Annotated in this window: 51 protein-coding genes (2 of these 51 running past the window's edge); 42 read left to right on the top strand and 9 right to left on the bottom strand. The window is 51.5% G+C overall.

From position 1 onward, the window contains the following. Both K9N21_03245 and K9N21_03240 read right to left on the bottom strand, forming a co-directional pair. Positions 1–573 carry the 5' portion of an amino acid ABC transporter ATP-binding protein gene (locus K9N21_03245; GenBank protein MCF8142915.1) on the bottom strand. The gene continues 516 nt to the left of window position 1, outside the view, so 573 of the gene's 1,089 nt are visible here — the first part of the coding sequence; the start codon lies at positions 571–573; the stop codon falls past the left edge of the window. After that, a complete protein-coding gene (locus K9N21_03240; protein MCF8142914.1) occupies positions 573–2,834 on the bottom strand; it encodes an ABC transporter permease subunit in 2,262 nt (753 codons plus the stop codon). The genes K9N21_03245 and K9N21_03240 overlap by 1 nt, the downstream gene beginning before the upstream one ends. A 725-nt stretch (positions 2,835–3,559) precedes the next feature. Between K9N21_03240 and K9N21_03235 the strand changes: the two genes are divergently transcribed. The 6 genes from K9N21_03235 to K9N21_03210 all read left to right on the top strand — a co-directional run bounded on the left by K9N21_03235 (position 3,560) and on the right by K9N21_03210 (position 9,870). Continuing rightward, a complete protein-coding gene (locus K9N21_03235; protein MCF8142913.1) occupies positions 3,560–4,792 on the top strand; it encodes a lytic murein transglycosylase in 1,233 nt (410 codons plus the stop codon). Between the two features lie 61 nt (positions 4,793–4,853). Next, entirely contained in the window at positions 4,854–5,291 is a 438-nt protein-coding gene (locus K9N21_03230) for a hypothetical protein (protein MCF8142912.1), read from the top strand. A gap of 103 nt (positions 5,292–5,394) precedes the next feature. Continuing rightward, positions 5,395–6,318, top strand: a complete 924-nt coding sequence (locus K9N21_03225; GenBank protein ID MCF8142911.1) for an MORN motif-containing protein — start codon at positions 5,395–5,397, stop codon at positions 6,316–6,318. Positions 6,319–6,577: 259 nt separating this feature from the next. Then, positions 6,578–7,240, top strand: a complete 663-nt coding sequence (locus K9N21_03220) for an NAD(P)/FAD-dependent oxidoreductase (GenBank protein MCF8142910.1) — start codon at positions 6,578–6,580, stop codon at positions 7,238–7,240. A 44-nt stretch (positions 7,241–7,284) separates the two neighbouring features. Next, positions 7,285–8,196 (top strand): DUF362 domain-containing protein, encoded by a 912-nt coding sequence (locus K9N21_03215; GenBank protein MCF8142909.1) that lies wholly within the window; start codon positions 7,285–7,287, stop codon positions 8,194–8,196. After that, positions 8,197–9,870 carry a 4Fe-4S binding protein gene (locus K9N21_03210; GenBank protein ID MCF8142908.1) on the top strand — a complete coding sequence of 558 codons (1,674 nt, stop codon included), beginning with the start codon at positions 8,197–8,199 and terminating at the stop codon, positions 9,868–9,870. Between the two features lie 335 nt (positions 9,871–10,205). Here K9N21_03210 and K9N21_03205 read toward each other — a convergent pair whose 3' ends face one another. Then, a complete protein-coding gene (locus K9N21_03205; GenBank protein ID MCF8142907.1) occupies positions 10,206–12,455 on the bottom strand; it encodes a molybdopterin-dependent oxidoreductase in 2,250 nt (749 codons plus the stop codon). Between the two features lie 464 nt (positions 12,456–12,919). On the opposite strand from K9N21_03205, the gene K9N21_03200 reads away from it, so the two are divergent. Next, a complete protein-coding gene (locus K9N21_03200; GenBank protein MCF8142906.1) occupies positions 12,920–13,768 on the top strand; it encodes a 3-hydroxybutyryl-CoA dehydrogenase in 849 nt (282 codons plus the stop codon). A 326-nt stretch (positions 13,769–14,094) separates the two neighbouring features. Then, on the top strand, positions 14,095–14,469 hold the full coding sequence (locus K9N21_03195) for a response regulator (GenBank protein ID MCF8142905.1): 375 nt from the start codon (positions 14,095–14,097) through the stop codon (positions 14,467–14,469). Positions 14,470–14,480: 11 nt separating this feature from the next. On the opposite strand, the gene K9N21_03190 is transcribed toward K9N21_03195, so the two are convergent. Then, positions 14,481–14,951: a 23S rRNA (pseudouridine(1915)-N(3))-methyltransferase RlmH gene (locus tag K9N21_03190; protein ID MCF8142904.1), complete on the bottom strand. Its 471-nt coding sequence runs from the start codon at positions 14,949–14,951 to the stop codon at positions 14,481–14,483. A gap of 286 nt (positions 14,952–15,237) precedes the next feature. Between K9N21_03190 and K9N21_03185 the strand changes: the two genes are divergently transcribed. The 7 genes from K9N21_03185 to K9N21_03155 all read left to right on the top strand — a co-directional run bounded on the left by K9N21_03185 (position 15,238) and on the right by K9N21_03155 (position 20,656). Further along, complete coding sequence (locus K9N21_03185; protein ID MCF8142903.1) at positions 15,238–16,020, top strand: MlaE family lipid ABC transporter permease subunit; 783 nt, start codon at positions 15,238–15,240, stop codon at positions 16,018–16,020. Between the two features lie 14 nt (positions 16,021–16,034). Next, a complete protein-coding gene (locus tag K9N21_03180) occupies positions 16,035–16,775 on the top strand; it encodes an ATP-binding cassette domain-containing protein (GenBank protein MCF8142902.1) in 741 nt (246 codons plus the stop codon). Between the two features lie 96 nt (positions 16,776–16,871). Then, positions 16,872–17,312 (top strand): outer membrane lipid asymmetry maintenance protein MlaD, encoded by a 441-nt coding sequence (mlaD, locus tag K9N21_03175; protein MCF8142901.1) that lies wholly within the window; start codon positions 16,872–16,874, stop codon positions 17,310–17,312. A gap of 84 nt (positions 17,313–17,396) precedes the next feature. Beyond that, the gene (locus K9N21_03170; GenBank protein ID MCF8142900.1) at positions 17,397–18,002 is read left to right on the top strand and encodes an ABC transporter substrate-binding protein; all 606 of its coding nucleotides are present in this window, start codon (positions 17,397–17,399) and stop codon (positions 18,000–18,002) included. Between the two features lie 30 nt (positions 18,003–18,032). After that, a complete protein-coding gene (locus tag K9N21_03165) occupies positions 18,033–18,923 on the top strand; it encodes a VacJ family lipoprotein (GenBank protein ID MCF8142899.1) in 891 nt (296 codons plus the stop codon). A gap of 19 nt (positions 18,924–18,942) precedes the next feature. Continuing rightward, a complete protein-coding gene (locus K9N21_03160) occupies positions 18,943–20,025 on the top strand; it encodes a hypothetical protein (GenBank protein MCF8142898.1) in 1,083 nt (360 codons plus the stop codon). Between the two features lie 127 nt (positions 20,026–20,152). Beyond that, on the top strand, positions 20,153–20,656 hold the full coding sequence (locus K9N21_03155; protein ID MCF8142897.1) for a four helix bundle protein: 504 nt from the start codon (positions 20,153–20,155) through the stop codon (positions 20,654–20,656). Between the two features lie 381 nt (positions 20,657–21,037). On the opposite strand, the gene K9N21_03150 is transcribed toward K9N21_03155, so the two are convergent. Both K9N21_03150 and K9N21_03145 read right to left on the bottom strand, forming a co-directional pair. Continuing rightward, entirely contained in the window at positions 21,038–21,979 is a 942-nt protein-coding gene (locus K9N21_03150) for a dihydrodipicolinate synthase family protein (protein ID MCF8142896.1), read from the bottom strand. Next, positions 21,942–22,943: a KpsF/GutQ family sugar-phosphate isomerase gene (locus K9N21_03145; GenBank protein MCF8142895.1), complete on the bottom strand. Its 1,002-nt coding sequence runs from the start codon at positions 22,941–22,943 to the stop codon at positions 21,942–21,944. Before K9N21_03145 ends, K9N21_03150 begins: the two co-directional genes overlap by 38 nt. 286 nt (positions 22,944–23,229) lie before the next feature. Between K9N21_03145 and K9N21_03140 the strand changes: the two genes are divergently transcribed. The 6 genes from K9N21_03140 (at position 23,230) to K9N21_03115 (ending at position 27,709) form a co-directional block, all read left to right on the top strand. Next, positions 23,230–23,874 (top strand): MotA/TolQ/ExbB proton channel family protein, encoded by a 645-nt coding sequence (locus tag K9N21_03140; protein MCF8142894.1) that lies wholly within the window; start codon positions 23,230–23,232, stop codon positions 23,872–23,874. Continuing rightward, positions 23,858–24,262, top strand: a complete 405-nt coding sequence (locus tag K9N21_03135; GenBank protein MCF8142893.1) for a biopolymer transporter ExbD — start codon at positions 23,858–23,860, stop codon at positions 24,260–24,262. The genes K9N21_03140 and K9N21_03135 overlap by 17 nt, the downstream gene beginning before the upstream one ends. Positions 24,263–24,264: 2 nt before the next feature. After that, positions 24,265–25,173 (top strand): TonB family protein, encoded by a 909-nt coding sequence (locus K9N21_03130; protein MCF8142892.1) that lies wholly within the window; start codon positions 24,265–24,267, stop codon positions 25,171–25,173. A 326-nt stretch (positions 25,174–25,499) separates the two neighbouring features. Beyond that, complete coding sequence (locus K9N21_03125; protein ID MCF8142891.1) at positions 25,500–26,420, top strand: AEC family transporter; 921 nt, start codon at positions 25,500–25,502, stop codon at positions 26,418–26,420. 125 nt (positions 26,421–26,545) lie between these two features. Continuing rightward, positions 26,546–27,343 carry a histidinol-phosphatase HisJ family protein gene (locus K9N21_03120; GenBank protein MCF8142890.1) on the top strand — a complete coding sequence of 266 codons (798 nt, stop codon included), beginning with the start codon at positions 26,546–26,548 and terminating at the stop codon, positions 27,341–27,343. A gap of 60 nt (positions 27,344–27,403) precedes the next feature. Then, complete coding sequence (locus tag K9N21_03115) at positions 27,404–27,709, top strand: hypothetical protein (protein MCF8142889.1); 306 nt, start codon at positions 27,404–27,406, stop codon at positions 27,707–27,709. Positions 27,710–27,813: 104 nt separating this feature from the next. Here K9N21_03115 and K9N21_03110 read toward each other — a convergent pair whose 3' ends face one another. Both K9N21_03110 and K9N21_03105 read right to left on the bottom strand, forming a co-directional pair. After that, positions 27,814–29,664: an ASKHA domain-containing protein gene (locus K9N21_03110; GenBank protein MCF8142888.1), complete on the bottom strand. Its 1,851-nt coding sequence runs from the start codon at positions 29,662–29,664 to the stop codon at positions 27,814–27,816. A gap of 289 nt (positions 29,665–29,953) precedes the next feature. Further along, entirely contained in the window at positions 29,954–32,584 is a 2,631-nt protein-coding gene (locus K9N21_03105; GenBank protein MCF8142887.1) for a dihydropteroate synthase, read from the bottom strand. 245 nt (positions 32,585–32,829) lie between these two features. On the opposite strand from K9N21_03105, the gene K9N21_03100 reads away from it, so the two are divergent. The 3 genes from K9N21_03100 (at position 32,830) to K9N21_03090 (ending at position 35,939) form a co-directional block, all read left to right on the top strand. Beyond that, the gene (locus tag K9N21_03100) at positions 32,830–34,347 is read left to right on the top strand and encodes an AMP-binding protein (protein MCF8142886.1); all 1,518 of its coding nucleotides are present in this window, start codon (positions 32,830–32,832) and stop codon (positions 34,345–34,347) included. Between the two features lie 192 nt (positions 34,348–34,539). Further along, positions 34,540–35,328, top strand: a complete 789-nt coding sequence (locus K9N21_03095) for an enoyl-CoA hydratase/isomerase family protein (protein ID MCF8142885.1) — start codon at positions 34,540–34,542, stop codon at positions 35,326–35,328. Continuing rightward, a complete protein-coding gene (locus tag K9N21_03090) occupies positions 35,328–35,939 on the top strand; it encodes an HAD-IA family hydrolase (GenBank protein MCF8142884.1) in 612 nt (203 codons plus the stop codon). The genes K9N21_03095 and K9N21_03090 overlap by 1 nt, the downstream gene beginning before the upstream one ends. 52 nt (positions 35,940–35,991) lie before the next feature. On the opposite strand, the gene K9N21_03085 is transcribed toward K9N21_03090, so the two are convergent. Continuing rightward, positions 35,992–37,254 (bottom strand): GAF domain-containing protein, encoded by a 1,263-nt coding sequence (locus K9N21_03085; protein MCF8142883.1) that lies wholly within the window; start codon positions 37,252–37,254, stop codon positions 35,992–35,994. A gap of 281 nt (positions 37,255–37,535) precedes the next feature. On the opposite strand from K9N21_03085, the gene K9N21_03080 reads away from it, so the two are divergent. From K9N21_03080 to K9N21_02995, 18 genes are all read left to right on the top strand, one after another. Then, a complete protein-coding gene (locus K9N21_03080; GenBank protein ID MCF8142882.1) occupies positions 37,536–38,342 on the top strand; it encodes an enoyl-CoA hydratase/isomerase family protein in 807 nt (268 codons plus the stop codon). A 246-nt stretch (positions 38,343–38,588) separates the two neighbouring features. Next, positions 38,589–39,908, top strand: coding sequence for a DUF362 domain-containing protein (locus K9N21_03075; GenBank protein ID MCF8142881.1), 1,320 nt, complete (start codon positions 38,589–38,591; stop codon positions 39,906–39,908). Positions 39,909–39,935: 27 nt separating this feature from the next. Continuing rightward, a complete protein-coding gene (locus K9N21_03070) occupies positions 39,936–41,774 on the top strand; it encodes a sigma 54-interacting transcriptional regulator (GenBank protein MCF8142880.1) in 1,839 nt (612 codons plus the stop codon). Between the two features lie 223 nt (positions 41,775–41,997). Further along, entirely contained in the window at positions 41,998–42,375 is a 378-nt protein-coding gene (locus tag K9N21_03065) for a thioredoxin family protein (GenBank protein ID MCF8142879.1), read from the top strand. A 32-nt stretch (positions 42,376–42,407) separates the two neighbouring features. Continuing rightward, positions 42,408–43,553 carry an acyl-CoA dehydrogenase family protein gene (locus K9N21_03060; protein MCF8142878.1) on the top strand — a complete coding sequence of 382 codons (1,146 nt, stop codon included), beginning with the start codon at positions 42,408–42,410 and terminating at the stop codon, positions 43,551–43,553. A 15-nt stretch (positions 43,554–43,568) separates the two neighbouring features. Continuing rightward, positions 43,569–44,777 carry a thiolase family protein gene (locus tag K9N21_03055; protein ID MCF8142877.1) on the top strand — a complete coding sequence of 403 codons (1,209 nt, stop codon included), beginning with the start codon at positions 43,569–43,571 and terminating at the stop codon, positions 44,775–44,777. 97 nt (positions 44,778–44,874) lie between these two features. Continuing rightward, the gene (locus K9N21_03050; GenBank protein ID MCF8142876.1) at positions 44,875–45,735 is read left to right on the top strand and encodes a 3-hydroxyacyl-CoA dehydrogenase family protein; all 861 of its coding nucleotides are present in this window, start codon (positions 44,875–44,877) and stop codon (positions 45,733–45,735) included. Between the two features lie 518 nt (positions 45,736–46,253). Beyond that, a complete protein-coding gene (locus K9N21_03045) occupies positions 46,254–47,486 on the top strand; it encodes a TetR family transcriptional regulator (protein ID MCF8142875.1) in 1,233 nt (410 codons plus the stop codon). Positions 47,487–47,664: 178 nt separating this feature from the next. Then, complete coding sequence (locus K9N21_03040) at positions 47,665–48,831, top strand: acyl-CoA dehydrogenase family protein (GenBank protein MCF8142874.1); 1,167 nt, start codon at positions 47,665–47,667, stop codon at positions 48,829–48,831. A gap of 8 nt (positions 48,832–48,839) precedes the next feature. Continuing rightward, on the top strand, positions 48,840–50,396 hold the full coding sequence (locus tag K9N21_03035; protein MCF8142873.1) for a long-chain fatty acid--CoA ligase: 1,557 nt from the start codon (positions 48,840–48,842) through the stop codon (positions 50,394–50,396). Positions 50,397–50,398: 2 nt separating this feature from the next. Further along, positions 50,399–51,187 carry an SDR family oxidoreductase gene (locus K9N21_03030; protein ID MCF8142872.1) on the top strand — a complete coding sequence of 263 codons (789 nt, stop codon included), beginning with the start codon at positions 50,399–50,401 and terminating at the stop codon, positions 51,185–51,187. Between the two features lie 97 nt (positions 51,188–51,284). Next, a complete protein-coding gene (locus K9N21_03025; protein ID MCF8142871.1) occupies positions 51,285–52,532 on the top strand; it encodes a branched-chain amino acid ABC transporter substrate-binding protein in 1,248 nt (415 codons plus the stop codon). Between the two features lie 105 nt (positions 52,533–52,637). Continuing rightward, a complete protein-coding gene (locus tag K9N21_03020; GenBank protein ID MCF8142870.1) occupies positions 52,638–53,573 on the top strand; it encodes a branched-chain amino acid ABC transporter permease in 936 nt (311 codons plus the stop codon). Further along, the gene (locus K9N21_03015; GenBank protein ID MCF8142869.1) at positions 53,570–54,811 is read left to right on the top strand and encodes a branched-chain amino acid ABC transporter permease; all 1,242 of its coding nucleotides are present in this window, start codon (positions 53,570–53,572) and stop codon (positions 54,809–54,811) included. Before K9N21_03020 ends, K9N21_03015 begins: the two co-directional genes overlap by 4 nt. Next, entirely contained in the window at positions 54,804–55,568 is a 765-nt protein-coding gene (locus tag K9N21_03010; protein ID MCF8142868.1) for an ABC transporter ATP-binding protein, read from the top strand. Before K9N21_03015 ends, K9N21_03010 begins: the two co-directional genes overlap by 8 nt. A gap of 58 nt (positions 55,569–55,626) precedes the next feature. After that, positions 55,627–56,322, top strand: coding sequence for an ABC transporter ATP-binding protein (locus K9N21_03005; GenBank protein MCF8142867.1), 696 nt, complete (start codon positions 55,627–55,629; stop codon positions 56,320–56,322). 103 nt (positions 56,323–56,425) lie between these two features. Then, complete coding sequence (locus K9N21_03000) at positions 56,426–57,190, top strand: 3-oxoacyl-ACP reductase FabG (protein ID MCF8142866.1); 765 nt, start codon at positions 56,426–56,428, stop codon at positions 57,188–57,190. Positions 57,191–57,291: 101 nt separating this feature from the next. After that, positions 57,292–57,671, top strand: partial view of a thiolase family protein gene (locus K9N21_02995; protein ID MCF8142865.1) — the 5' portion only. 805 nt of this gene lie beyond the right edge of the window; only the first 380 of its 1,185 coding nucleotides appear in the window; it begins with the start codon at positions 57,292–57,294; the stop codon falls past the right edge of the window.

The following is a 57,671-nucleotide window of genomic DNA, read 5'->3' as shown; positions in this document are numbered from 1 at the left end:
GATCAGCATGGTCATGCCTTCTCTTGCCAGACGGCGGATCACGGCAAGCACTTCGCTGACCATGGTCGGGTCGAGCGCTGAAGTGGGTTCATCAAAGAGAAGGATCTCAGGCTCCATGGCCATACAGCGGGCAATGGCCACCCGCTGCTTCTGCCCGCCGGAAAGCTCATCCGGATAGGCGTGCGCCTTTTCAGCAAGGCCCACCAGTTTAAGGAGTTGGATGGCCTTCTGGTCGGCTTCCGCCCTTTTCTTCCCAAGGAGTTTGACCGGCCCCAGCGTGAGGTTCTCCATTACGGAAAGGTGAGCGTAAAGATTAAACGACTGAAAGACCATCCCCATTTTCTGGCGGACTTTCGGGACATTCGTGCCTTTATCCAGCAGGGGGATGCCGTCGATATGAATGGTGCCGCGGGTGGGGCTGTCCAGGAGGTTGAGGCAGCGGAGAAAGGTGCTTTTCCCGGTCCCCGAAGGACCGATGATGGAAATGATCTCTCCCTTTTTGATATTCACGCTGATATCCTTAAGGACCGCGAGATCCCCGAAATATTTCGAAAGATGTCTTACCTGTATCATCAGCCTGCCTGCACCTCTTTGATCATGTGTTTTCTCTTTGGAGCCACCGAAATCTCAATACAGCCGAGGGCCTTTGTCAACAGCCAGGTGATTACCAAGTAGATGACGGCCGCCATGATCAGCGGGAAAAAGGCGTCGAACGTACGGCTGCGGATGATATCACTGGCCTTGGTCAGATCCTGCACGGCGATATACCCGACGATGGAGGTCATCTTGACCAGGGAAATAAATTCCCCTTTATACACAGGAAGGAGGTGGCGCAAGGCCTGGGGGGCAATAATATGGATAAATGTCTGAGTGTTGGTAAAGCCGCCCGCGATGCCTGCCTCCTTCTGCCCGGTGTCGATGCTCTGGATGGAGGTCCGGAACATCTCGGATACATATGCGCCGAAATTCAGAGCGAACGCAATGATGGATACCAATACCGGATTGATGTGTATTGAGGAGAAGACGATATAGTAGATGATCATCAGCAACACCAGTACGGGGGTCCCCCGGAGAAGGGAGATGTACAGGCCGGCGGTCATGGAAAGGATTTTCAGGTTGGACATCCTCATAAAGCAGATGAGCCCGCCCAGCAGGGTGCCCAGGAGGGCTGAAAAGATGGAGATGACAATGGTGACCTGCAATCCGTCAAGGATCAACTGGTATCTCTTTTCCAAAATAATATTGCTGTAAAAGCTGTCTGACACCCTTTCCAGAAAGGGTGTCCGGGAGGTCCGGTCTTCAGCCGCACCGGCGACCGAGGGATCCAGGGCATCCTTTCGGGCGATGAGGCTCACGCCGGATTCGAAATACGGATCGCTGAAATCGATCATCCGGCTCCGCTCCTCGGTGATGGACATGGAGGCCGTGATGATGTCGATTTTATTGGTGGAGATGGAGGAGATGAGGCTGCCGAACTGGAGGGGCACCGGGACATATTCGCGGCCCGTATAGGCGGCGAAGCGTGACGAGAGCTCGATGTCGAACCCGATGAGCCGGCCGTCACGGACCAATCCGAAGGGCATGCCCATGTCGTTTACCACCCCGGCTCGCAGGACGCCCTCGGTTTTGGCGCCTTCTATCTCAGGCATATCCATGTTCCCCTCTTCCATCCAGCGGGCAACCATATCCTGATATACCCCGTTCGATCGGATTTCCCTTAAAAAGGCGTTGAACTGCTCACGGAGCGCGTCGTTGTCGCGGTTGAACCCCGCGGCGATCGGGATGCTGAAGATATCCTTGGCCAGTATGTCGAGATCGGTATTCAGCTTGAGCATTTCAGGCACTGACACCTGGTCGAAATAGGTGACATCGATCTTCCCCGATTTTAGGGCCATGAGCAGGTCGGAAATACTCTGGTACTGGAGGACTCGCGCGTCAGGGTAGGTGCCCATGACATAGGTGTCGTACACCGAGCCCAGCATCACGCCGATGGTCTTATCTCTGATGTCGTCAACGGTTTTCATTTTCCTGCCCGCTATACTGACGGGCGCCGGGGCATCCCCCCTGACCAGGGCGGCGATGCCGCTGGGGTAGTAGCTTTCGGAGAAGAGGACTTTCTTTGCCCTCTCCTCGGTGATGGACAGGCCGGCGCCGATCATGTCGACCTTGCCTGAGATGAGTGCCGGGAGCAGTGCCCCGAATTCCATATCCGTGATCTCGATCTTTTTGTTGAGCTTAAAGGCCACCCGGATGGCAAATTCCACGTCGAACCCCACTATGTTCCGGTGGGCATCGTGAAACGACATCGGTTCGGTGACCGCCGCTGTTCCGAATCTCAATATCCCGTTACTTCCCGACAGGTCGATGGCGGGCATGGGTGCGGGCGCCCCTTTGACAGGGAACCAGCGCTTCAGCATATCGTCATAGCCGCGGTTGGATTTCAGCTCCGCAAGGGTCTCATCGATGGCGGTTTTGAGGGGAATATTGTCGAGCTGCACGGCAAACCCGTAATTGTCGACCTCAAGCAGCTCGGGCAACACGACGATCCCCTCGTTTTTGGCCGCTATGTTTTTCAGGATCGGCTTATCGTAAACTGCCGCGTCCGCCTTTTCTCTCTGAACGGCCAGGGCACAATCGAGGGCACTGTTATAATACTCGATTTTGGCATCCGGAAACCGGCGGTACACAAATTGGTCGGCAACCGTTCCGGTGGGAACGGCGAACGTCTTCCCTCCCTCTAACATGGATAGATGTGTGATGCCGGTTTCGTCTTTGCCGCATCCGGTCAGCAGGCAAACGGCAATAAAGACAAACAAACAGAGAGTCTTTTTCATAATTCTATTCAGCGGGGATCCTCTATCAGTCAAATTGGTGACATCCTTCTGGCCTGTATCTGTTTGCGCCCGCCGCTGGCGACGATCTCATTATGTGCCGCGGCAGTCCACGCTGGCATGCAATTTTTCGTCGGTGTCCTTGGAGAAGGCAGGATAGATTCTGCCCGGGCGGATTGCCGCTTCCTGCCTGACATTCATATAGTGGCGGTCGAGTTCTGCGAGGGCGGAGGCGAGGTCATGGAACGTGCATTTCGCGGCGCAGACCATACCGAATTTCGGTCTGTGAGTCAAGAAAATTGGGACCCTGCCATCTGGGGAATCCGGCCGGAAATGGCCGGTCCAAGTCCGCACATATACGCCTTTTTTGTCGAAGGTAAGCGATCGGCTTGGGATCGATCGTCTGCCCGTCATCCATCACAGCCGAAAAAGTGATGCGTCCGGCTTCAATCAACCCCTCTTTCTCCGGTGGAACCAATCCTTTTTTGAAAAGGCAGCCCGTTCATGTTGCACTGAGATATAATATGTGATAAATTACGTCCATATTTATTGAAAGCATAGAATTATCCTGTCGTGTTGGCTCGGGCTTGAATTTGGGCCGACCTGCGAATTGAGACTTCTCAAATGAATCCCGTTTTCAAGCCTGGACTATTTTTCCTAAATTTAGCGTAAGGATTCATGTTAATCTTCCCTCACCCGAAATGAAAGATCACCAGTGGGAGAAACATATGGGATGGCGGTCGACATCATTCAAGGTCGTGGCATTGTGCGGTTTCACCTTTTTTCTGGTTACAGATGTAGCGGCAGGGGTCAAGAAAACCTCTAAAGAGGTGCAGACAGCGTTCACCGGACATATTGAAGGTGATGTTTCAATTTCAGGGATGAATGCAGGTAGCCCTTCGGTATCAGCCGGCGTCACGTCAGCGTCTGATTCTTCGGAGGCAAACTCCTTTGTGACGAAAACGTGGAGCCGGTTACTCGAAAGGCTGGCGTCAGATGGCTTTGATCAATATGAACTTCGTGATCTGTTTTCCCAACCAGAGATCATCTTTGACCCATCGCCGATGGTCCATAAAATGAATGAATTGCATTCGGCAAAACTTCGGGCAGAAAGAATCAAACCTATACAGGAGAGACTGGCAGTACTTGGTTACAGGCCTGGTCCCATAGACGGAAAAATAGGGGCCAAGACCCGAAGGGCCATTATCGCCTTCCAGTATGTGCACGGACTCCCGCTCGATGGAACGCCCGCCGAAGATCTGCTCCGGCGGTTGGAAGGTGAACTCAGAAAAGCCCCTCCGAATATTATGCATCTGGACCTTCCCATGGAGACAGGGCCAAAGGTTTATAGAAGCGTTTTACAACCCGAACGGATTAGAGAAGCCAAAGATTTCCTTGCGCTGAATGAGGACCTTTTGCGGTCAGTGCATAGAAGATACGGCATTTCTCCTAAGGTGGCGGTTAGCCTTCTCGCCCTGGAGACACGCGTCGGAAACTATCTTGGGGAGGAGGGCGCATTTGCGACCTTGTCGAGTATGGCGGCATGTGCGGATTTCAGCAAAATTGAGCCTCTTCTCAAGAATCAACCGGTCAAGCCAAGGTTCCGCGGCTGGCTTCAAAAACGGTGTCAACAGAAAGCGGATTGGGCCTATAAAGAACTGAAGGCACTGCTCAGATATGCTGAAGGTAACAAATTGAATCTATTAGACATTCCAGGCTCCAAGTATGGTGCAATCGGGATCTGTCAGTTTATGCCCACAAACGCGCTGATATATGGTATTGATGGAGACGGGGACGGCAAGATAGATTTATTTACGGCCGAAGATGCATTGCCGAGTATGGGCAATTTCCTGCGGCATCATGGCTGGAAAAAGGGGATGGGTGCTCGCAAAGCACTTTACCGCTATAACCGCAACACGACTTATGTAAATACGATTCTGGCCTTGGCAGAACATCTATAACCGTGGTCTTTTAAAACTTTTTTAAATCTTTTAGAAATATACATAAGTGAGGAAAATGAATATGATTTTACAATTAGGGACTTTAATGGTTTCGCTATTAATGGTTTTTATTCCTGTCACCAGTTTCGGGAGTGGAACGTGTATTCAAGGGAATTGCAAGAATGGAGAAGGGACATTCATCTTTTCAGATGGTTCAATATATGAAGGCGAATTCAAGAAGGGAAAGAGATGTGGACAGGGAACGTTAATCCGTCCTGAAGGTTCCACGTATGTCGGTGAATGGAATGACAACAGACCTCATGGATATGGAACCTGGATGTGCCCTGATGGTGGGAAGTATGTAGGTGAATGGAAGAGAAATAAATTTGATGGACAGGGGATATTTACATATGCCAACGGTTCCACATACAAGGGGGAATTCAAATACGGTTCAACCACCGGCAAAGGGATTTGGATATATCCTGATGATAAGGATGATAAGGCCCAAGATAAAAAGTGAATCCAGCAACCCATATAAGTCCATTCCTCCTTCTTCTATGAAGCCCCCGGTTATCTCCTTATTGATTCCCACAAAATTAACTCCTGTAAAGAAGAGATGAAAGATGAAACGGTCTTATCCTGATGGTTCCACATATGACGGGGACTTCGGTTGGTCATGGAAAGAATTTAGGCGCTGTAAACATGGAGAAGGGTCCTGGATCCATCCTGACGGGTCAACATATGTAGGGGAATGGAAATATGATCATCTCCATGGACAAGGGATTTACATCTTCCCTGATGGGGGCAAATATGCAGGGGAATTTAAAGAAAGTAGATTTAATGGCCGAGGGACATTTACCTACCCCGGCGGTCAGAGGTATGAAGGTGAATGGAAGGATGGTCATAAATGTGGACGAGGGACTTACACTTTTTCCGATGGGTCGACTTATGCAGGGGAGTGGAAAGACGGTAACCCCCACGGCAAAGGAACTTGGACCTACCCCGGCGGTGAAAGATATGAAGGTGAATGGAAGGATGGTCATAAATGTGGACAAGGGACTTACAGACTCCCTGACGGTTCTACATGCATAGAGGAGAGAAAGGATGGGGCATCACGCAGACAAGGAACGTGGATTTATCCGGATGGCTCAACCTATATAGGGGAATGGAAAAACTTCACGCCACATGGATACGGAACCTGGACGTATCCTGATAATGAAAAATATGAAGGGAGATGGAAAGAGGGGAATAAACATGGGCCAGGGACTTACACTTTTTCCGATGGGTCCACGTATGTAGGGGAATGGAAAGAAGATAAGCCACATGGACCCGGAACTCGAACCTATACTGACGGCGCGACGTATGTCGGTGGATTCAAAAAGGATGAGTTTGATGGACAAGGGACATTTACCCTTCCTGATGGGTCAACATATGTCGGTGAATGGAAAGATGGTAAACCCCATGGACAAGGAACTTACACCCGTCCCGGGGGTACAAGACATGAAGAAGAATTCAAGGATAGTCCACCTGCTGGGCAAAATCCTTGAACCCACTCGCTGCTACCCAAGCGCCGTATTGCCACACCCGTCCGGACGAGAAAGAAGGCTCATGGGAGCTGAAAAATCGAATGGGGTATTATCCGGGACCCGGAAATGATCCGACTTCCAGATCATTCGATGCATTTCCCGCCAAAGAGAACCGCTTTTTAAAAGACGCATTATTCCATGACTTGAGTCAACGACTATCCGTATGATAAAGTAGGGTATCGTAAGTCAATCAACAGGTCTTTTGAAAGGAGGCTTTCGTATGACTGAACATGCTGAACATCTTGACGGTGCCATTCTGCAGAGAGACAGAGAAACCTATGCTATTGTTCCCAGGACACCGCTGGGGCTCGTTACCCCGGAGGTCCTGGAGTCCATTGCGCAGGTGGTTAAAAAATATAAGATTCCGGTGGTCAAGATTACCTCCGGGCAGCGCATGGCCCTGGTGGGGCTCAAGGAGGAGGACGTGGCCCCGGCCTGGAAAGACCTGGGCATGGACGTGGGGAGGGCCACTGAACTCTGTGTGCACTATGCACAGGCCTGTCCGGGGACGGCGGTATGCCGTTTAGGGGTCCAGGATTCGCTGGGCCTGGGCATGGAATTGGAAAAGCTGTTCATCGGCATGGGACTTCCTGCCAAGGTGAAATTCGGTGTCTCCGGGTGTCCCATGTGCTGTGGCGAGAGCTACGTACGGGATGTGGGGGTCCTGGGAACGAAAAAAGGGTGGACCCTCATTTTCGGGGGCAACAGCGGGGGCCGGCCCCGTATCGGTGACGTGGTCGCCGAGGATTTGGGCAAAGAGGAGGTCATTGATCTCGTCAAACAATGCCTGGAATATTATGCCGCCAATGGCAAAAAAAAGGAACGCACCGCCCGGTTCATGGATCGAATCGGCATAGATGCCCTGAAAGCAGCGGTCCTTTGAATGGCCCCAACCCTTAACAGTTAAAGGAGCGCCTGATGAAATCCATGAACAGACGCAGTTTTTTAAAATACCAGGCAGCCGGCATGCTGTGGACCATCGGTGCTCCTTTCATGTTACCGGGTCGACTGTTTGCCCGAGAAAAAACCGATGTCGCCGTGGTCAAAGGAGAGGTTCAGGCCGCGGTACGCAAATCCGTGGAAATGCTGGGCGGAATTTCAAAATTTGTCAAAAAAGGCGACCGCGTCGTGATTAAGCCCAATATGAGTTTTGCCGTATCGCCGGAACAGGCCTCCAACACCCATCCGCTGGTAGCAAAAACCATTGCCGCCATGTGCAAGGAGGCCGGCGCAGCACGGGTGCTGGTTCTGGACAACCCCCTGGCTCCCGCGGAACAGTGCCTTGAAGCATCGGGAATTTTCGCGGCTTGTGAATCCCTGGAAAAGGATATGGTCCATATGGTGTCCAGGCCCGGCAGTTTCAAGGAAGTGGGAATCCCCAACGGCCGGACCCTTAAGACCACCGACGTCATGAAAGAAGTGCTCTCGGCGGATGTCCTGATTGCCGCACCGGTGGCAAAATCCCATTCCGGCGCAGGGGTAAGCCTTTCCATGAAAGGGATGATGGGCCTGATACGGGATCGGAGCACCATGCACCGGCGGGGGCTTCATGAGACCATCGTTGATCTGGTATCGCTGTTGACCCCCCAGCTGGTGATCATTGATGCCACCCGGGTCCTGACCACCGGCGGCCCGGGCGGTCCCGGCAAGGTAATTGAACCGAAAACCATTATCGCAGCCACCGACATGGTGGCGGCGGATGCCTATGCGGTCTCCGCATTTGAATGGTATGGCCGGACATACGCCCCATCCCAGATCAAGCATATCCGTCTGGCCCATGAGCGCGGCCTGGGCCGGATGGACATTGAAAACCTGAATGTCAGAAAAATTTCGGTATAGATGAGCTTTCGTCGCGCTGCCCAACTGATCTTCCTGATCATCTTCCTGGCGCTTCTGGCAAGGGCCGGCCACATCAAGGAAGCGGATCTTTTTCTTCGCATGGACCCGGCACTTGTGGGGATAACAGCTATTGCCGCCCGTATGTGGACCTGGCTGTTTCTTCCTGCCTTGATCGTCGTCCTTTCCGCATTATTATTCGGCCGCGTCTTCTGCGGCTATATCTGCCCCATGGGCACGACCCTCGATTTCTCTGATAAATGCATTCCAAGACCCACCGGAAAAACAGAGCGTTCGCCCCAAAGGCTCTCCCCCCGTTTAAACCGCTATATCCTTGTATTCCTGGTCGGCGCAGGGTTGGCAGGGGTGTCGCTGGTGTCCTGGGCTTCCCCTCTGGCGCTGATCACGCGCTTTTACGGCCTGGTTGTCTATCCGGTCACGGAACTGATCGCCGATCAATCCCTGGTGTTCCTCTACCCTTTGGCCAGCTGGCTGGATATCCGCAGCCTCATGTTTGCGGAAATCCATCCCTCGCGCTTTACCGCCCAGTTTTTCGTGCTGGTGCTTTTTATTCTGATATTTGCGGCCGGCTGGATCACCCCGCGGTTCTGGTGCCGATATCTCTGCCCGGCCGGCGGCATCCTGGCTGTGGCCGCCGGAAAACCCCTGCTTCGTCGCAGGGTGAGCGACGAGTGCAACGGGTGTGGCATATGTGCACAAAAATGTCCCATGGGGGCCATTGACCGCCTCCATCCGGAGCGCACCAATCATTCCGCCTGTATCTCGTGCCGGACCTGTGAAGCCAATTGCCCGCAGGAGGCCATTGAATTCAGCCTTCTGGCGCGTCCCGGTTCTCATATGGCGCGGGAAACCGGGGTATCAACCTCCCGCCGGTACTTTCTGATGGCCGGGGCAGCGGGTATGGGAACAGCTGCGCTAAGCCTGACCGGATTGCATGCTGTTTCGGGAAAAGAGACCGAAGGCTGGGTCCAGCCCGCCCGGCTGATCCGGCCTCCGGGGGCGATACCTGAACCGATGTTTCGTGCCGCCTGCGTGCGCTGCGGGGAATGCATGCGGGCCTGTCCCACCAATACGCTTCAGCCCATATGGTTTGCCGCTGGATTCCTGGGCATGTTCAGCCCGGCCATTACGCCTGATCGCAAATACTGCGATCCGCGATGCACCATCTGCGGCGAGGTATGCCCCACCGGGGCCATACGGACGCTTTCAGCAGGGGAGCGCGTCTGGGCCAGAACCGGCACAGCCGTTATCTACCGGCAGAAGTGTCTGGCCTGGGAGCACCAAAAAAGCTGCATGGTCTGCGACGAGGTTTGTCCCTATAATGCCATCGAGTTTGAAAAAATTGCCGATCTCCCCTATCCGGTCCCCCATGTGAAGGAAGACCGGTGCGCCGGCTGCGGGTATTGCGAGCATTATTGCCCGGTCACCAATGAGGCCGCCATTGTGGTCACTCCCATGAACGCGCTCCGCCTTCAGGCAGGCTCTTACCGCGAAGCAGGACAAATCAGGAAATTCAACCTCTCACTTAGACCGCCAACAGAGGGCCTCCAGCCGAAACCCTATCCGGGCGTCTCCGGCGGGGAAATTGAAAGCCCCGAAGGGGAGGCTGAGAATGGCTCGGAAGAACTGGCGCCGGGATTTGACAGGGGATATTAGTACCTGGTCTTCTGTCATGAAAAACAAGAAAATATGGCCATCCTTCGGCAGCACCCTTAGCCTTCCGTCATTCCGGCACGATTTTGGCCGGAATCCAGAAATACGACGGACTGGATTCCGGCTAAGGGCATGCCGGAATGACGGGACAGCACACAGCCGTTTCGGTTGCGGTTATCCGCTTTAGGCCCTTAGATTCTTTGGTGATGACTTCTCTGCAACGTGTGGAGAAGTTTACCCGTGGGGGTCTCTCAAAGAGCTGCATCAAGGTGGGGCCACACCCTCGTCGACGGCCCGGCAGGAAAAAAATGCGAGCTGATTCCACGGAACCCTGAAGATCAGGACGCCTTGTCTTGATTCGGTGAAGACGACACCTCCACCGGTATTCCGTTTAGCACCGCATTGTTGGACAATGGATCAAAGCATTCATCGTCGCTCAGTAAATTGGCGTTCACTCCTCCATGGACCCTGGCCACATCCATTCGCACGCCGGGGAGATCGTGGCCCCAGCCATGGGGTAGACTGACCACTCCCGGCCGGATGTCCGGTGTAATTTCGACCGGGACCGCTACCTGTCCCATGCGGCTCTTCACTTCCGCCGTATCTCCATTTTCAAGCCCGGCACGAGATGCATCCTCCGGATGAATATGCAGAACGCACCGGGGGGGACCGGATACGAGGGAGGGAATGTTGGCCATCCATGAATTGTTGGTTCGAAGATGCCGGCGTCCGACAAGGACCAGCCCATGGGAATCAGGACGATTCATGGCTTCAATAAGCCGCTGGACGTCTTGACCCATCTGCTGTGGCGCCAGATCGATCTTGCCTGAGGGGGTTCGTAATATCCCTGGGATTCGGGGCTCAAGAGATCCCAGGTCTATGCCGTGGGGATGCGCTTTCAACCTGGACAATGACAAACCGCCGGGATTCGCGTCGAAGCCGTCACCATAGGCCCCGGTCCGAAGCATGAAGTCCAGCATCCGGTCCGGACCTCGGAGATCTTTCATGGCCTCCAATAGTTCCGTTTGCCTGCCGAAAAAAGGTGATTCCTCTTTTTTAGCTACCCCATCCACCATCATGCTGATGATGAAATCATCCATCTGCGCGGCATTGGCTGAAGCCCCCTGGCCGCCGAAGATCATGGCCAGGCCATAGAGGATCTCCCATTTGTCCCTCTCGTCATCGGGCTTGGGAATCACAGGGGGGGAGTAGTTGGCAATGTTTCGTACCGACAGATTGTAGAATGCAAAATCGTATTGCGCGGTGGATAAAGGTCCGGTGGGGGGGAGGATCACATCTGCGTGTCGTGTGGACGCATTCAGGTAAAAGTCCACCGACACCATGAAGTCCAAATCGGCCAAGGCCCGGGCTACCCGGGCCGAATTGGGAAGTGCGATCACAGGATTGGACGCCACGGTGACCAACGCCCGGATTTGTCCTTTTCCTTCGGTCTCAATCTCGTCGCACAAGGTACAGACCGGCAGCTCGCCCATGACCTCGTGCAGACCTTTGACCCGGCTTTTCCATCTTCCCAGGGTCCACCCTTTTCCCCCCGGACGGTTACAGCGCGGCATATGCGCCGGCGTGGGGAACATGACCCCTCCGGGACGATCCAAATTTCCGGTCAGGGTGTTGATCGTGTCGATGAGCCATTGGTTGAGCGCCCCGAATGTCACGGTACTCGTGCCCATGCGGCCGTATACCGCCGCAGAGGGTGCAGAGGCGAGTTCCCTCGCTGTCCGGTACACCATAGCGGCATCAATGCCCGTGCGGCTTTCCACGGCCTCAGGGGAAAACGGCCTGCAGAGATCGCGCACCGCGTCCACTCCGATGATGTGATCGGAGAGCCGTCCGGGATTGACCCGATTCTCTTCAAACAAGACCCGGATCAATGCCATGAGCAGAAACGGATCTCCTCCGGGTTCTATGCGGAGGTGCTCGTTCGCCAGCTTGGCGGTTCGACTGGTGCGAGGGTCCACAACCACCAGCTTGCCGCCTCGTCGCTTAAGGGCGCCCAACCGCCCGGGCCAGTCGGGGGCCGTGGCGAGCGATCCATTTGACTCCAGCGGGTCTGCCCCCAGTATCAGCAGAAAATGGGTGCGGTCGATGTCGGGCACTGGAATCGTGCCGGGGTGGCCGAACATCAGGCCACTGGAGACGTGTTTGGGGATCTGGTCCACTGAGCTGGCACTGAAGATGTTCCGGCTCCGCAACGCCTTAAGCATCGGTTTCATGCAAAGCGTCCCTGCCATGGTATGGGCGCAAGGGTTGCCTGCGTACACACCCACCGCATCGCGGCCGTACTTGTCCATCAAGGGGATCAGACCGGATTCGACCGCGGCAAATGCCTCGTCCCAGCCCACCTCTTTCCAACGGCCGTTTCTCTTTATCATCGGGTGGCGTAAGCGATCGGGATCGTAATGGAGATCCGCCAGTGCCGCACCCTTTGGACAGAGATACCCCTTGCTGAACACATCCTCCTTATCTCCTTTGACGTTTACGGCACGGCCGTCCTGGACGGTGATCTCCAATCCGCACGTGGCTTCGCAAAAGGGACACGTGCGATAGGCAATGCGCAATCCTTCCATGTCTTTTGAATGGGTGGTCATGGGTGCACCTCGGCATATTGGGTGAGCAATGGTTGAGTAGCGATGGTCTTCTCACCACTGCCTTATATCACAGGGTGAGTTTATATTCCAGCTGAAGGATTTCCAAAGACTCAGGCCGTGTATCCATGGATCGGACCAAGAGGAAATGGTCTTTCTCACGCCTTTCGGCCTCCAGAGAGAAAGCGCTTTGCCTTTTGCCAACGGCAATACGGCTGACGGATGGTTCAGGGTAAAGGCGATAGCCCGTGGCTTGACATCGGCAAAACAGTCAATGGCGTCTGAAATAGGTGCCAAAGCAGATAAAGGCCATCGGTGACAAATGGGAATCCGGTGCCATGTTGGCCTCATACCCGGAGACCCCATCAGTTTATGCTTGTGATCTGCATGATTTCGATGTAAGTTTTCGTCAAATCAGAAATACGAGAAAAGGAGGGAATAAGAGGATGCAAATCAAGGTTCTGGGTGTTGTGGGCGCCGGACAGATGGGTTCCGGGATTGCTCAGGTCGGCGCGGTCTCCGGGCTGTCGGTGATCATGAATGATATCAAAGACGAGTTCGTGGAAAAGGGATTTTCAACCATTGAAGGAAGCCTCGCTCGCATGGTCAAGAAGGAAAAGATGTCGGAGGCGGACAAAGACGCTGTCTTGGGGAGAATAGAGGGATCCACCGCTTTGGCCGACATGTCCAAGGCCGATTTCGTAGTGGAGGCGGCCACTGAAAACGAGGGGCTGAAATTGAAAATTTTCGAAGAGTTGGATAGCCAGTGCAGAGAAGGGGTTATCCTTTCTTCCAACACCTCTTCCATCTCCATCACCAAGATCGCGGCTGCGACCAAGAGACCGCAGGCGGTGATTGGGATGCATTTTATGAACCCGGTTCCCATGATGAAATTGGTCGAGATCATCAACGGTCTGGCCACATCAGACGATACCTTCAATACCACGAGAGATCTGGCGCTCCAACTGGGCAAGACCCCTGTCCCTGCCAATGATTTCCCGGGGTTTGTGGCAAACCGGATACTCATGCCGATGATCAATGAGGCGGTGTACGCACTTTTTGAAGGGGTTGGCAAGCCCGAGGATATCGACCAGATAATGAAACTGGGCATGAATCACCCGATGGGGCCCCTGGCCCTGGCCGATCTGATCGGGCTGGATACCTGCCTGGCGATTATGGATGTCCTTCATCGCGGACTGGGTGACAGTAAGTATCGGGCCTGCCCGCTTTTGAGAAAATATGTGGATGCAGGGTGGCTGGGCAGAAAGACCGGAAGAGGATTTTACCAGTATTAGGAAGCAACCGAAACCGGGCTGAAGCGATACGCATTTTAAATGTCCGAAATTGATGGAGTTTTAACGCCTTTTAGGTTAAAACCCCATCAGACAAAACAATAAATCCTTAGGCCTTTGTGCCTTTAATGTGAAAAGATTTCGGCCGGCAATGTCGCTTTGATCTGATGGTGAGAGGAACGCTGATTCAGGACGGTTTGCAAATTGTCCCATCTTCTGATATGGTATTTTTTAAGGCGGTAATGAATTAACTTTTTGCGAGGTCATCTGATATCGACGCCTCTGCGAGATGGTCCCTCTGCAACGGCGTCATATAATGGAGAAAAATTATGGCAAAAATACTGATTGTGGATGATGAGGAACATATCCGCTACCTGTATTCAGAAGAGCTTAGCGATGCCGGTTACGAGGTGATTACCGCAGAAAACGGTCATCTCCTTTTGGAAAAGATTGAGAAAGAGAAGCCTGATCTGGTGGTCCTGGACATCAAGATGGTGGATTACAACGGTCTGGATCTATTACAGGATATCCGGAATAAATTCTATGACCTCCCTGTGGTGCTCTGTACGGCCTATGACACCTTCAAAGAGGATATGAAGTCGATCGCCGCCGATTATTATGTGATTAAATCGTTCGATCTTTCCGAACTCAAGAACAAGATCGCCATGGCCTTGGAAGCGGGCGCAGATAAAGAAAAAAAGTAGGTGGACTGCACCTATTTGTGATATTTTTCGCCTTTGATGATGGTGTACGCCCTGTAGAGCTGTTCGAGAAGGACCAGACGGCTCATCTCGTGCGTCAGGGTCATTTTTGAGAGCGAAACAATTCCGGATGCAGACTCAAGAACCTCTTTTGACAGGCCTAAGGGCCCGCCCACTATAAAACAGAGTCGTTTTTGTGTCTGCGAAAGGTGTTCAACCAGGGCCGCAAGGCCTTGCGAGTCATATTGCTTCCCCTTTACGTCCATGGCGATGACATGGTCGTCCGGCAGACATTTCTTCGCGATGGATCGGGCCTCACCCCTCAATATCTCCTCTCTTGATCGGCCTTTTGTCACCTTCTGGGGCTTAACCTCGACCCATTCCGTGGACGCATATCTCTGGAGCCTCTCCAGGTAAAAGGCCTCTCCCTGTTTCAGAAAAGATGATCGGGTGCTTCCGACAACGATGAATTTTATTTTTGACACCCCTCAGGCTCCTTAATTTGTATAATTTCCAGATGGTTTCGTGTTTTTCTCCTCTGAAACACTCCTTGATAGTATAATCGGAATCAGAATTCAATAGGGAGTTTCGGCGCAGTTTTCGTGCCGAACTGTATACGTCTATGATATGACTTCAAAAAAAAGTAATCATCGCGGTGAGGGGATGAAAGTGATAAAGATGGGGTCTGGAAATTCCCCGAATCCCATGTTGCGATATTCAGACTATAGAAAGATTTTGACATATTCGTCCGGTTCTGCAAGACTCCGCCCCATGTTCGCCATTACAAAAAGATTCGGGGCCTCAACCATAGAATATATCCGCAGGATGGGGGTGATGGGCCTATTCCTGTTCAAGGCCGTCCTGTTTATGGGTATTCCGCCCCTCAAGGTCGGAAGGTTTCTCAAGCAGATTCGCTTCATCGGCATGCAATCGGTGGTTGTCATCCTTCTCACCGGGGCATTTTCAGGGATGGTATTGGGGTTTCAGGGATATTACAGCCTGAGCCGATTCGGGTCCGATGCCTTTTTGGGACCGATGGTGGGACTTGCCCTGATCAAAGAGTTGGGGCCGGTCATATCCGCCCTCATGGTTACAGGGAGGGCGGGTTCGGCCATTGCCGCCGAGATCGGCATTATGCGCATGAGTGAACAGATCGATGCGCTGGAACTGATGGGCCTGAATCCTTATCGTTACCTGGTGGTCCCTAATTTCCTGGCGGCCATGGTATCGCTCCCCCTGTTGACCGCCATCTTTGATGTGGTCGGAATCTTCGGGGGGTATCTCATCGGAGGAAAACTCCTCGGAGTAGGGGCGGGCACCTATTTCGGGGAGATGGCCAGCTATGTGGAAATGTCGGATATCATGGAGGGGATCTATAAATCATTCAGCTTCGGCGTGATCATCGTATGGGTCTGCTGTTTCAAGGGATATTATGCCGGGATATTTTCTGGGTTCGGTTCAGAGGGGGTGAGCAGGGCGACCACCCAGGCAGTGGTCCTGTCCTCGGTGCTGATTCTCGTATGGGATTATTTTATGACCTCCATCTTATTCTAAAGGTTCACTTTCTTATGATTCAGATAGAAAACCTCTATAAGTCTTTTGATGGGAACGAGGTGTTCAGAGGGATTTCATTAGGGATTCCCAAAGGTCTGATCCTGGCCCTTATCGGGAGAAGCGGTTGCGGTAAGAGCGTTCTGTTAAAGCATGTGGCCGGGTTGATCAAACCGGAGAAGGGCCGGGTGGTGGTTGATGGCAAAGACATGGGAACGGCCAGGGGGAAGGTCTTGACTGGGTTGCGGGAGCATCTGGGCTTTTTATTTCAAGGAGGCGCGCTCTTTGATTCCATGAGTATATTTGAGAACGTTGCGTTCCCCCTTAAAGAAAAGACCCGTCTGAGTCAACACCTGATACAGGCAAGGGCCTTGAGGGAACTGGAGAATGTAGGGTTGTCAGGTTCGGAACACAAATATCCGTCCCAGATCAGCGGGGGAATGGTCAAGCGGGCGGCCCTGGCCAGGTCCCTGGTCAGCGATCCGGAGATCATGCTCTTTGACGAACCGACCACGGGACTTGATCCGATGACGGGCCAGGCCATCATCGAACTCATCGATTCGTGCCATGAGCGGCTCCATTTCACCGGAATTATCGTAACCCATGAAATCACCAGGGTGGCTCCCATCGTGGACCGGATCGCCATGCTCCATGAGGGCGTCATCCGGGCGGAGGGAACGCCGTCTGAGTTTTTTTCCTCTGAAGATTCGGTGGTGAGGGCCTTTCTCGGGGATGGGTCAGAAAAAGAGATGAGTTGAGCAGTTGCGTGGGCCTGAGCAATGATCGGGCAGGTCTTTTCCAGCTCGATAATCCGGCCGGTTGGCGACGCAACAAATTCTGCGGGGGGAAGATGAATGAGGAAATTCGACCTTGAGTTTGCGGTGGGTCTTTTTATGATCATAGGAATCCTCTGTCTGGGATATATTTCCATTAAATTGGGAAGGATGGAGATCTTGGGCGACAAAGGATATGAGGTGGAGGCTGTCTTTTCCAACACCGGGGGATTGAAGGTGGGGTCATCGGTCGTGATTGCAGGGGTGGACATCGGACGGGTCAGGGAGGTTGCCCTGGAAGATTACCAGGCCAGGGTGGTGCTTAATCTTCCGCAGGAGGTGGAAATACAGGAAGATGCCATCGCCTCCATCAAAACCAAGGGGCTGATCGGCGAGAAATATGTGGAGATTACGCCGGGGGGGGCAGAGGAACTCATCAAGCCGGGCGGGCGGATCAGGGATACCCAGTCTGCGGTTGATTTTGAGGAATTGATCTCCAATTACGTATTCGGCAAAATCTAAATGAATGCCGATCCCCATTAAAGGGCAATAAAACGCCGGAATGCTGATTTTCGATTCGTCGAAATCTCAAAACTGGAGGCCTGTATGCTTTGCAAGCGGTTCATCATCACCCTATTTGTTGTCTCGGTAATGGGTGCTGCGGCATCCGTATCCGTGGCCGGAGAACCGACAGAATATATCCGGAAGACAACTGACAAGATTATCGCCATTTTGACCGATCCCGCGTTGAAAGGGTCTGACAAGGACCGGGAGCGGGCCCAACAGATCCGGAAGGCCGTGGATGAGCGGTTTGACTGGGAAGAGATGTCCAAAAGGACCCTTGCAAGGCATTGGAAGGACCGGACCCCCGAGGAAAGGGAAGAATTTATAGTGCTCTTCGGCAGACTGTTGGAGCGTACCTATCTGGACAAGGTGGAGGGCTATTCGGGCGAGAAGGTGCTGTATGCAGAGGAAAAGGTTGAAGGAAGTTATGCCGTTGTCACAGTCAAGATCATCACCAAGGAAGAGACGGAAATCCGGGTGGCGTACAGACTCAAGAAGAAAGAGGGGGAGTGGATGGTCTACGACATTTCCATTGAAGGGGTCAGTCTCGTGAATAACTACCGGAAACAGTTCCAAAGCATCATGACCCGTTCTTCTTATGACGATTTGATTCAACGGTTGAGATCAAAGGTCGAAGGAGAGGAATAACCGATTTAGCCATTTGATCAGGAGCTTTTTGTGGGCGCATCTATGAAATTGTTTGTCTTTCTGATAATTCTGCTGAACCCTCTTGTGGTTTTTCCGCTTATCTGTGAAGCAATCGCGGATTCCGGGCCGACCCCGGTGGAGGCGGCCTTTCTCGTGAGAGAGACACAAGGGCATGAGTTGATTCGTCTGGCATTTTCAGAAGGCCGTGCAACCCGGGAAGGCCCGATGAATAATGAGAAGGCCGATCAGAGAGGTGATGCTGAGACGGTCCTGGATGAAGTCGACCCCTGGGAGGATGATTCGGGATCCATGGATGCTATTCCGGATCCCCTTGAACCGATGAACCGCGCCTTCTTCGTATTTAACGACAAGATGTACTTCTGGGTCCTCAAGCCGGTAGGAACCGGATACAAGATGGTGGTTCCGGAGGTGGGGAGGATCTGTATCCGAAATTTTTTCACCAACCTGGTCATGCCCATCCGTGCCGTTAGTTGCCTGCTGCAGGGAAAATTCGACGGGTTTGCCATTGAACTGGTACGAACCGTGGTAAACACCACAGCCGGTTTTCTGGGGTTTCAGGATGTGGCCGCGCAGGCCCTGGATTTCCAGGTCCAGGACGAGGATCTGGGTCAGGCGTTTGCATTTTACGGCATCGGACCCGGCTTTTATCTGAATCTCCCGTTCCTGGGGCCCTCCACCCTCAGGGACACGGCCGGCTGGGTGGGAGGTCTGTATCTGAACCCGCTGGATTATATGGTGGAAGACTTTTGGACAAATGTCGGCTTCAGAACGTTCGATATGGTGAATAGGACCTCAATGCGCATAGGAGAGTACGAAGCCTTTAAAAAAGCGGCCCTGGACCCCTATGTGGCCATGAGAGACGCCTATCATCAGTACCGGTTGAATCAGATCGAAGAGTGAGACCGGATGGCTGTGAATCGTGAAAAGCCTCTTCCCGAGATTTGCCGTCCTTTCCGGGATGGTACTGGGACTTCCCCTGCTGGGGGTCATCCTCAAGGGACTCCCCCTGTCCCGGTATATGGAGTTTCCGCCTGAAACGCAGTATGTGACGCATGCCCCGTTTTCATGGCCTGTGTTTATCGGGTATCTCCTCTTGATTCTGGCAGCGGTCATCCCCCTTGTTGTCAGGGGAATCAGGGGGTGGAGGAAGGTCGACGAATGGGCCCTGACCATATATTCGTTTCCCTGGTGGGGCCGGGTCGCCATGGCCGCCGGCCTGATCTTCTGGGTCCTTGCATGGACCCGTTTCTCCTGGTTCGAGCCATTTCAGCCCCACACCTTCATCCCCCTCTGGCTCTCCTATATCGTGGTCGTCAACGCCATAACCTACAGACGCAGGGGAACCTGCATGATGGTGGACCGGCCGAGGTTCTTCCTGGCCCTTTTTCCCATCAGCGCCCTTTTCTGGTGGTTCTTCGAATACCTGAATCGATTTGTCCAGAACTGGGAGTATGCGGGGATCCATTTCAGCCCGGGGGCCTATTTCTGGTTTGCGACCCTTTCCTTTTCAACAGTCCTTCCCGCGGTGCTGGGGACCCGGGAATGGTTGTTGGCGTCTTCCTGGATCCAGCAGGGATTCAAGGATTTTGTCAGAATTCGCATTCCCTGTTCCCGTGGGGTTGCGGCGGCGGTTATCATCCTATCCGGGGCCGGATTGGCCGGGGTAGGGGTCTGGCCGAATCTTCTGTTCCCGCTCCTCTGGGTCTCCCCCCTCCTCATTATCCTCTCCCTGCAGATCCTCTGGCAGGAACCCAATATGCTGGATCCCCTGGCAAGAGGCGACTGGCGGGATTTCACGGCCTCTGCATTCGCAGCGCTCGTGTGCGGCGGGTTTTGGGAAATGTGGAATTATTACAGCCTTGCCAAGTGGGAGTATTCGGTTCCGTTTGTTCACAAATTTCTGATCTTCGAGATGCCTGTCCTCGGTTTTGCCGGCTATCTCCCCTTCGGCCTGGAGTGTGCGGTGATCGCCGGCATCATAGGGCGATGGTTCCATCGGTAACGCAGAAGTTTTTTTCATACACATCTTTGATGATTGGTTATGCCAGCCACTTCGGCCTGGGGCTTCTTAGGGCGGTTGATGAGGGTGCTTTGGATACTGAGACAGTTTAATGAGGAGGAGATCAGATATGAAATACACCCGGTTTGAAGATGTCCCTGTGTGGCAGGATGCCATACAACTGGCAGAGGAGGTGTATGCCCTTACAGACAGCAAGGCATGGAAGGGGAGCTGGAGCCTTCGCGACCAGATCGAGCGGGCGGTGCTCAGCATCTCGAATAATGTGGCCGAGGGGTTCGAGCGCGGGACAACCAATGAACTGATTGCCTTTTTGTATATCTCGCGCGGCTCGGCAGGCGAGGTTCGGTCCATGCTATGCTTTATCGAGCGCCTCCGATGGGGCAGAGATTTGAAATCTCAGATCTCAGATTTGAAATCAAAGGCAGAGAGCTGTTCACGGCAACTGCGGGCGTGGGCCGATCATTTACAGAACAGCGAGATCAAGGGTCAGCGCCATCTCACGGACCAATCCCGAAAAGGTTATGTGGCGGCGAAAGAGGCCGAGGTTTTTGAACGGGATCTGCTGAAACACCTCCCGCCCGGTCATCCTTTGCGGAAGAGGGATTCGGAATGATCGGACCCGTAGCCCCTCATCCCCCTGGGCTTAACCGCCCTGGCCTCATTGAAACGTGTTTGATGTTGATGAGATAGAGGGCGTCTTGATCATCGCAAAGGCACATGCCAAGAGAAGATCAGAGTACTGGCATGAGCGGATTGATAGGCAGCGATAAGAGGGTGTGCGAACCCGGCGCCGAACCGGACGATTTTCCCTCAGGCCGATGAGTTCAATGTGCGCGATTTTCGAAACAGATTCGGCCTGAAAGGCCTTTTTTTAAGAAGCACTTCCTTACAAGGATTGGTATATTGAAGAGAATGGGCAGGGGCCTGCCCGCTGGGGCACAGGCAAAAGGTGGAGGACAGATGGAGGATCGGGGTTTGGTTCCCCGAGGCTTTTTTATCCCAACTGGTCCATTAATTCCCTTAAGGCCGTCCGGACCTCTTCGATGTTCTCCGGGGTCTGCACGGGCGGCTCCATGATTCCCATGTCCGCAAGGACATCTTTGATAATGGTGGACGGGACATCGGCATAGATGTCCCGCATTCTCCGCAGGCAGCCCCCTGTCTCCCAGATCTGCTGCAGGCGGTCGGGGTAGTCGGATCCGTCGGTAGATGTCTGAAGGGAAGATTGCACGATCCTCCCCCAGGCGGCCGGGGCCAGATTGGCGCCTTCGGACACGACACCGCTCCGGCTCGGGTGGTCCAGAAAACGGGATTCGTCGCCATCGTAGATCCTGAAATCGAGCCGTTGCCTGCATGCCCTCTGATAGTTGTGGGCCCTGTCCAGAGACCCGGAAAATATCAGGCCTGAAATGCCCTCAAATCCGGCGAGTTCTTTAAGGATGGCAGTACGGATGTCGTTTCGCTTGAAGGGTATGGTCAGTCCCTTAATCAACTCCGGGTCGTTATGAAGGATAAAGGGTCCGCCCCCCAGGAGACAAAGCTCTCTATAAAGATCCGGAAGTCCCCGGTTGCTGTGATAATAAAGGGGTGTGTCCACATAGAAAAGACCGGCCCGACGCGGGTGGGCTTTAACCGTCTGGCTCAGGGCCAGGAGGGTCTCCCTGGTCTTTTCTTCACTCTCCTGGGTAATCCAGATGAAGATCGGAACAGGGTCTCTGTCCAGGGCGAGGATCGTTTGTTTCAGCAGGTCCGCCCTCAGCCGGGGGGAGAGGGCTGTGCCGTCGCCCGCATGGGGGCCGGCCAGAAATACCCCCTGGGCAGAGGAAGAAACCCGGGCAAGGAGTCTTGCAAGACTCTTTCCATCGATTTCTCTATTCCCCGTAAACGGGGTAACCAGCTCAACGATGAGTCCGCGCGGCGCGGTTAAGGCCTCCATTGATTCTGAATCCCTCCCTTCCCAGAAGGTCATGAAGATGGATGATCCCTTTCACCCGGGTGCGTTCATCGGTCACCACCAGATGGGTGATGCCGTGGGCCTCCATCAGGCCCAGGGCCTCTATGGAGGTGTCATTTTCATTGATGGTCTTGGGCGATGGGGACATGATGTCTTCCACTTTGAGCTGATGGATCTCTTTTCTGCTGAGGAGGGCCCGCCTCAGGTCGCCATCGCTGATCATCCCCTCGAGCCGCCGGTCTTTTCCGCAGACCAGGGTGGCGCCGATTTTTTTGGCATCGATTTCCTGGATGGCCTGTTCGACAGTGGCACCTAACAAGACCATCGGAATGTGGGCATCGGTCAGCATCACCTCTTTTACCGGGTAGGACAGCCGCTCTCCCAGGCTGCCACCCGGGTGAAACCGCCTGAAATCCTCCTGATTAAATCGCCGCTGATTGAGGAGGACCACGGCCAGGGCATCCCCCATGGCAAGGGCGGAAGTGGTGCTGGCGGTGGGTGCGAGACCGAGAGGACAGGCCTCCCTTTCCACCCCCACGTCGATGACCACATCGCTTTCACAGGCCATAAATGAATCCAGGCAGCCCGTGAAGAGGATGACCTTTGCCCCCATGCTCTTCAGGATGGGGAGAATCCGGCTGATCTCAGAGGTGTGCCCGCTGTTGGAGATGGCCAGGATGACGTCGTCGGCCGTTACCATGCCGAGGTCTCCGTGGATGGCCTCGGCCGGGTGGAGGAAGAGGGACGATGTGCCGGTGCTGTTGAGGGTGGCGGAGATCTTCCTCCCCACGAGTCCTGATTTTCCCATGCCCGTCAGGATGACCCTTCCTTTGGCGTGCACAATGATGTCCACGGCCCGTTCAAATTCAGGCCCGATCCGCTCTGTCAATTCCAGAATGCTCTGGGCCTCGATCTTTAAGACCTCTTTTGCCTGTTCAATAATCACTGAAATCCCCGGACCTCTGGATTGGAAATTGTTGATTCATGATTGAAAAACCCGCAATTCAGTCGTTTCATTTAACATGTTATTCTCACCTTCTCAAGTGGCAAATGAAAATCCTTTTGATTTGAGCCTCTGTAATGTGGTATCCAAAAAGAAGTGTGGAGTGTGGAGTTGGAAGTGCGCGTCTGAAATTCAAAGGATGAAGCCATTGGCCCAACCGGGCTTTTGTCAATGTGTTTTTGGCTTGTTTTTCAATCAACAATCAAAAATCAACAATCACAAATCCGATATGATAGAGATAATTGAAAAAGGCGGCCCGGTCATGTATCCGCTCCTGGCCTGCTCCGTGATCGCCCTGACCGTGATTATCGAACGGCTGTTCTTTTGGATCCGGGAAGACGTGCGGCGCAACCCCTCCCTGGTGGACGATGTCCTGGAGCTGTGCCGGCAGGGGGAGTGGGAGAAGGTCAGGGAGAAGGTGTCGGGCTCAAAGGATTATGTGATCCGGATTCTGGTGACCGGGATCCTCCACCGGGAATTCTCCATGGTAAAGGCGATGGAATCGGCCGGGGCTGAAAAGGTAAAGGAGATGCGTCAGTACATGGCCGTGCTGGATACCATGATCACCGTTGCACCGCTCCTGGGAATATTCGGGACGGTTATCGGGATTATCACCTCGTTCGATCTATTGGGGGCGAGCGGGATTGAGAATCCCCAGGCCGTGACTGCCGGAATCGCCCAGGCCCTGATTACCACGGCCGCCGGACTGGGAATCGCCATCCTCTCCGTCTTCCCGTACAACTATTTTAATTCCCGTGTGGAAAACGCTGTTCTGGCCATTGAAAAATATGGGACCAGCCTGGAAATCGTGTTTGAAAAACTCACCCAGCGACTGAACGAATCGGAAGGGGCCACCCATGAAGGTAGCATTTGAAAAGGTGCCAAAGGCCCGGATTGAGATGCTTCCCCTTATTGATATTGTTTTTCTCCTCCTGGTATTCTTTATTTATGCCATGCTCTCCATGGCCGTGCATCGGGCCTTGCCGGTGACACTCCCCGAATCCACCACTGCCGGGATTGACAAGGCTGCCTTTCTCTCCATAACCGTGAAATCGGACGGCGCGGTTTACCTGGACGAGGAATCGGTCCCTTTGGAATTACTTGCAGAGAAATTGAAGAGAAGCGCCCCGGCCGAGGACGATCCTGCAGTGCTCCTTTTTGCTGATCGAAATCTGTCTTATCAATACCTGTTCAAGGTTCTGGATCAGATCCGGACGGCAGGCCTGACACGGATTTCTCTGCAGGCGGAGGCCGATGAGTAACAGTGAAACGGTTCCTGTTGGCAGCAGCGCTGGCCCTGATCCTGCATGGGCTGTTTTTTGGTTTGGGTCCGAACCTGTTGAGCACCCCAACGCCTGCAACGCCTCGGCCTCTCACCGTCACCTTTGCATCCAGGGTGGAGAAAGAATCGGGACCAGGGCCGGAACTCGAGCATCCTGTCCCCTCGCCGGACAGGGTTGAGATCGGCCCGGAAAAAGACAAGGAAAAACCGGTTGTCGAGCAGAACCGTCTTGAAGAAATTCCAAAGCCTCCCAAGGAGGTTGTGCCGCCAAGGAAAGAGGCCCCTTCCAAACCTCGTCAGGAAGTCAAGAGGGAGGTGAGGGCCGCCCGAAAAGAGGTGGTGAAATCTCCGCAGAAAAGGCTGCCCCCGAAGAAAAAACAGAGACCCCCAAAGCCCCCCCCTGCCAAGGCGCACCCTCAACCAAAAGAGAAGCCCCGGCTGGAGACGACCCCGGAGCCGGCTGCTGATGGCACCGGTGTGACCACCGTTGTACCGATGGAAGGGCGAGCAGCCGAGCGGAAGGGACCTCAACCGAATGTCCCCCATATCCCCGCCCCTGTCACTGCTGAAACCGGAGAGAAGACGGCCTCCCTCCCGTCAACCCGGAAAACGAGCAAAGCAACGCCCGCCTACCGGGAGAATCCCCGGCCCGAATATCCGAGAATAGCCAAACGAAGGGGATACGAGGGCACCGTGGTATTGGAGGTGCTGGTCAACAGCGGCGGAAAGGTGGACGAACTGCGTATCCTGGAATCCAGCGGATATCGTATCCTGGACCGGTCTGCGCTGAAATCTGTGAGAGACTGGGTGTTCGAACCCGGGAGCGTCGGCGATCGGAAGGTGGCCATGTGGGTTAAGGTCCCGGTGCGTTTTGAGTTGAAACAACGGTAGGCCCTTGGTCTGCAATGTTTCTGCAATGTGCGAAGAAGTTTTGTTGAACCGCCAAGGCGCGAAGGACCCCGTACCATCTACCGGAGCTACGGGGCGGGCGCGAAGAAGTCTTGATGGGTTCGTTCTGATTCTGAAAGAAAAATTCAGGATCAGAACAGACCAAGCCCTGCCGGGCGGCAGTCCGTTATTAGGTGATAGCCATTGGACAAAAAAATCTTTGTGTCTTGGTGGCTTGTGTGAAAATGTTTCTTTGCGACCGTTAGGCCGCCTCGGGTTCACGGGTTAAAATTTCATCAGCCGAACCATCCGGCAGGGGTGCTGTCATGCTGCATGTGGTCCAAACGATCGGTCCTGTCTTTATTGTGATCCTCCTGGGCTGGGTTCTCCGTTGGCGTATGTTCATTCCATCCGGTCTGATCGCGCCGCTGAACCGCCTGGTCTATTATCTGGCCATCCCTGCCATGATCTTCAGCGAGGTCGCAAGGTCATCATTCGCGCTCTATTTTGATCCACTGCTGCTGGCTGCCACACTATGCCCCCTGTTTATGGTGTTCCTGATCGCCCTGGTCGCAGGCAAGGCATGGTCTCTGGATCGTCACAAAAAAGGCACCTTTATTCAATCTTCCCTCCATGGCAATCTGGGTTACATCGGTCTGGCGGTATGTTATTATCTCTTGGGCCAAAAGGGCTTCACAAGCGCCAGCATACTGGCCGGGTTTCTGATGTTGCTGCAAAATCTCCTATCGGTCCTCAGTTACCAGTTGTTTGCCGGAGAGATGGGACAGGGGCGGCGGCTCTGGTTTTTCATCCGGAAGATCGGAGGGAATCCGGTCATATTGTCGGCCCTTACCGGCATGCTCTTCTCGCTCCTGAAGATACCGATTCCAGAGACCATTAACAGGTGCCTTGAGATCATCAGCGGCATGGCACTCCCGTCAGCCCTCCTGGTCATAGGGGCATCCCTCTCTTTCAGCCTGATAAAGTCCCACATCCGGCTGGTCCTGGCGGCAGGTCTGTTGAAGCTCCTGGCGCTTCCGGCCTTCGGCGTGCTGATCTACAGCCTGGCAGGTATCCCGTCGGACCGGTTCCTCCCCGGCCTGATCCTCCTGGCGGCCCCCACTGCGACCATCGCCTTTGTAATGGCAGTCGAAATGCACGGTTCAACCGATCTGGCCACCGCGGCCATATCCATGAGCACCCTCCTTTCTGCCTTGACTTTCGTTTTATGGCTGTGGCAGTTTGGCTGATAAAGTGTGGAATTGGAAGTGATGAATGTAACGCGCTTTTGGCGCTTTTCACGTCAATAGGGAAGGGCACGACAATCTGAATGCTAAACTCCAAACTTAAAACTTTAGGCACTCCAAACTTAAATTTGCCGGACTACCACATCCATACCGGCCTGTGCGGGCACGCAGATGGAGAGGTCAGCGAGTATTGCTCAGCGGCCAGGAAAAAACAACTCCCGGAGATCTGTTTTACGGACCACGCCCCGAATCCCGATGGGTATGATCCTGCACATCGAATGCGATTGGATCAGTTTCCGTTATATAGAGACGCAATCACGGAATGGAGGGATCACGATGTACTAAGAGTTGTGTTCGGTGTGGAAGCGGATTATTATGAAGGGTGTGAGCGATTTCTCGGCTCGTGGCTTCCCGCCCAGGAGTTCGATTTTGTGCTGGGGTCGGTGCATTTCATTGATGGATGGGGGTTTGACAATCCCGAAGAACGGCATATATGGGATTCGGTGGATGTTACGGCTACCTGGAGAAAGTACTTTGAGGCCATGAGGAGGCTTGTGGACACCCGTCTTTTTGATGCGGTAGGTCATATGGACCTCCCCAAAAAATTCGGGTATCGGCCTTCTGACAAGGATTTAAAGGAGATGGTTCAGCCGGTTCTGGATCGTATGGCAGAGGCCGGGATGGGGATGGAACTGAATACGTCGGGGCTCCGAAAACCCGTGGGGGAGATCTACCCATCGTCTATGATCGTCTCCCTGGCACGCGAGAGAGATATCCCCATATGCTTTGGGTCCGATGCCCACTCTCCGTCGGAGATCGGAACGGATTTTATCCCGGCCCTGAAACTGGCCCGGGCTGAAGGATATGGGGATTATTTCAGGATTTGCCAACGAAAAAAAGAACGGGTTGCCTTACCCGCGATCTGAAACGGCGTCGATCCCAAACGCGAGATTTCAGGCACTCCAACTTTTTTTGAGGATAACCGGATGGACCAGGAAGAGTATGATCGAAAATATGTGAATCTCAAGATCCTCAAGAGCATTCAGGAATACCTGAAGACGGAAGGGGCATCCTCGGCCGCGGTCTACCCATTACGGGTGCCTCAGGATCTCCTCTATCAGGTCCTCAAGATACAGGGACCGGACAACGCAGACAAGCTGATCCATCATATCTTCCGATTAGGGCTTGATACCTGGAGCGAAGAATTTTTCACCGAGGCCTTCGGTTCCCAGGAGAATCTGGAGCGATTCATCAAGCTTGTGCGGAAACAGAATAAGGGAAATGATGAGTGAGCCGTTCCACGCCTCATGGTCCTCCCTGGTGGAGATATCTCTAAAGGAGATGATAGACCGGATGGACCTGCCACGGATCGCCAATGCCTGAGGAAGGACCCGTCTCAGAACTCATCCTCAAAATCTATGGCCGACGTGAAAAACATACCGGATACGAATAACTCCTGAAACCGGGCCGCGGCGGCCAACTCAATATATTCCGCTTTTGCGGCGATTCGCTCGGCCTCTTGTCTCTTCCTTTTGTCCAGGAGGGCGAGGCAGGCCCCGTGCCCGGCCGCGTTCCCCACTCCCACGACTTCCGCCGTGAGACTGCCCGGAAAAAGATCGACGGTGCAGGCATCGCGAGGGTCCACATAGTTGCCGCAGGCGCCGGCCAGGAGGATCTGATCGGCGGGGATGTGTCCATATTGCTCCATAAGGAGGACGGCCCCCGCATGCACTGCAGACTTGGCCATCTGGAGTTCCGCCACATCCTTCTGAGTGAACACGATATCCTGCCCGGTTGCTGTCTCCGATGCCCAGGCCAATACAAACTCCCGACCGTCTTCCCCGTTCCGCAGGCGGGGGGACTGAAGCGTTTCGTCGAGATTTCCTCTCCCCAGAATAATCCCGGCCCGGATCATTTCGGCTGCCGCGGATATGATGCCCGAGCCGCACAGGCCTGAAGGTCTCTCGTTTGCAATCGTTGCCCACGTCACTTCCAGGGTGTCCGGATCGATCCGGACACGTTCAATGGCCCCGGGCGAGGCCCGCATCCCCCATCGGATATGGCCCCCTTCAAATGCCGGACCCGCAGCAGTGGAGCAGCAGAGCATCCGGTCGCGATTCCCGAAGACGATTTCACCATTGGTGCCCAGGTCGATGAGAAGGGCGGGGGACTTTCGTCTGTGAAGACCGGTGGCCAGGATGCATGCAACGGTATCGCTCCCCACGAATCCGGCCTTGAGCGGGAGAAGATGGACATAGGCCGAGGCCCCGATCTTGAGACCCAAATCCCCGGCCTTACAGGTCTGGCCGCCCTGAAGCACCGGGGGATAGGGCGCCATGGAGAGGTATGTCGGATCCAGACCCAAGACGAGATGGTGCATGGCCGTGTTTCCCACGAGAGTCGCTTCAACGATCCGGCCGGGATCGATTCCCGCCTCAGCCGCCCCCTCTTCAATCAGGGTGTTGAGACACGCAACAATGGCGCCACGAAGCTTTTCCAGGCCCCCGGCCTCCTGGCAGAAAGATATGCGGGTGATGACATCATCCCCCATGGCGATCTGGGGGTTCATGGCAGGCGTAACCGCCGCCTTTTCCCCTGAGATCAGGTCGATGAGAAAGGCAACCACCGTGGTGGTGCCCACATCAAAGGCCACGCCATAAAGGCGCTCCTCTCTTCCGGGACGAAGGTCTATGATCTCTTTTCCATCCAGGAGGATCGCAGTGACCCCCTTTGAATCGGATCGAAGGGCATGGGGGAGCTTTCTCAATACGGAGATATCCATTTTGGGCGAACGGATTTCATAGGCCTTTTCCATGGCCAGAAGGAATCGTTCACGATCGGCCAGGGGAGCGTCCATGACCGGAGGGGGGGGCTCAACATAACAGGAGGTCACGCCGGGTCGCAGCCTCACAGGATAGGCGTGCCGGGTCTCGGAGGTCAGAATGATCTGGCGCCTCATCCGGCTTTCTTCAGGGATCAGGACAGACCCCCCATGGACCGGGATTGTCTCACAGGCCAGTCGATACCCCTTCCGGAGAAGACCTCCGAGGACCTCCTGTTCACGATCCGAAGGCGGGGGCAGCGGTCCGTCCGAACTCTCCACGATCACCCTGCACTTGCCGCATATCCCCTTGCCGCCGCAGGGGGCTTCCAGAGGGATTTCCACTTTGCGGGCCAGCTCGAGAAGGCTCAACTCGCCGTCCGGTTCGCTCTCTTTTTCAAAAGGGTGGAAGATGATGGGGAGCATAAGCGTTGCGAGTTTGGAGTTTGAAGTTGGGAGTTGGGAATTATGGGTTTGTTGAGTTCATTGTGTTTCTTGGGTTCATTGGGTTAGGCAGTCAACGACTCAATCTTGCGCAAAACGCACAAGAAATTTTGACATTGTTTTTCTCTGCGGAGGCCTTTTTGGTTCCGCCCTGTCCGGGTCAGGAGATTGCAGATTGGGCCTTTCTGCCGCGCTCCCCACTCCCTGCTCCCCGCTCCCCGCTCCCCGCTCCGCGTTCCGAGCTCCGCGTTCATTCTTCACTCTTCATTCATCATTCTTCAATTCCCAACAGTCCCTTGATCTTCTTGATGCCGTCGGCCGCGTCCCTGGCGTGGGCGTCTGCGCCGCAGGCCTCTACGAATTTTAGAGTGAGTGCGGCGCCTCCGCAGATCACCTTGACCCTGTCCCTCAGGTCGCTGTTTTTGATCGCCTGAATGGTCTCTTCCACATGGGGGTCGCCGGTGGTGAGCAGCGATGACAACCCGACAATGTGGGCCTTGTGTTCCCTGGCCGCCTCCACAAACCTGGCAGAGGGGACGTTTTCTCCCAGGTCGATGACTCGGAATCCGGAGGTTTCCAGCAGGAGTCTGGTCAGATTTTTTCCGATATCATGGAGATCCCCGAAAACCGTTCCCAGGACAATCGTTCCAAGTCCCTCTGAAGACGCCTCTTTTTTCAAAAGGGGCGTGACCAGGTCCACGCAGGCCTGCATGGACTTGGCGGCCATCATCATCTCGGGAACGAAAATTTTCTTCTTCTCAAAGCGCTCTCCCACCGTATTGAGGGCCGGAATCAGGTAATTGTTGATGATTTCCTGGGGGTCCGCGCCCTGGTCCAAGGCATTTTGGGTATGTTCGACGGCCACCTTTCGTTTCCCGGCGATTACGGCGTCCTTGATCCGCCCCAGATCTCCATCCTCACGGGCCGTGTCACCCGGTCCGGGCGCAACGGCATCGCCTGTTCCCCGTCTTTTTCCTGCGGCCAGATATGTCATGCAGAACGGATCCCTGCCCAGAAGCATGTCTGTGAGGAGCGTGGCCCGGCGCATTTCCCACACGGTGGGATCGACAATTGGACAGGTCAGGCCGCTTAAAACGGCCATTCCCAGAAAGACGGCATTGATGGATGCCCGTTCAGGGAGCCCGAAGGAGATATTGGAGAGTCCCAGCGTCAGGTTGACGCCCAGTTCATCCCGTATGAGCCGGATGGCTTTGAGGGTCTCCAGGCCGGCCTGATCATCGGCGCTGATGGCCATGGCCAAAGGATCGATGATGACATCTTCCCTCGGGATGCCTTCCTGCTCCGCGCTTTTTACGATCCACCCGGCGATTTCAAGTCGCTTTTCCGCGGATCGCGGGATTCCGCTGTCGTCCATGGTGAGCCCGATGACGGCAGCGCCATACGCCTTCACCAGGGGGAGGACCCGTTCAAGTTTATGGGTTTCACCGTTGACCGAATTGACCAGCGCCTTTCCCTTGTAGACGGCCAGACCCGCTGCCAGGGCCTCGGGGAGGGCCGAATCGATACAGAGGGGGACATCGGTGACCTCTTGGATCGCCAGCACCGCCTTTTTCAGCATGTCCGGTTCGTCGATTCCGGATACTCCCACATTGACGTCCAATATATCCGCGCCTTCAGCCACCTGCCTGAGGGCCTCGGATCGTACCAGGTCGAGATTTCCCTCCTCCAGGGACCGGGCGAGTCGGCTCCGGCCCGTGGGATTGATCCGCTCTCCGATGAGGACCAGGGACCGGGAGGACCCTATGGTTACCGTTTTTGTGGCGCTGCTCACACTGGTTTCCACGGGGAGAAGGCCTTTCTCCGGACCGAAAAAGAACCGCTGTCTACCGGCAGAAGATCCCTTTCCATCGATTTTCCCGTATTCGGCCGCGGTCTTGAGGGCTGTCCGGACGTTTTCGTCGGGGGTGCCATAGGTCAACCCGACCGTGTCGATGGAGAAATTCTCGAGGGGGGCGCCATGGTCGATCAGACGCCGCACCTCTGCGGCCACCTCTTCCGGGGTGCCGTTTTTCATCAGCACGGGGCTTATGCGGGCATTGACAGCCACTTTGGGGCCGAACACCTCCCGGGTCCGTTTGACATCCGACCCGAATCCGATCTCAATGAATTCCAGATGGTGGACCTTGGCGTAACCGTCCAGCACCTGGTCCACGGACCCGCAATGATGGATTCCCACCGGATAACAGGTATCGGCCACCTGATTGTCGTATTCCAGGACATGATCCTCATAGGTCTCCAGGGAGATCTGCTCTGCCGTGCAGTTGGGGAGGACGCAGAGCCTCGGGTCGCACATGGGGGTCACGTCCACGGCCCCGGTCCCGGTGGTCTTACGGTTGAACTCAAAGAGCCGGATCATGCACTCGGCGCAGATGCCGAGGAGGTGACGGCAGAGTGCGGGATTTTCAAAGAAGTCGATATAAAGCTGATCCCCCCTGATCTTGAGGGCCAGATTCTGGACGCCCGTGGTATTGATGTCGCCCACGACCTTTCCGTATGTCTCTTTAAGATAGTCGATCTGCCGGATCATCTCGGTCATGGGATAGGAATTGAAGATATCCGGGACCTCCAGCTTCATGATCTCGTCCTCGGACAGATTGAGGGGCATGGCCCAGGGGAGGGCGTCGTCCTTGTAGATGATTTCGCAGCCGAAGATAGAGGGGAGCATCACCATGCCGAAGGTGATCAAGGGCTTCGGCTGGGGATCAGGGTTGCCGAGTCCCACGTCGCCGAACCTTTCATAAAGCCGCCTCTCGATCTCCATCCGTGCCGTTACCCGGACCTCCGGGTCGAAGTAGTATTCCCTGCCAAAGGAGATGCCGTACTGGGTGTAAAACCAGTCGGGATAAAAGCCGACCCCTAGGGGGATGTGTTCTTTGTGCATGGAATTTGGCCTCCGCCTATGGACATTTGTGAATCGATTTCATAATATGCCGTCTTATATCAGAAATGAGATGGATCGGCAAGCGGTATGCGGAACCGGGAACGCGGAGTTCGGAACGCGGAGTGCTGAAACGACTTCATGCCAATACATGACGACCCGTAACGTCAAATTCCAGTAGAGTCTGGATCTTCAACCAGCATCCAGCATCGAGCAACCAGCATCCAGTACATGAGGAGGCATCGCCCATGAACGTGTCCCACATCATCCGGCGCCATGTAGCTGAGCAGCCTGAGAAGACAGCCATTATCTTTGGGGATCGCCGCATTTCCTACGCGGAGCTGGATCGTCTGATCACGCGGACCGCGGACGGTCTGCTGAAGATGGGATTGATTCGGGGAGATGTCCTGTCCCTCTTTCTGCCCAGCCTCCCGGAGCTGATCATCGGTTACCTGGGGACGGTCCGTGCGGGATTGACCGTGAACGTGGTGAATGCCATGCTGAGGGAGCAGGAGGTGGCCTACATCCTCAAGGACTGCCGAAGTCGAGCGGTCCTTGTGGACGATTCGCGTCTCCCCATCATCGAGACGGTGAGGCCGGATCTCAACTCCCTGGAGAAAATCATTGTTCTCGGGGATCCGGGAGGCGCACACCACACCTCCTTTGCATCGATTTTGGAGCAGGGCAGCGATAATTTTCTGCCTGAAGGGACCAAGGGGAGCGACCTCTGCCATCTCATGTACACATCGGGCACCACCGGTTGGCCCAAGGGCGTGATGGCGACCCACCTCAATATCTGGCACAATGCCACGGAATTCGGCAAGGTGCATTTCAGGCCGGAAGATATCACCATGGTGGCCACTCCCATCTTTCATTGCTGGGGCCTGATCAACGGGACCTTCGGAACCCTCTCAAGGGGCGGGACGGTGATTACGGTGGAGCGGTTTTACCCTGAAAAGACCCTGGATATTATTGAACACCTGCGGCCGACCGTGTTTCAGGGCGTACCGCCCATGTATAATCTCCTGCTCAAGCAGCCGGACCTAGCGGGCCGCGACATCTCGTCCGTGGTCTTCTGCCTCTCCGCGGCCACCAAGATGCCTGAAAGCCTCATCCGTCAGATAGAAGATACGCTCAAGTGGCGGTATGCCGAGGCGTGGGGGCTGACTGAGTCCTCCTGTGTGGGGACCACGGCCCCATATACCGAGACCCGGATGGGATCGTGCGGCCGGGGCATGGACGACGCCCGGATCAAGGTGGTGGATGATCAGGGGCGGTCCCTCCCTCCGGGTGAACAGGGGGAGCTGTGCGTGAAAGGGACCTGCGTGACCCGGGGGTATCTGAACCGGCCCGAGGCCACCGCAGAGGTCTTCGATCCGGACGGATGGTTTCATGCCGGGGATATCGCAGTGATGGACGGGGATGGATATGCCTATATTGTGGACCGGAAAAAGGATATGATCAATGTGGGCGGGGAGAAGGTGTTTCCCTCGGAAGTGGAGGACATGATGCTGGCCCATCCCAAGATCAAGGACCTGGTGATTGTGGGGGTCCCTGACGAACTTAAGGGGGAGGCCCCCAAGGCCTTTATCCAACTCAATGAGGGGGAGACCAGTACATTGGAGGAAATCCGGGACTTCTGTAAACTGCGGATGGCCCCGTACAAGGTCCCGGTCGCCGTGGAATTTGTGGACGAGATCCCCCGGTCCGCCGCAGGCAAGGCCCTTAGACGACTGCTGAGAGATAAAGAATGGGAAGGTCATTAGTCACTGGTCAATTGGGCAGGGAGCAGGGAGCAGGGAGCGGGGAGAAGGGAGTGACCCGGAATATTGCGGGTTTATCCGTTTGTTAACCTATTTCGATGTTCGTCTTTTGATTGTTCTTTCTTCCGCGTTCCGAGCTCCGCGTTCCGCGTTCAACGAGTCACTTAACTGAATGACAACTTTGGGAGGAAATCTATGTCTTACCAGCACATGACCTACGAAGAAAAAGAAGAGATCGGCATACTGACCCTGAATCAGCCGCACAAGCGGAATGCCTTGGGTCAGGAGTTCGAAGAGGAGATCGTTGCGTGTCTCAAGGATGCAGGAAAGCGATGCGACGTAAAGGTCATTATTCTCAAGGCCGCGGGAGAGGTGTTCTGCGCAGGCCATGACCGGATGGAGATACTGAACCAGCCCCTCTCTGCCATCCGGCAGCTCTTTCAGACCTCATTCAATTTGATGACCGCCATCCGCACGGCCCCCCAATGCATTATCGCCCAGGTGCAGGGGATTGCCATGGCCGGCGGATGTCATCTGGCCGCGGGGTGCGATCTGATCACCGCCGGTCGGGACAAGGCCAAGTTCGGCATGACCGGCCTTATTTATTCCTATAATTGCTCGACCCCTACCGTGGCCGTGAGCCGGGCGGTCCCTCAAAAAAAATGCATGGAGATGCTCATGACCGCAGGGCTGTACAGCGCTGAGGAGGCCCGGTCCTTTCATCTGGTCAACCGTGTGTTTCCCGATGACAAACTGGATGAAATGACCTTCCAGTGGGCCAAAGAGATCGCCAGGGCCAGCAAGTACGTTATCAACATGTCCAAGCAGGTCTTTTATTCCCAGATCGAGATGACCGAATGGCAGGCCTATCAGTATGCCAAGGAGATGATGGCCATGGCCGGCGTCAGCACCAACGCCATAGAAGGCTTTACCGCATTCATTGAAAAGCGCGAGCCGATGTGGGACGAGGCGACCCCTTTCTGATGGCGATCAAAGGCGTCTTATTTGATTTTGACGGAACCCTGACGGTTCCGGGAGCGCTCAATTTTCCTGCCATCAAGAGGCTTCTGGGGTGTCCCGTGGACCACCCCATCCTGGAGTTTATAGCGTTGCAGCCTCCGGAGTGTCGGCCCGGGCTCATGAAGATCCTGGAGGAACAGGAGGATCTGGCGGCTGAATTGTCCCTTCCCAACCGGGGGGCGGAAAGATGTCTTCAGTCCCTGATAAGAAAACAGATGCCGATGGGCATTCTGACCAGAAGCCGGCTGAAGCCGATCAGGATGTCGCTGGAAAGATTCAGAGGGATCACCATCGACCATTTCGAGGTTGTTATCACCCGCGAGATGTCGCTCCCAAAACCCCATCCGGACGGCGTGATCAAGGCGGCGGAACGCATGGGACTTTCCCCCGGGGAACTGGTGGTGGTAGGGGATTTCAGTTTTGATGTGATTTCGGGTAAAAGGGCGGGGGCCGTCACAGTGCTCCTCACCAATGGCGGGGTATCGGTCATGGCCTCCAACGACCCTGAGCCCGATTACATTATTGACCACCTTGAAGAACTCCCTCCCCTCCTTACACATGCTCCTGAGTCATAATCTATTTCCGCGTAACCACTGAGTGAGTCAGGAATCCTCCTGTTCGGCAAAATCATCGCCAGATCCTCCCCGGCGGGAGATGCGGTGGAAGACGAATCTGAAATTCGGTCCCGACGCCCGGCTCCGACCACACCTTGACCTGGCCCCTGTGATTGTTCACGATCCGGTTCACGGTGGTCAGTCCCAGACCGGATCCCTGCGATTTTGCGGTGAAAAACGGATCAAAGATGCGGGGGAGATCTTCAGGATCGATGCCCGGACCGTTGTCTTTCACACGAATGGAGAGGTATTCATCCTCCCAGGTTGTTGAAACAAGAACGGCCCCTCCCCGGGGCATGGCTTCTGCGGCGTTCTGGAACAGATTGATAAGGGCGAGGGAAATCTGTTCTTTGTCCAAATAGAGGGTCGGATCTTCGGGGAGAGGTGTCAGTTGAATATCCAGGTGGTGTATCCCGGGCGCATTCTCCCATGCGGAAAGTGCATGGTGCAGCACGTCCGACAGTTTAACCTCTCGTATATCCGGTTCAGGCATGGCGGTGTAGGCTTCCACGTCCTTTACCATCTGCTCCAGCCGGGCGGATTCCTTAAGGATGATATCCACGTAGGATTCCAAGGTCTTGTCTGAATGCAGCCTGGACTTGAGACGCCGGGCAAAGCCGCCGATGCTCATGACCGGGTTCCGGACCTCATGGGCCACGCCCTGCGAGAGTTCCGCCAGGGCAGACAAACGCTCTGTGCGGAGAAGTTGCTCCTGGGTTTTCTTCAATTCGGCCTGGGTCAGGGTGAATTTTTCCTTCAACCGCTCATACAGCCTGGCGTTGACCATGGCGATCCCGATCTGATTGGCCGCAATGGTCAGGAATTCCAGATCCTCTTGGTTGAATGGGGTGGGCCCGCGCTTGTTGACCAACTCCAGGACGCCTGTCAGGCGACCGTTGTTTCTGATGGGGAGAGCGATGATGGAGCGGGTCTTGAATCCGGTGATGAGATCGATTTTCGAGCTGAACCGGGTATCCTTTTCCGTATCCGGAACAATGACCGGTTCCCCGGTCCGCGCCACCCATCCGGCGACCCCTTCTCCCATCTTCATACGGATTTCTCTGACGGTATGGGTCTCGTGCCCGCTCAGAATCCGGAAGAACAGCTCATTGCGTGTATAATCTATCTCAAAGATGGAACTCCCTTCAGCACCGATGACCTCTTCGGCAAAGCGCATGGCACAATTCAGCACCTCAAAGATATCCAGGGAGGAGTTGATCATGGACGACAGCTCTACCAGGGCGTCAATTTCCTTGGAGGGACGGACGGATAACATGGGCGCTCGCGTGAATGGTTTCGGGGTGGACGGATGTCATGGCTTGGATCAGAATCCAGGTCATGTCCATCAGGGGAACAAATTTCGGCTGAGCATATAAAAACACCGATGGAAATTCAACTGTAATCCAACCCTCATCCGAAGGGCTGATCTTTTCACCAGGGCTGATATCCGGAGATGGGCTTTACTCCTCGGTGCGAAACCTGTATATATGGGGCCATACCGGGACTGCGGACCAAGGCGCGTTGGATGTATCTCTCTCTGTTCCGTGGGATGAAACAATGAAAAAAAATGGGCTGGTGATTCAGAAAAACGGGCGCGTGTGCACCCTTGTCCTGAACTGCCCCGAAAAAAAGAATGCCATGAATGCGGAGTTGCTCCTCGATCTTCACCGGAACATGGAGAGGATCTCAGGGGATGACGGTATCCGTGCACTTGTTATTCGGGGGGCCGGGGACGAGGCCTTCTGCTCGGGTTATGATATCGCGGCCCTGACCGCGGGGAGCGGTCCGGAGGGTCCCGGGAAAACCGGTCGGACAGACGCGTTCGGCCCGTTTGAAATGGCTGTAGACGGCATTATGAACTATCCCTATCCGGTGATCGCCATGCTGAACGGATACGCCTTTGGCGGCGGATGCGATCTGGCTGTTTCGTGCGACCTCCGCGTGGGCGGGGACCATATCCGCATGGGGATGACCCCTTCGAAGATCGGGATGATATATACCCCTCACGGTCTCATGCGGTTCATCCGGACCATCGGATTGTCAAAGACAAGAGAGATCTTTTTCACCGGTCGGACCTATAACGCCTGCCAAGCCAAAGAGATGGGCCTGCTCGACTACCTGATCCCCAAGCCGGAACTTGAATCTTTCACCTATGCCCTGGCCGATGAGATCGCCGGGAACGCGCCCCTATCTCTAAAGGGGATCAAGCGGATGTTGAACTTGATCCTCCGCTCGGATAATATGGATGCAGACGGCCTGAAGGAGGCTGAGGAGATCATGGCCCGCGTCATGGTAAGTCAGGACCTGAGAGAAGGCCGGGCCGCATTCCTGGAAAAACGGTCTCCCCGGTTCACAGGGGGGTAGGGGACAAAGGGATTGAGGGATTAAGGGATTAAGAAATTGAAGAATTGAGGAATTTAGGGATTGAGGTTGAGGGGGTGAGATATTTCGAAATGAGGATTTGGAAGGTTGACGGTTAGCAGAACTGGGAGAGCAAACGCATCACAAGGGCTTCTGGGGAAAGATTCTTTGTGTCCCTGTGGCGCTGTGTGAGATTGCCTTCGGTTTTTAGCCTTTCCAGGCCAGCAGACAGAGAAAGGAGATACTATTATGGGCAAACCGGTTGTGGCGATTGTACGGTACGAGAAACCCCTGGAATCGCTCCGGAGGGCGGTCGACCTCTGCAAGGGGCTGGATCATCTCCCGGCCGATGCCAGGGTTTTTATCAAACCGAATATCGTTTACTGGACTCGGAAAGTCACTTTTCCTAAATGGGGCGTGATCACCACCTCGCGGATGATCGAGGATGCGGTGATGCTCCTCAAGGAACGGGGGATCGATCACATCACCATTGGAGAGGGGATGATCTCCTTATCTAAAGATAACTTGAATTCAATTCATGCTTTTGAAAGTCTGGGATACAACCGCCTGAATCAGCGATACGGCGTCAGGGCCATCAATGTATTTGAGAGGGAGTTCAGGGAGGTGGACCTGGGTAACGGTGAAACACTCAAATTCAATGCGGATATCCTTGACAGCGATTTTGTGGTGGATGTTCCCGTGTTGAAGACCCATGCCCAGACCGTGGTGTCCCTGGGAATCAAGAATCTTAAGGGGATGATCGATATCAATTCCCGAAAAAAGTGCCACAACGCCGATCCGGAGAAGAATCTCAATTACTGGGTGGCCAGACTGGCCGATCCCATGCCCCCCATCCTGACTATTTTGGATGGCTTATATACATTGGAGCGAGGACCGGCTTTTGACGGTAGGGCCAGGAGAAGCAATCTCATCGTGGCCTCGGCCGACGTCCTCTCTGCCGATATGGTGGGGGCCAAGATCCTGGGATACGAACCATCGGAGGTTCCCTGTCTGGTCCATGCGGCAAATAACCGGAAACGTTCCTGCAATGTTTCTGACGTGGAGGTGATGGGCGAAAGGATCGAGGATGTGGCCTCTCCTCACAGATACTCCTTCCCATATAATGAGAAAAATACCCTAACGTTGCCGATGGAAAGGATGGGCATCAAGGGTCTTTCATACCGTAAGTATGATTTGACGATGTGCACTTACTGTTCTGCTATAAATGGTGTTACGCTTGCAGCAGTAGCCGCTGCCTGGAAAGGAACGCCCTGGGACGATGTGGAGGTGCTTACCGGCAAGTCCATGTCGCCCACGCCGGGTATGAAAAAGACGATTCTATTCGGAAAATGCATGTACCAGCGCCATAAGGACAACCCGGACATCCAAGAGATGATTCCCATCAAGGGGTGCCCACCTCAGCCCAAATCCATTGTGGAGGCCTTTCATCGGGCCGGCATAGAGATCAATCCCAGCATCATCGAAAATGCGGATGCGGCCCCGGGGTTTTTCATGAAGCGATATCAAGGTAAGTTTGAATACGACGAATCCTACTTTACGGTGGCATAATCGAATATCTATCAAAGGGGGACTCCCATGAACAACATAAACAAAGGCTCAACTTTTGAAAGGTCGGAGCAATCTCCCACTATTTGGGCAGCACCCCAATTCGATGATTTAAATAGAGTAGACAATATGTTAGGTAAGCCTGAGGAAAGGCATCGAACCATTCTTGAGGGCATTGAAGAGGGTTACGTTGAAGTTGATCTCAAGGGGAGCACCGTATTCTGCAATGATTCGTTCTGTAATATAACAGGTTATCCCAGAAAAGAACTTATCGGCCTTAATTTTAGAGCGTATGTGACCGAATCAATGGCAGACAGAGTTTATAAAGCCTACAATAAAGTTTATCGAAGAGGAATTCCTGATCCGGCCTTCTACTATGAAATTATTCAGAAGAGCGGAGTCAAAAGAATTATTGAAAATTCAATATCTTTAATCGAAACGCCTGAGGGCCGGCGGATTGGATTTCGCAGTATTGTTCGTGACATAACGGACCGTAAACGAATGGAAGAAGAACTGGAGAGGCATCGTAGCCGCTTACAGGCCATTTTTAGAAGCGTTCGAGATGCAATTATCACTGTCGACACAAAGATGGTGTTGATTGAAGCCAACGAAGCAACAGAGAGTATTTGTGACATATCTAATGGAGAGTGCGTGGGAAAGCCATTTGGCGAATGTCCAACCCGTTGTAATCAAGCGTGCCATGAGGTCTTGAGTGATTCCCTGAAAAAAAAGATGGAGATAAAAGGGTATAGGATTGAATGCAAACGCCACGATCGGCCTGAACAAACCGTGATAATCACGAGTTCACCCCTTCTGGATCGCGAGGGGGAATTCACGGGAACAGTCCTTGTCGTACGAGATATTACAAGGCTCAGCAATCTTGAGCGTGAATTGAGAGAAAAGCATCAATTTCATAACATTATCGGTAAAAGCCGAAATATGCAGGACATATATAGCCTCCTGGAGAATCTGGTCGGCTTGGACACAACGGTCTTGATCACTGGAGAAAGCGGCACAGGAAAGTCTCTGGTGGCTAAGGCCCTCCATCACAGCGGCAGCCGTGCCTTCGGACCGCTCATAACCGTGAATTGCTCTGCACTGCCAGAGAATTTGCTGGAAAGTGAACTGTTTGGTCATGTAAAGGGAGCATTTACAGGAGCGATAAAGGACGTTCAAGGCCGTTTCCAGGCCGCTGGTCAGGGAACAATTTTGTTAGACGAAATCGGCGACATATCGCCCAGAATTCAGCTTAAGCTTTTGAGAGTTCTTGAGGAAAAAGAATTCGAGAGAGTTGGGGAATCCCTAGCCAGGAAGGTGGATGCCCGGGTTATCGCATGCACGAATCGTGATTTACAGGAAAAGGTAAGGTTAGGCGAATTCCGAGAGGATTTGTATTACCGTCTAAAGGTAATAGAAGTGCATCTCCCGCCGCTGAGAGAAAGGCTTGATGATATCCCATTACTTATTGCCTATTTCTGTAAGGTTTTTAACAATAAGTTTAAAAAGAACGTCGAGGGATTAGCGGATGAAGTGGTCAGGGCTTTCATGAACTATCACTGGCCTGGCAATGTACGTGAGCTGGAACATAGCCTGGAACATGCGTTTGTCCTTTGCCGCGAGCCCATCATAACCCTTGACCACATCCCTGCCGAAATAATGGGCAGTTTGGGCGTTCGAAAGAGATCCCATGAGCAAAAAATTCTGAGTGGATCACAAGAAATCCTGACCGCGTTGGAAAAAACAGATTGGAACAAGGCGAAAGCCGCACGTATTTTAGGAATAGACCGCAGTACGCTCTATAGAAGAATCAGACGACATAAACTATCTGCATCCAAGGCAGATCTGTTGCGCGATGCTACAGATATGTAGCGCAACATTTCTGTTGCATGCTACGCTTCCTCCCATTTAGTTAATATTCACTTACCTAAAATTATGGCTTAATTCCCCCTAAAGCCTGCCAAGATGTTTTAATCCTATCATTTTTTCCCTTTGGCACATGTCTTGCTGCATAGTGGCGGCAGTTAAAACAACAGCATCGTGTCGTTCAGTAAGAATTGGTGTAGACATACAGTTGAAGGCGGGGTGATATCGTTTGAGTATCCTGAAAGCTGATAGGCAACTTTCCAGCAAAGAATTTTCAATAAAAAAAGGCATTCGTTTAGTCGGCTCGGAGGATTTTGAATATGAGGTCCTCAAGAAAAAGGCGCCCGTACTTGTAATGTGTATACGCAACGATTCAGAAATTGAAGGGCAGGTTGAAATGGTTAATCATGTTACAGCAAAACTGTATGGTGAAAGACTACATGTTTGTTTATTAGCGGAGGAGTGCCTGGGTATTTTCAGTGAAAGGTATAAGGTCAGCGGAACACCAACATTTCTCATATTTAACGATGGCAAAGAGACAGGACGGTTACTGGGCCAGGTAGATGGAACGACCCTCAAAGAATTCTTATCCAAAACGCTCGCGTAATATATGTCTTGGAGGTAAATAACAAAAGGGTGATGGATTTTAACCTATCAGAAGAGCAGCAAATGCTGCGTGACATGGTCAGAAAAATTGCTGAGAATGAATTTAAACCTAAAGCAGCAGAAATTGACCAAAAAGAGGAATTCCCCTGGAAAAATAAAAGGATACTTGAAGAGAACGGGCTGCTTGGGATTCAAGTGCCTGAAGAATATGGAGGAGCAGGGGCAGGTATGGTCAGCCTCGCGGTCGTGGTCGAGGAGGTGGCCCGTGTGTGTGCGTCAACTTCGGTTATTCTCACTACTCAAGCTTTAGCGACAGACCCTCTTCTTATAGCGGGAAATCATGAGCAAAAAATAAAATGGCTCAAGCCCATGGCCGAAGGTTCAGTTCTGGGGGCGTGCGCCATTACTGAGCCAGGGGCAGGCTCTGATGTGACTGGGATCAGAACTGTTGCTGCGCCAAAAGACAACGGCTATGTACTGAATGGGACGAAGATATTCATTACTGATGGAGGGGTATCCGACGTCGTGACGGTTGTCGCCTTTACGGATAAGAGTAAGGGCCACAAAGGCATGAGCATGCTGGTGGTCCCAAAAGATGTCCCTGGTTTTTCGGTAGGCAAAGAGGAAAAAAAGCTGGGCATTCGGGGATCGGACACACGGGAACTCATTTTTGAAGAATGTTTTGTCCCCGATGAGAATGTCATTGGCAGCCCAGGGGATGGCTTCAAAATTCTCATGAAGACCTTCAATTATACCCGTCCTGCCGTGGGAGCTCAGGCCCTCGGCATTGCACAAGGCGCATTGGATGCTGTCTTGGACTATGTTAAAGGCAGAATGCAGTTTGGGAGAACTATCGCAGAATTCCAAGGCGTTCAGTGGATGCTTGCAGAAATGGCCCTAAAGATAGAATTGGCCAGGACGATGATTTACCGGGTTTGTGGCACAATTGACAATGCGCCGGACTCAAAAGATATACCGAGATTAGCTTCTATGGCGAAGTGGTTTGCATCGGATACGGCGATGCAGGTCACTACCGATGCGGTCCAGCTTTTTGGCGGGTATGGTTACTCCAGGGAATACCCGATCGAAAGGATGATGCGGGATGCCAAAATAACCCAAATATATGAGGGAACAAATCAGGTTCAACGCATAATCATCGCCAACCAGATGTTGAGATAAAGAAAGGGAGTTGAAATGTATAAAGATATTGTCATTGTAAATGCGGTTAGAACACCGTTCGGACGTTACTGTGGAGCATTAAGGGAATATGACTATTTTGATCTTGGGGCATTGCCCATGAAAGAAGTCCTGGATAGAGTCCATGTGAACGGAAACCAGGTTGATGAAGTCTATTGGGGGGTTGGTGATACCTCTGTGTGTAAGGACGTCTATACCCCTGTAGCTGCACGGCAGACTCTTCTCAAGGCCGGACTTCCACCGGAGACGCCTTCCGTTTCCTTGGACAAGGCTTGCGTGTCAGCTATGTCAGCGGTTCATTACGGATGTCGTGCGATGGTGGCCGGGGAAATTGCGTGCGCTATAGGAGGCGGCGCCACCTCTTTTAGCCAGGAACCGCTCATCGTCAGGGGGCTTCGGTGGAAAGGATTTCGCTTGGGTGATGTCAAGATGGAAGATCCCCTGTTTGCCTTGGGATACAAGGATTTCAATCCTGTTTCCGTAGATACAGACAACGTGGCGATAGAGTATGGAATTTCCCGCGAAGAACAGGATGAGTGGGCACTGAGAAGCCATTATAAGTATGGCCAGGCATGGAAAGCTGGCAAATTCAAAGATGAGATGATGATTTTGGAAATCCCTCAAAAGAAAGGAGATCCGATCATTCTCGACATTGACGAACAGTATAGGAAAGAGACCACTATTGAAAAGCTCAGCAAGCTTCCAGGCATCTACGGATGCAAAGGGGTGACTGCAGGGAATGCGCCTGGGCTGAATGATGGCGCGACGGCGATTTTGTTTATGAAAAGATCCAAGGCCGATGAGCTGGAGTTGAAGCCTTTAGCCGAGATCGTTTCTATGTCCTCCATAGCCATCAACCCAAACCGAATGCCAGAGGGGCCTGCCTATGCAGCCATGAAGGCCCTTAATCGGGCGGCCCTGAGTATGAACGACATTCATTTTGTTGAGATAAACGAAGCCTTTGCCGCAGTGCCCCTGGTAAGCACACTTCTGATGACCGACAAGGACAAGGGAAAGGCGCAAGCTTTGCGTGAAAAAACGAATGTTAATGGCAGTGCCATTGCCATCGGGCACCCGAATACGGCCAGCGGAGCCCGTCTGATAATGAACCTGATGTACGAATTGCATCGAAAGGGAGGCGGATACGCACTGGGCGCGATTTGTGGTGGGTTAGCCCAGGCAGATGCGTGTGTGATCAAAGTGTAGGAGTATAAGGGCCTGACCATGTAGAGACAGCGCTCTTACACGGCTAATCGGATGAGAGAACCGCGGGATCTCTTGGGTGTAAGGAGGGATAGGAATTATGGATGGAATAAATACGGTGGGTGTGATAGGCGCGGGAATGATGGGAGCAGAGATTGCCCTCTGCTTCGCTATGTCGGGTTACGACGTGTGCATGAAAGAGAGTTCCCTTGATCTGGCTCAAAAAGGAAAAGAGCGCCTGAGAGGCGTCTTGGACAAGGTAATAAAGAAGGGGACCTTTAAAGCAGAAGACAAGGCCGCTACCCTTTCTCGTATCACTCCTACGGACCAATATGAAGTCTTAAAAGGTATTGATCTTGCGGTGGAGGCGGTTTTCGAGGATTTGGAAACCAAGAGGGAGGTTTTTTCACAACTTGACCGCGTGTGCCAATCAGGTTGTATCTTCGCAACGAATACCTCCAGCATCCCTATCACGCTGCTGGCAACCTCTGTCAGCAGGGAACGGATCGGCCGGTTTTTGGGGACGCATTTTTTCTCGCCAGCGTCTGTAATGAAACTGGTAGAGGTGATACCCGGCTTAGAGACTGATAATGAGACGATAACGGTCATGATGGATTGCTGCCGCAGCATCGGTAAGACCCCCATCAGGGTAAAAGATGTGACAGGGTTTGCTGTCAACAGGATACTTCATGCCATGTGGATCGAGGCCAACCGATTGCTGGAGGAGGGCGTTGCGTCACCTGAAGATATCGACACCGCCTGCAAACTCGGATTAGGGCACCCGATTGGGCCATATGCGCTCATGGATCTAACAGGGAATAACCTGAACCTCCAGGTTCAACAAATTCTTTTCGAGTCATATGGTGAACGGTTCAGACCGAGGCCGATTTTGAAACAAAAAGTCAATGCCCACCATTTAGGTCGAAAGACAGGTCGGGGTTGGTTCGACTACAAAAATTAGACCATGCCTATCCGGTTGTCACTCAAAAAGCAACTATGGGGCCAGCAGCCATGCAGATATGAGGCCTCCCAAGGACCGGGGATGGATTGACCGGTGCTGGGGATGAAAGGGATCTGACCTTATTCTCTGACCTCGGGGCCAGTTTTATAAATGTGGTAACTCCGGATACTGAATGTTTTTGAGCTTGTAATTTGCGAAGAATGACGCAATCTGGGCGGTGGAAGTTAGCCGGAGAGGCATGAATTAGACTTCTATTGGTTGTTTTGGCCAAGCGAGATTTCATGCATATTTTAAAGCAGTTGCTATGATCTCCCTGAAGAATTGTCATAAATCCAAAAGCAATTTTAAATGCACCTTCTCCAAGTCTAATCAAATATCTAAAATGAAGCTGCTTCGCTCACAAAACAGTTATTCACCTTTGCAAATTTGCAAGAAGAAGCCCGAAATTTTTTCTTGACAGGGGTTTTTAATTGTGTTCAGTTAGGTATCACTACTGAATACAATTAATGAGGTGAATTTTGAGAGAACAAAAATCGGAGAGAAAGAAAGAAAATCAAAAAGCTATAAGGCGGTTAAACAAGGATCCTCAGGTAAAGCAGAGTATCTTGCGCGCAGCTGCAGAAGCCATGAATCGAAGAGGGTGCTCTGAATCCAGTATCAGCGAAATAGCTTCAGCGGTAGGAATAAAAGATCCTGTTATTTATCAGTATTTTAGGGGAAAAGAAGAGCTTCTTTTTGCTGTTGTTGAAGATCATATGGTTAAGTTCCTTCAGTACCTAAACGAACAGCTTCAGGGGATTAGCGGAGCATACAATAAATTAAGAAAGCTTATTTGGGCACATTTACATTTTAATGATATTAATAGAGATTATATAACTTTGGTTAATTTAGAATGTCGCTCTAATTTGAATTTTTATCGTACAAAGGGTTATCAGTTGATACGACACTACGCCGGGATTTTATCATGTGTTCTCAGGGAAGGCGTTGAAGAGGGAGCTTTCAGGCCGGCTATAAATATGGTTTTGGTTCGCGACCTAATTTTTGGTCTTGTAGATTTTGAAGCGATTACATGTTTGATCACCAAAGAAATTAATGAGGCTACACCAGATCACGGGGCTTGCATGAGGCTTATTGAGCGGATACTTACATGCAATATAGGTAAAAATGATAAATCGTTTGAGACTACGAGGTGTCGTATCCTGCGCTCGGCAATTAGGGCGTTTGCGGAAAAAGGTTACACAAAAGCCACCATTTCAGAGATTGCCAAGCAAGCCGGTGTGGCGGATGGAACCGTTTATGAATACTTTACCAATAAGGAAGAGCTTTTGCTTTGTATCCCGGAACAGCGTTTTGAAGAACATATAAATCAGTTGGAAGTGGCCTTTAATATTAAAGATCCAGTAAAGATGCTGCGTCGTTTCATCAAGTATCATTTCAATCTTTATTTGACTGATACCGATTTTCTCAAAGTCTATTTAAGCTTGATCCTTTTGAATAGAAGGTTTTACCAATCCCGTGCATATGATGGTTTGCGTAGGTATTTAAAACTATTAGAAGATATAATTCAAAAAGGAATTGATGCTGGGAGCTTTGCGCCCGATACTGATATTAGAATTTTCAGAAATATGTTTTTAGGGGCTTTTACCCACATGGGCCTGAGATGGTTCTTCTTGGGAAAACAGGCTGCAATTGATAAAACAGATGAAATTAACCAAGTTACCAATTTACTTAGTGATGCGGTGATTGCTTAGCATTTTGAAATGGCTTACGGTTAATTTTTAGCGGATTGCGTCGGCACCGGCTGTTAAGTTGAAAAGGGACATTTGGGGTTAACGCAAAGCTGCCGCTCTTTATTTTGTATATGAACGTATTGAAAGGGCATTCGTCTCCAGAGTACTAATTCCGTTTTGAAAAGGAGGATGAAATAGGATGTTGGAATATCGATTCAGCGATGAACAGAAGATGCTCAGGGACACAATCAGGGATTTTGTGAAGAATGAAATTGCGCCTTATGCGCGAGATCTTGATGAAAAGGCTCAGTTCCCATTGGAAATATTTAGAAAAATGGCTGAGCTGGGGTTTATCGGTGCGGCAATACCTTCTAAATATGGCGGGTCAGAGATGGATTTGATGGCTGTATATATTGTAGTTGAGGAATTGGCGACTGCTTTGCCGTCCCTGGCCATGGATTACATGGTGACCGCTGGTGTCATTGCTTATGGCTCGATTTATAAGCTGGGCACGGATGTTCAACGGAAAAAATACCTGCGGAAACTGGTTAATGGAGAAATGATCGGTGCAATAGGTATGACTGAACCAAATGCAGGTTCGGACGTGGCCAATATGAAAACAAGAGCGGTTAAGGATGAAGATGGTAACTATCTGCTGAACGGAACCAAGACTCTCATAACGAATTTTGGAGCCCTCCTTCCGAGTGTCGGTGTTTTCATTACCGTAACTGATCCTACACGTGGGACCAAGGGGATGTCAAGTTTCTTGGTCGAAAAGGACTTTCCAGGGGTCACTGTTTCGAGAGAAATAGAAACCTGCGGTATGAGGTCTTCATCACAGGCCGAGATCAGTTTTGAGAATTGCCCGGTCCCAGCGGAAAATCTGATGGTAGGTGAGGGCAGGGGAATGATGGTTTCCTTGTCGGGGATTGATGTTGATCGAATTTTATGTTGTGCGTTATCTACGGGGATAGCGCGAGGCGCCTACGAGCGTGCTCTCAAGTATGCACATGAAAGAGAAGTATTCGGACAGCATGTAGTGGATTTCCAGAGCGTTCAGTTAATGCTCTCCAAAATGGCTACCTATATCCATGCGAGTCGGTTGCTTGGGCACCATGCGGTGATTGCCTATGAACAGGGGAAAAGATGTACCTTAGAAGCGGCCATGGCAAAACGTTTGGCTTCTCGCCATGCTCAGGATACAACTATGTGGGCAATGCACATATTGGGGGGGTACGGTTATTGTCGTGAATACGAGGTCGAGAGATTTTTTAGAGATAATATGGGAGTGGAGATAGGAGGTGGAGCTGCGGATATTCTGGAAGTTGTTATTGCACGAAACGTAATCAACTCACCAGCCATATAGGAGGTTGCATGATGATTTTCGGAGATTTGATTGTGCGTAACGCGCGTCGCTTTCCGGATAAGGAAGGAGTTATTTGCGAGGCCCAGAGATTAACATGGCAGCAGGCCAATGGGAGAGTTAATAAACTGGTTCATGCTCTTGAGGAATTAGGAATATCAAAGGGTGATAGAGTCGCGGTACTTTCTGGAAACTGTCATGAGTATTGGGAATGTTACTGTGCCTGCGGGAAGAGCGGCATCATATTGGTTCCGTTGAACTATCGATTGGCTGGTCGTGAGCTTCTCTACATCCTGAATAATTCAGGGGCAATTGCAATTGTTATGGGACCTGAGTACGTCGAAACGATACGCCAAATCCAGAGAGAATTAGATCACCTCAAGTATTTTATTACGTTTGGGGGTGCCGATGGCGAGATTTTGGGATATGAGGAATTCATTCAGAACCAATCATCTAGCGAGTGTCATACACAGATTGATGAAAGTGACCTTTTTTGGATCATGTATACGAGCGGTACCACCGGACGTCCGAAGGGTGTCATGATCACACATAAGAATGTTCTAACGGACGCGTTGGATGATATGTATGCGTATGAGATGAAAAAGGAAGATGCCCTGCTTGTGACACCTCCTCTCTATCATGCAGCCGGAACAGCTATTAGCTATAGTGCAATGTATGTTGGTGCCAAAATTGTGATTATGAAAAAGTGGGATGCAGATCATGCACTGGAGCTAATCGAGCAAGAGAAAATTACAACCTCATGGTGGAACGCGGCGATGCTGACGGATTTATTGAACTCACCCTCACTTAAGAAGAAGGATCATTCGTCCATTCGCAGCATTATGTATGCAGGATCTCCCATGCCAGTTGAGTTGCTGAAAAGGGGATTTTCGGTGTTTGGTAAGGTTTTTTGGGGCCTTTACGGTTTGACCGAGAATACGTCAAGTGCGACCTGTTTGCCAATCTCGGAACATTTCACAGAGGGGCCAAAAGAAAAGATAGAAAGGCTTTATTCGGTTGGGAAAGAGCTCATTTCACTGCATGTTCGGGTGGTAGATGATCAAATGGAGGACGTGAGACCTGGGCAAGTTGGGGAGATCGTAATAAAGGGGGATACGGTGATGAAGGGCTACTGGAACAATCATGAGGCTACGATGGAGACCATTAAAGAGGGGTGGTTGTGCACAGGGGATCTAGCCCGGACTGACGAGGAAGGCTATATATATATTGTCGATCGGAAAAAGGATATGATCATTAGCGGGGGTGAAAACATCTATTCAAAGGAGGTAGAGGATGTTATCAACTCCCATCCTGCAGTGTTAGAATCGGCGGTAATAGGTGTCCCGGACCCAAAATGGGTTGAATCTGTCAAGGCAATCGTAGTATTGCTTCCGGGCCAACAGCTGACAAGCCAAGAGCTCGTCGAATATTGCAAAGCAAATATGGCAAGCTACAAAAAACCAAGATTTGTCGAATTTGTCGAAGCCCTTCCTCGAAATCCAAGTGGAAAAGTACTCAAATCAGAGCTGCGGACGAAATTTAGAGACAAGCATAAGAAAGATGTTTAATTGTGGAAGGAACAGATTTGGAATGTGAGGTGAATATGAGGCTGCAAGACAAGATTTCGATTATAACTGGGGGCTGTGGTGGGATAGGTAGGGCTATTGCGGTTCGTTTTCTGCAGGAGGGTTCGACAGTTGTTCTGGCAGATGCCGTTATGAGCAATGATAAAAGGGAAGTCCAAGATATCTTGAAGCGATATGACGGCAAGGCAGAGTTTTTTATCACTGATGTTTCAAGGTCCGTTGAAGTTAGTAAGATGGCCGATGGAATATATGAAAAATTTGGCAAAATCGATATTCTCGTAAACTGTGCAGGGATTTATGAAAAAAAGGCCATACTTGACATGAGTGATGAGGATTGGGATAGAACATTGAGAATCAACCTTTACGGTTGCTTTTATTGTTCTAGAGCGGTGGGCAATTACATGAAGTCACAGAAGAACGGTGGTGTAATCATCAATATAGCTTCGATCGGTGGCCAAACAGCACCGAGCTTTGGACATTCGCACTATGCTACAAGCAAGGCGGGAATGATGGGGTTCACCAGGGCGATCGCACTTGAATTAGGGCCGTATGGCATAAGAACGAACAATATATGCCCTGGAGTGACCGTTGAAACCCAAATGGGGGATGAGGCGGCGATCAATGTTGGCGATGAATACCTCAAAAGAGTCCCTCTTGGAAGACATGCGGTGCCCTTAGATATCGCTGACGGGGCTCTGTATCTGGCGTCTGATGAGTCAAGCTGTGTTACTGGAGCAACCCTCAGTATAAACGGAGGCGCATTTATGTTTTAAAATCAAAACTCTTCAATGGAAAGGAGGGATTAATCGAAAAATTGGCTCTATAAAACTTAAACGATCCGAAACATTAACATGAAAAGGAGGTTTAAAGATGATAAAAGGAAAGCTAAGCAGGGCTGGAATAGTTACCATTATTCTTCTTTCCGCAATGTTAATTCCCCTTTCAACTTTCGCTGCAGACACTATTAAAATTGCAGTTATAGACCCAGCTTCAGGACCTTTTGCGGCTGTTGGCGATCAAAGTAATAAACAATATCAGATGATTGCTGATCATATCAATGAAGCAGGAGGTGTCTTAGGGAAAAAACTGGAAATCGTACTTTTTGACAATAAAAACAGTCCAAGTGAAAGTGTATTTCAACTCAAGCGCGCTATCGATCAAGGCATTTCCATCATTTGCCAAGGCCACAGTTCCGGTGCAACAGCCGCGATGCTGGATGCGGTTGAGAAGCATAATTTTCGGAACCCTGACAAAAGAGTTGTTTTTCTCTGTCCGGATTCTACAGAGCCATCACTTACGAATGAAAAATGCAATTTTTGGTTCTTTCGCTGGGGGCCGACCGCAGATCAAAAGATTACGGCGCTTATTAAATATCTGGCTTCAGATAAATCTGTAAAGAAAGTCTTTTTGATAAATATGGATTACTCGCATGGTCATGGAATTAGCGCGGCTTCCAAGAAGGAATTGAAAGAACGTCGACCAGACATTGAAATTGTTGGCGATGTATTCCATCCGGTGGGAAAAATAAAGGATTTTGCCCCCTACATAAACAAAATAAAAGCTTCAAGTGCAGATGCCGTTGTCACTGGTGATTGGGGAACCGACCTAAATATGTTAATTAAGGCCTCACACAATGCCGGGCTGAAAGCAAAATGGATAACAACTTATGCTGGGGTTATTGGCGCGCCATCTGCTCTTCAAGAAGCTGGCGAGGGTACTGTTCAGGTTACGACCTGGCACATAAATTATAATGACGGGGACAACGAAACTACCAAATTTGCACTCAAATTCAAAGAAAAATATGGAGTCGATTTTTACTATCAAGAGATTAACACAATGATAAAAATGCTCTGCAGCGCGATCGAAAATACGAAATCCATTAGGGCAATAGATATAGCCTATGCCTTGGAGGGCATGAGAGTAAATACACCAACCGGAGAACTTTTGATGAGAGCAGATAACCATCAAGCAGTTATGCCACAGGTCATATCGGTCTTTTCGAAGGATGTCAAATATGATGTAGAGGATACCGGATATGGTTGGAAGACCCTGATGATCGTACCTTCTGAAGACGTATATTTGCAAACAAGCTGCAAAATGGAACGACCTTCCAAATAAAGGCGCTGCCCGAGACCGAAGGCAGAGGATTTCAAACCTAAAGAGAAATCCTCTGCCCATCGGAAGGATCGAAGTCTGTAAGAGTATGATAAAGGATAGGCGATTATGGAGTTTTTTATCATTTCATTGATTAATGGCCTTTTGTACGGTCTTCTTCTATTTATGCTGTCCAGCGGGTTGACTTTGATTTTTGGAATGATGGGGGTTCTCAACTTTGCCCATGCCAGTTTCTACATGCTGGGTGCATACATCGCCTACCAGATTAGTGTGTTCATAGGTTTCTGGCCTGCACTGATTATCTCACCGATTGCTGTCGGCTTTAGTGGCGCAATGGTGGAAAAATACGGACTGCGGCTCGTGCACAAATATGGCCATATGGCTGAACTCTTATTTACTTTCGGCCTAGCTTACCTAATCGGCGAGTTGGTAAGTTTGGTTTGGGGCAGATTGCCCGTTGAATATAATATTCCGGAATCATTGGATTTCTCATTGTTCACCATATTTACCACGAGCTTTCATTCCTATAGAGGGTTCATGTTCTCGGTTTCCTTACTTATGTTCACCGGTCTTTATCTATTTATGAAGAAGACCCGGGTTGGCATGATCGTTCAAGCTGCACTTGTCAATCCTGTTATGGTAGGAGAGTTAGGGCATAACGTCTCCCGAATTTTTATGAGTGTATTCTCAGTGGGTTGCGCCATGGCAGGATTAGCAGGAGTTATTAGTGGCAACATGTTTGGTACGGAGCCAGGAATGGCTGATCGCTTGGGTTTGATTGTCTTTGTTGTTGTGATTGTGGGCGGATTGGGATCGTTAGTCGGCGCGCTCATTGCCTCGATTATCATCGGAGTTATTCAGAACTTTGCTGCTGGAAGCGAATACGCCCTTTCGGATCTTTTTAACTCTCTGGGAATAAGCTGTCCAAACGTTGGGATTCTGGGGATCAAGATCTCACAGACTGCTGAGGCATTGCCCTTTTTATTTATGGTGCTTATCCTCATATTCAGGCCAAAGGGCCTAATGGGCACGCGTGAGACATGATGGATTTGTTTTTCAAATATAAAGTCTGGCTCATTATGGCGGCATTGATGGCCGTGGTTCCCTTCTATTTTAGATCAGATATGTCGTTGTCTCTGATCAACCAGATGGGCATCGCTATTGTTTTTGCACTTTCTTACAATATTCTTCTTGGCGAATGCGGATTATTGTCATTTGGTCATGCCGTGTTCTTCGGTCTTGGTGCCTTTTTTACGATTCATGCCATGGCCCTCGGTAATGCCGGTCAATTTTCAGTTCCCACACCGCTACTCCCGCTGGTCGGCGCGTTCAGTGGTCTGATTTTGGGCACTATTGTCGGATTAATAGCAACGAGGCGGGCAGGAGCAACATTCGCAATGATTACCATGGGGATCAATGAACTTATCGCTTCAAGTGCCTTGATGTTCTCTGGTTTTTTTGGGAGCGAAACAGGGATATCCGCTATGCGAGAGGCATTTTTTGTTTTTTCATTCGGTTCCCAAGTCCAAGTCTATTATTTAATTGCTATCTGGGTATTTATCTGCATTGTTTTGATGTACGCGTTTACGCATACGCCTCTTGGGAGGATTTTGAATACCGTACGAGACAATCCTCAGCGCTCAGAATTTATCGGTTATAATCCATTAAGGGTTCGTGGTCTCGCTATGATGGCTTCTGGTTTTTTTGCCGGGCTGGCAGGGGGGCTTTACGCAATTAGCTGGGAAGTCGTGTCCTATGAAAAGGTTGGAATACATGAATCGGCTTTTGTGCTTTTTATGGTGTTCATCGGTGGTTCAAAATATTTCTTCGGACCGATATTTGGCGCAGTTCTTGTGACTTTTCTGGGCTATTATTTGAGCGCATTTACAGCGGCCTGGCTCTTTTATGTCGGATTCCTTTTTCTGCTGATGGTACTTTTCGCTCCAACGGGTATTGCAGGGATTTTCATGATTCACAAACCTCTCTGGCAGGGGAAGCTCTTGCACAGGATCATTCCGGCATATACTTTGTCGCTGTTGCCCTGTCTCTTATTGATCTTATCAGGTGTGGCCCTCATCGAGATAATCTACCGCTGGTCTTCAACAGGTTATTCCGACCCGATTATCACCATTTCTGGCATAACACTTGACGTGAGTGGATTTCTCACATGGGGTGTCCCCATTTTTGGTCTATTGGCTGGGGGATTTCTATTTATGAAGAGCCTAGCAATCGTTAAGAGAAAATGGAGTCAGGTTTCAATAGAAATGGAATCAGGTGAATAAATTGATTCTGAATATAGAGGGACTGAGTAAGAGCTTCGGTAAGACAAAGGTCATCGTTGATTGTAAACTTTCCGTAAGGAAAGGGGAATTCCATTCCATAATCGGTCCTAATGGCGCTGGCAAGTCTACCCTCTTCAACCTCATTACCGGTATATACAAGCCGACATCTGGGAGTATCAAATTCAAAGGGGAGGAGATCGCCCGGCTCAGGCCATTTGAAATCAACAGGAAAGGGTTAAGCCGAAGTTTTCAGATCACAAACATTTTCAGAGAAATGAGCGTATTTGAGAATATTAGGTGTTCCCTATTGTGGGTACTTGGGGAGAAATACGCCTTTTGGAAGACCGTCAATTCACTGAAACATGTTCGAGATCGTGCCGAACAAATCCTTGAGCAGATCGGTATGACTGAGCGGAGGAACATTATCGCAGGTACCTTATCGTATGCAGAGCAGCGCCTTTTGGAAATTGGAATTACAATAGGTAGCGGCGCTGAGGTCATTCTTCTTGATGAGCCGACAGCAGGATTGAGTAGGCAGGAAACCACGGAAATGATCGCTTTAATACAAAAAACTATGAAGGGTAAAACCCTTGTTTTTGTCGAGCATAACATGGATGTTGTCTTCGCCATTTCAAATCATATTTCCGTATTGGTTTATGGCCATATTATCGCTACGGATGAACCGCGCATGATCAAGGAAAATAAGCGAGTTCAAGCGGCTTATCTTGGAAGTCTTGAAGAGGCGAATAGGGACTAATATAGTTAATTAGTTAATAGAAAATTCGAAGAGGTTTACGAGTATAGTAGTGGATACGATGCTGAAAGTAGAAAATCTGAATAGCTATTATGGAAAAAGCCATATCCTATTTGATGTCAGTTTTGATATTCAAACGAGCGAAATTGTCAGCCTCCTGGGCCGCAATGGGGTCGGCAAATCAACGACGCTCAAGACGATCATTGGTGAGATTGATCCCGCAGGCTCAATCTCCTTTAAAGGTGAATCAATAGCAGGACTCAAACCATACGAAATCGTACACAAAGGTCTCGGGTATGTTCCAGAAAATCGCGACATCTTTAGCAATCTTACTGTTGAGCAAAATTTAATGATGGGAATTAAAACTGGAAAAAAATTAAGCCGCTGGACAATGGATGACATGTTCGAGGTTTTTCCCATTCTGGAAAAACGCGCCGGTGTTTGTGCCGGAAAGCTATCGGGAGGAGAACAGCAGATGCTTACGTTATGTAGGTCCCTCTTGGGGGATCCCGATTTAATTATGATTGATGAGCCAACCGAAGGATTAGCTCCCAAAGTTATCAGTCTCCTGGCGAGGATGCTTGAAGAGATCAAGGCAAGGGGTGTATCGATTTTGCTTGTTGAGCAAAAACTGGCGATTGCTCTCAAGATATCACAACGTCTTTTGGTCATGGGCCACGGGAATATCGTGTTCGAAGGCACGGCTGAAGATTTTAGGGCAAATGCAAGTGTTCGCAAAGAATGGCTTGAAGTCTAAAGTTCTGTGTCATTTTGATTTGCAGTAAGCGAGATCCGGCTTCTTCAGAAGCCCGAGCGACGTAAACTTGACAATATTCTTGATGAGATAACGGGAAAATGAAATGTCAAAAAGGGATAAAGTTGCGCTTGTAACAGGAGGAGGGAACGGTATCGGGAAGGCTGTGTGTCAATTGATGGCACGGCAAAAGATCAAAGTCGCGGTGAATGATATTGATGAACAGGCAGCGCAATATGTGGTTAATGAGATAAGTCAGCAGGGTGGAATAGCGTTAAGCTTTCAGGCCGATATCGGTTTTGAGAATGAAATAAGATCCATGATAGATCGGGTCATCAGCCGATGGGGACATGTCGACTATCTTGTCAATAACGCCGGTATATCTGAGCAATTAGTTCCTATTATCGAACAAGATACTGATAAATGGCAGAGATTGATGGATATACACCTGAAGGCGACCTATATATGCAGCAAAGAAATTGCCAAGACTATGTTAAAGATCGGTTTTGGGAGAATTATCAATATGTCGTCTATTGCAGGGTTGAACGGCTTCCCTATGCGGACGGGCTACGGAACGGCAAAAAGTGCAATTATTATGCTGACAAAAGTCCTTGCATTAGAATGGGCTTCCGCCAACATTAATGTCAATGCCGTTGCGCCTGGCTATATTCAGACGGAAATGGTTGATAACTTCATTCGTCAGGGAAAAATGAATCAGAAGGAAATATGTAATAGGATACCTATGAAAAGGCTTGGAACTCCTGAAGAAATCGCCGATATCGTCTTATTTTTGTGCTCAGATACTGCAAACTACATTACCGGACAAACGATTGTTGTTGACGGTGGATTTACTGCATATGGTTATATTTGAACCACAAAATGGCACGAGAATCGCATTAAGGATTCAGGCTGTGGTTAGGATCAGCTCTTTCGCTACTAATTATTTAAAAATGAAGTAATAAGGAGGAAAATATGAATTCATTTAAAGGCAAAGTTGCAGTTGTAGGAATAGGGGAGGTGCCGACTGGCAAGTTTCCGGATCGGCCTTGTTTGCAAAACGCCCTTGAGGCCTGTAGAGGAGCAATTCTTGATTGTGGGATCGAAAAAGATGAGATTGATACCATTATTCCCACGGGAACATTTTTCGATAGAAGATATAACACGGATATGATTTTCTCGAAACTGGTGGAGGAGTTGGGGTTGCTGAACAAGGCCCATAACAATTTTCAGGTCTTTGCGGGGGGATCGAGTAGTTCGGCGATGCTTAAGACAGCCTGTGGTTTGATAAATTCGGGTCTCGCTGAAGTCATTCTTTGTGTTCAATCTGATAAAACCGGTTCAGCTCCAGTCCA

The sequence above is a fragment of the Deltaproteobacteria bacterium genome (genome assembly GCA_021737785.1).
Taxonomy (GTDB): Bacteria; Desulfobacterota; DSM-4660; order Desulfatiglandales; family Desulfatiglandaceae; genus AUK324.
The sequence above is the reverse complement of the archived record's forward strand: the minus strand, read 5'-3'. Positions and strand labels throughout refer to the sequence as shown.

What these genes read in the sequence shown, in the direction of transcription:
- K9N21_03040 (MCF8142874.1), top strand. Translation starts at nt 47,665, where the DNA reads ATGTTGGAATATCGATTCAGCGATGAACAGAAGATGCTCAGGGACACA.
- K9N21_03220 (MCF8142910.1), top strand. Translation starts at nt 6,578, where the DNA reads ATGACTGAACATGCTGAACATCTTGACGGTGCCATTCTGCAGAGAGAC.
- K9N21_03240 (MCF8142914.1), bottom strand. Translation starts at nt 2,834, where the DNA reads ATGAAAAAGACTCTCTGTTTGTTTGTCTTTATTGCCGTTTGCCTGCTG.
- K9N21_03170 (MCF8142900.1), top strand. Translation starts at nt 17,397, where the DNA reads ATGCTTTGCAAGCGGTTCATCATCACCCTATTTGTTGTCTCGGTAATG.
- K9N21_03195 (MCF8142905.1), top strand. Translation starts at nt 14,095, where the DNA reads ATGGCAAAAATACTGATTGTGGATGATGAGGAACATATCCGCTACCTG.
- K9N21_03025 (MCF8142871.1), top strand. Translation starts at nt 51,285, where the DNA reads ATGATAAAAGGAAAGCTAAGCAGGGCTGGAATAGTTACCATTATTCTT.
- K9N21_03090 (MCF8142884.1), top strand. Translation starts at nt 35,328, where the DNA reads ATGGCGATCAAAGGCGTCTTATTTGATTTTGACGGAACCCTGACGGTT.
- K9N21_03060 (MCF8142878.1), top strand. Translation starts at nt 42,408, where the DNA reads ATGGATTTTAACCTATCAGAAGAGCAGCAAATGCTGCGTGACATGGTC.
- K9N21_03110 (MCF8142888.1), bottom strand. Translation starts at nt 29,664, where the DNA reads ATGCTCCCCATCATCTTCCACCCTTTTGAAAAAGAGAGCGAACCGGAC.
- K9N21_03185 (MCF8142903.1), top strand. Translation starts at nt 15,238, where the DNA reads ATGTTCGCCATTACAAAAAGATTCGGGGCCTCAACCATAGAATATATC.
- K9N21_03050 (MCF8142876.1), top strand. Translation starts at nt 44,875, where the DNA reads ATGGATGGAATAAATACGGTGGGTGTGATAGGCGCGGGAATGATGGGA.
- K9N21_03205 (MCF8142907.1), bottom strand. Translation starts at nt 12,455, where the DNA reads ATGGAAGGATTGCGCATTGCCTATCGCACGTGTCCCTTTTGCGAAGCC.
- K9N21_03070 (MCF8142880.1), top strand. Translation starts at nt 39,936, where the DNA reads ATGAACAACATAAACAAAGGCTCAACTTTTGAAAGGTCGGAGCAATCT.
- K9N21_03020 (MCF8142870.1), top strand. Translation starts at nt 52,638, where the DNA reads ATGGAGTTTTTTATCATTTCATTGATTAATGGCCTTTTGTACGGTCTT.
- K9N21_03055 (MCF8142877.1), top strand. Translation starts at nt 43,569, where the DNA reads ATGTATAAAGATATTGTCATTGTAAATGCGGTTAGAACACCGTTCGGA.
- K9N21_03230 (MCF8142912.1), top strand. Translation starts at nt 4,854, where the DNA reads ATGATTTTACAATTAGGGACTTTAATGGTTTCGCTATTAATGGTTTTT.
- K9N21_03225 (MCF8142911.1), top strand. Translation starts at nt 5,395, where the DNA reads ATGAAACGGTCTTATCCTGATGGTTCCACATATGACGGGGACTTCGGT.
- K9N21_03215 (MCF8142909.1), top strand. Translation starts at nt 7,285, where the DNA reads ATGAACAGACGCAGTTTTTTAAAATACCAGGCAGCCGGCATGCTGTGG.
- K9N21_03105 (MCF8142887.1), bottom strand. Translation starts at nt 32,584, where the DNA reads ATGCACAAAGAACACATCCCCCTAGGGGTCGGCTTTTATCCCGACTGG.
- K9N21_03200 (MCF8142906.1), top strand. Translation starts at nt 12,920, where the DNA reads ATGCAAATCAAGGTTCTGGGTGTTGTGGGCGCCGGACAGATGGGTTCC.
- mlaD (MCF8142901.1), top strand. Translation starts at nt 16,872, where the DNA reads ATGAGGAAATTCGACCTTGAGTTTGCGGTGGGTCTTTTTATGATCATA.
- K9N21_03210 (MCF8142908.1), top strand. Translation starts at nt 8,197, where the DNA reads ATGAGCTTTCGTCGCGCTGCCCAACTGATCTTCCTGATCATCTTCCTG.
- K9N21_03235 (MCF8142913.1), top strand. Translation starts at nt 3,560, where the DNA reads ATGGGATGGCGGTCGACATCATTCAAGGTCGTGGCATTGTGCGGTTTC.
- K9N21_03005 (MCF8142867.1), top strand. Translation starts at nt 55,627, where the DNA reads ATGCTGAAAGTAGAAAATCTGAATAGCTATTATGGAAAAAGCCATATC.
- K9N21_03080 (MCF8142882.1), top strand. Translation starts at nt 37,536, where the DNA reads ATGAAAAAAAATGGGCTGGTGATTCAGAAAAACGGGCGCGTGTGCACC.
- K9N21_03075 (MCF8142881.1), top strand. Translation starts at nt 38,589, where the DNA reads ATGGGCAAACCGGTTGTGGCGATTGTACGGTACGAGAAACCCCTGGAA.
- K9N21_03135 (MCF8142893.1), top strand. Translation starts at nt 23,858, where the DNA reads ATGAAGGTAGCATTTGAAAAGGTGCCAAAGGCCCGGATTGAGATGCTT.
- K9N21_03095 (MCF8142885.1), top strand. Translation starts at nt 34,540, where the DNA reads ATGTCTTACCAGCACATGACCTACGAAGAAAAAGAAGAGATCGGCATA.
- K9N21_03115 (MCF8142889.1), top strand. Translation starts at nt 27,404, where the DNA reads ATGGACCAGGAAGAGTATGATCGAAAATATGTGAATCTCAAGATCCTC.
- K9N21_03155 (MCF8142897.1), top strand. Translation starts at nt 20,153, where the DNA reads ATGAAATACACCCGGTTTGAAGATGTCCCTGTGTGGCAGGATGCCATA.
- K9N21_03000 (MCF8142866.1), top strand. Translation starts at nt 56,426, where the DNA reads ATGTCAAAAAGGGATAAAGTTGCGCTTGTAACAGGAGGAGGGAACGGT.
- K9N21_03100 (MCF8142886.1), top strand. Translation starts at nt 32,830, where the DNA reads ATGAACGTGTCCCACATCATCCGGCGCCATGTAGCTGAGCAGCCTGAG.
- K9N21_03035 (MCF8142873.1), top strand. Translation starts at nt 48,840, where the DNA reads ATGATGATTTTCGGAGATTTGATTGTGCGTAACGCGCGTCGCTTTCCG.
- K9N21_03085 (MCF8142883.1), bottom strand. Translation starts at nt 37,254, where the DNA reads ATGTTATCCGTCCGTCCCTCCAAGGAAATTGACGCCCTGGTAGAGCTG.
- K9N21_03150 (MCF8142896.1), bottom strand. Translation starts at nt 21,979, where the DNA reads ATGGAGGCCTTAACCGCGCCGCGCGGACTCATCGTTGAGCTGGTTACC.
- K9N21_03140 (MCF8142894.1), top strand. Translation starts at nt 23,230, where the DNA reads ATGATAGAGATAATTGAAAAAGGCGGCCCGGTCATGTATCCGCTCCTG.
- K9N21_03180 (MCF8142902.1), top strand. Translation starts at nt 16,035, where the DNA reads ATGATTCAGATAGAAAACCTCTATAAGTCTTTTGATGGGAACGAGGTG.
- K9N21_03015 (MCF8142869.1), top strand. Translation starts at nt 53,570, where the DNA reads ATGATGGATTTGTTTTTCAAATATAAAGTCTGGCTCATTATGGCGGCA.